Source organism: Sinorhizobium arboris LMG 14919 (assembly GCF_000427465.1).
In the GTDB taxonomy this organism is placed as follows: Bacteria; Pseudomonadota; Alphaproteobacteria; order Rhizobiales; family Rhizobiaceae; genus Sinorhizobium; species Sinorhizobium arboris.
Genome location: NZ_ATYB01000014.1, coordinates 1,844,759 through 1,898,465, shown reverse-complemented (window position 1 = coordinate 1,898,465; position 53,707 = coordinate 1,844,759). Strand labels below are relative to the sequence as shown.

Here is a 53,707-nt window from a genome sequence, read left to right as displayed (position 1 = left end):
CCATGACGCGCCGGATGGACGAACTGGTCGAGCGCATGCGGACGCTCGAAGCTTCGATGATGCTCGTCAAGGACGATATTGCCGCGATGAAGCCCGTGACAGAAGACGTACGCAAATGGAAGCTGATGGGGATGGGCGCTCTCGGCGTTATCGGCATCGGCGGGGCCGCGCTCGGCGTGACCTTTGCCGATGTGGCAAAACGCTTACTGATGCTGATGAAGACAGGATAGAGGGCTTTCTTCCCGCATCGTAACGGCGCAATTGGAAATGGCGGATGCGGTAGCCCGCCATCACAATGCAGACGATGCGACGATGGCTAGCGCCCGCTCTTTCGGTCCATAGCTCGAAGACGCTGCAAACATGCCCCGTCGGTCCGCTCGGACTCGCACTCGGCGGTTTTGGTGAGTCCGACACCCGAAATACGAACGCACAGTGCCGAGCGCAAGCGCTCCCATTCAAAGATCAGTGATGGCCTTACGGGGACTAGCGCAGGGACTGCAGGGCCCATTCAATCGTCGTCGAAGAGTGGAAGGTCGCGGTAGCGGCGGCTTACCAGCCGCAACGACCGGTCCGGTTCGATGACATAGGTTTCGTAGACCCGGCGGCCGAACCGGTCGATGAACTGATGCGGCACAATGCTGCCGACCGGTGCCTTGGTAAGCCTGGTGCGCGGCTGGTCCCCGTAGGTGATGCTGCCGGGAATCGGCTCCAAATAGGGGGAATAGCCCATCGAGGTCGCCTCGCAGCCGGTCAGAAGTGTGAGCGCGCACAGGAAAGGAAGAACATATTTCATGACGATCCTCGCCACTTGCATAATTCTCGCCGGCGTTCAGTCGCTGAAGATGTCGTAATCTATGCGGCGGCTGGTCAGTCGCAGCGAGCGGTCCGGATTAATGACATAGGTCTCATAGACACGGTGACCATAGGAGTCGAAGAACTGATGCGGCACCATGCTGCCGATCGGGGCCTTCGTCAGCTTCGTTCGCGGCTGGCCGCCATAGGTGATACTGCCCGGGATAGGTTCCAGATTCGGGCCGTGGCCAACCGTTTGCGTCGATGTGCAGGCGCTCATCGCAATGGCCGCCCCGAGAATGACGGCAGCGCTCAAGGCGCCGCGCCTCCTGACGGGCGCGCGAGGATGCCCTGGATCGCCTTGGACGGTCGCCCCGTTGCCGGGATTTATTCCGGTTTCAGGGAAGATGCAGTAGGCTGCGGCGGATTGCATCGCGTTGCGGTTCATGTACATGCTTCGCCCCATATGAGTTGCACAAGCTTATTCCTTATTCGACAACGTGCAAAGAAACCGGGAAGTTCGGCGTGCTCGCCGGGAGTTCCCGTGTTTGGCGGGGGATTTCGCGATATTTCGATTGCATAGGCAGGAATCTTTGAAGGATGTAATGGCAGAGGCCCGCCAATACATGCGGAACATCGTGCGAACCTTCGGGTGGTATCGCGCGTTTGGTTCGGTATCGGTGAATGGGCCTGCAAACACAATCCCGCTTTCCGACGAGTCGCTGCTCAGGTACTGCCCATGACCGCCGAACAGACCCTTTCGTTTCTCGTGCTCGGCGCGATGATGATCGTCTTCATGTGGGGGCGCTTTCGCTACGACATCGTGGCCTGCTCAGCGCTGATGCTTTCGGTAGCCGTCGGCATAGTGCCTTTCGATCACGCCTTTGACGGCTTCAGCGACGATATCGTCATCATCGTCGGCAGCGCGCTGATCGTCAGCGCGGGCGTGGCTCGTTCCGGGGTCGTCGACGCGGCCATTCAACGTTTTCTGCCGGATCTGCAATCGGTGAGGGCGCAGCTTGCTCTGCTTGTCGTCACCGTCACGGTACTTTCGGCCTTCATCAAGAACATCGGGGCGCTGGCGATCATGATTCCGGTCGCGTTCCAGTTCGCGCGTCGCTCGGGCGTGCAGCCGTCGGTCTTCCTCATGCCGATGGCGTTCGGCTCGCTTATCGGCGGCCTGATGACGCAGGTCGGCACTTCCCCCAACGTAGTCGTATCCCGGGTGCGTGCGGAACTGACCGGCGAGAGTTTCACCATGTTCGACTTCACTCCCGTCGGCGCTTCGCTGGCGCTGGTCGGCGCCGTGTTCCTGCTGTTCGGTTATCGCCTGGTGCCGGAGCGCAAGGGCCAGCAGGTCGGTTTGGATCATGCCATCGAGATCACCGATTACACCTCCGAGGCGGTGGTTCCTGCCGGATCGCCGGTGATCGGCAAACCGATCAGCAATCTGGTCAAGATCGGCGATGGCGGAGCCGTGGTGATCGCCGTCTTCCGTCGCGGCACGCATCTGGCGCCATTGCCCGATGTCGTCATAGAACTGGACGATATCCTGCTGCTCGAAGGCGGTCCGGCTGCGCTCGACCGCATCGTCTCCCAGGCAAAGCTCAAGATTTCCGGCGATCGCTCGCCGACGCCGAATGACAAGGCGAAAGCCGAGACCGAAGCCATCGAGGCGGTGATTGCCACCGGCTCGCCGCTCATAGGCATGTCGGCACAGCGCCTGGCGCTGTTCAACAATCATAACATCAACCTGCTGGCCGTGAGCCGCCAGGGCGAACGACTGAAGCAGAGACTTGGCAGCATCAGACTGCGGGCCGGCGACATCGTCGTGCTGCAGGGTACCCGCCGCGAATTGCCATCCTTCCTCCAGGACTTCGGCTGCCTGCCGCTTGCGCAACGGGAAATTCTGCTCGGCACCATTCGCCGTGCGACCGTGCCGCTGCTCGTGCTGGCGACCGCGATGGGGGCGACCGCCGTCGGCGTCGTGCCTGTGCAAATCGCTTTTTTTGCTGCGGCGCTTGCCATGGTCGTGTTTCGCGTCATTCCTCTGCGCGACGTCTACCGGGCCGTGGACGGACCGATCCTGGTCATGCTTGCGGCGTTGATCCCCGTCAGCGACACGTTGCGCACGACGGGCGGCTCGGACCTGATCGCCGGCTGGTTGAGCGGTATAGCCTCGGACCTGCCGCCCGCGGCGGCACTTGCCCTGATGGTCCTCGCAGCCATGGCGGTGACACCCTTCCTCAACAATGCCGCAACGGTGCTCGTCATGGCGCCGATCGCCGCCAGTTTTGCGGCGGCGCTCGACTACCGACCAGACGCCTTCCTTATGGCGGTTGCGATCGGCGCCGGCTCGGACTTCCTGACGCCGATCGGCCACCAATGCAACACGCTGGTGATGGGACCCGGCGGTTACCGGTTCAGCGACTACCCGCGACTCGGGCTGCCGCTATCCATCGTGATCGTGGCCGTCGCTGTGCCGATGCTGATGTGGATCTGGCCGCTGCGTTAGACTGCCGAGGAGGAGATAGAACCACGGCGAAGACAGAATGCCTGCCCAACCGCAGTTTCAGTGGAAACGGCCTGATCGCCGCCCGCTTTGCGGCGGCAGCGGTATCCACTCGATTCGATCGCGCATTCCCGGACGGAAAACCGCTACACAGTTTATCAGAAGTGCTCTAGAAGTGCTCTGGCAATAGGAGGTATGAGCCCGTCATGGCTGGCGATATCGAGATCTGTACGCCGGAAGAGGTGCTGAAGTTCTGGTTCACCGAACTTTCTTATGACCACTGGTTTACGCCGGATCCCGGACTCGATGAGCAGTGCGCACGGCGATTTCAGGCGTCGCACCTGGCCCTGTCCAGAAAGCTCGACAATGTCTGGCGCGAGACCCCGCAGAACTGGCTGGCGGCCGTTATCCTTTTCGATCAGATGCCGCGCAACATGTTTCGCGGGTCGCCGCTGGCCTTTGCCACCGATTGCCTGGCATTGCGCGAGGCGAAGCTTGCTATCGGTGCGAGCGCCGACATGGCAGTTCCGAAGGAATGGCGCGCATTTTTCTACATGCCCTTCGAGCACTCCGAAAACCTGGTCGACCAGACCATGTCGGTCAAGCTGTTCACCGAACTCGGAGATGCCGACTACCTGGACTATGCGATCCGGCATCGGGACGTGATCGAGCGATTCGGTCGCTTCCCCCATCGCAACTGCATTCTCGCCCGCACGTCATCACCGGCGGAGGAGGAGTATCTCGCGCAGCCGGGTGCCGGGTTCTAGACATGAATCAAGGCGAAGACGCTGGAATCAGGAGGAAGCCATGAGTGCGAGAGAGCTGCCTTGGCATGGGGGATGCCGTTGCGGACAGGTGCGCATCAAGGTGAGTGCACCGCCGCTTGTCACGATGGCGTGCCATTGCACGGGCTGTCAGCGGATGACTGGCAGCGCGTTTTCGTTGAGCGCTGCAATTCCGAGCGAAGGTTTCGAGGTTACATGCGGCGAGCCCGTCATCGGCGGCCTCCGCGGCGCGACGCGACATTATTTTTGCCCCCATTGCATGAGCTGGATGTTCACGCGGCCGGAAGGCATGGACTGGTTCGTCAACCTTCGCGCGACCATGCTCGACGATGCCGGCTGGTATCGGCCTTTTATCGAAACCTGGACCAGCGAGAAACTTCCATGGGCGAGCACATCCGCCGTTCATAGCTATGCGGCCCTGCCACCGCTGGAGGATTACGAACAGTTGCTGGCGGACTACGCCAGGCGCTCCGAAGAGGGCTGAACCGCCAGGCGGTACGGGCCGCCGCGATCTCGAAGAGTTTGCATCTTTTTGCCGTTATGCGTGTGCAGATCGGTAATCGGGGACGCTTGGGACGGTTCTGCGCGGCACAGGGTTTATCGAAGGATAGGAAATTGCATCTCCTGGAGCAACTAAGGGTTCTTTCCATAGCCCTGTCTTTCGGTGTGCTGACGCTCGCAGCCGGCGGATCCGCGTCTGCGCAGGAGCCCGCGCCAAGCGCTCAGGAAAACCGGCCCGCCCAGCAGACCGCGCCCGCCCAGCAGACCGCGCCCGCCCAGCAGACCGCGCCGGCCCAGCCGACCCAGTCCGCCCAGCCCGCGCCGCAGATCGAACCGGCGCAGACCGGAACTGATCGGGCGCCGGATGCCGCATCGCCTGTGCTGCAGCAGGCGGAGGACCAGCTTGCCAAAACCGACCGAGAGCTGAAGCGTCTCATCGAGCGAACCAACGCAGTCAAAGACGACGATGCCGTGCTCGCCGAGCTCAAGGTACAGGTCGACGAGCTTTCGAAGCAGATCATCGCCGCTTCTGTCCCCACGCGCCCGAGGCTCGACGAAATCAAGGCGAGGCTCGCGGAGCTCGGCGATCCTCCTGCCGAGGGACAGCCACCCGAAGATTCCGTCATCACCGATGAACGCAAGCGGCTCCTTGCGGAGCGTGGCGCGATCAATGCTCTGACGGGGAGGGCGGAGAACCTTTCGATCGAGGCGAAGAAACTTGCCAACAGAATCACCGCGACGCGCCGGGCGATCTTCTCCAACACCCTGCTGCGATACACCGATGTCTCGGCGGAGATGCTCAGCGAGGCCGCCACTGCGACGGTCCACGAAGCGATGGCTCTGTCGCGCAGCATCGGCGGATGGCTGACATTCGCCTGGAATTACAAGCGCGTACCCCTGCTGAGTGCGATCTTCCTCTCGATCTGCGCCGCTCTACTTTTCCTCCTGGGCAGTTATCGGCTTTTTTCGCCTATCCTGATGGGTCGAGAGGAAGACGACGAGCCTACCTATTTCCGGCAGCTTTCGCTGGCGTTCTGGTCGACGCTCATCCCGACTCTGGCGCTCACCGCCTTCGCAATGTCGAGCTACTTCTTCCTCAGCAGTTTCAATGTTTTGCGGCCGGATATCGCTCCGATCGTTGCGATCACGCTGGCCATGGGCGTCGCGCTGTTCTTCATCGCCAGGCTGGCAAGCGCGGTGCTGTCGCCGAACCGGTCGAGCTGGCGGCTCGTGCGCGTCTCGGATCGCGGTGCGAAAATGCTGATGGTACCGATCTTCGCGATGGCGCTCGTCAACGGGCTCGACTACCTGCTTGGCAGCGTCAGCGAGTCTCTCGGCTCCCCGGTGGTGCTGACGATTGCCAAAAGCTTCGTGGCGTCGATCATCATCGGACTTATTCTGATGTCGATGGCGTGGATCCGCCCGATGCTGAGGCCCGACGAGCCTTACGATGCACGAGGCCGTCCGTGGCCGCGGATGATTTCGGTGTCCTTCGTCCTGCTGGGCGCGGCGCTCATCGCGATCGCATTATCGGGCTATGTCGGACTGGCACGCTTCATCGCAACCCAAATTATCGTCACGAGCGCGATCCTCGTAACGATCTATATCGGTATCCTCACCGGAAAGTCGGTTTCCAAACAGGGCGCCTTTGCCGAAACGATAGCCGGTCGCTACCTGGAACGCCGCTTCCATCTGGAGGCGGTCGCGCTTGACCAGTTCGGCCTCTTTGCGGGCCTCGGCATTTATGTGCTCGTTCTGCTGTTCTTCATTCCATTGCTGCTCTTGCAGTGGGGTTTCAAGATGGCAGACATCGAGTCCTGGGCCTATCGGGTGCTGACGGAAATCAGGATCGGTACGATCACGATTTCGATGGTGGGCATTCTCACCGGGATCCTTCTCTTCGCGCTCGGCTATCTCGTCACGCGCTGGGTGCAGCGCTGGATCGACGGCAATGTCATGGCGCGCAGCCGTGTAGACGCAGGCGTGCGCAACTCCATTCGTACCGGCATCGGCTATATGGGAGTGGGTCTTGCCGGCCTCATCGGCCTATCTGCCGCTGGCATCGATCTTTCGAGCCTCGCCCTCGTCGCCGGCGCTCTATCCCTCGGCGTCGGCTTCGGTCTGCAGAACATCGTCTCCAACTTCGTTTCGGGGCTGATCCTGCTCGTGGAGCGGCCCTTCAAGGTGGGCGACTGGATCGTCAGCGGCACGACCGAAGGCTTCGTGCGGCGCATTTCCGTCCGCGCGACCGAAATCGAAACCTTCCAGCATCAGTCGATCATGATGCCGAATTCGCTGCTCATCAACGCTTCCGTCGGAAACTGGACGCACCGTAACAAGCTCGGCCGGTCGGAAATCGCGGTGACGGTGACCTATGCCAGCGATCCGCGCCGGGTCATCGAACTGCTGTACGAAATCGCCGCGGACCATCCGATGATCCTCAAAAATCCGGCTCCCAACGTCGGCTTCACGGCCTTCGGCGACGAGCGAATGATGTTTGAATTGCGCATCTATGTCGCTGACGTGCTGACGGCCGGCGGCGTGCGCAACGACCTTCGCGTCTCGATCTATGAGCGCTTTCGAGACGAGGGGATCGGCGCACCATTCCCGATGAAGATCGAGGATGTGACACCTGAGGAAGAAGCCGGAAGCGCGGGCGCCGAACCTTCGGCTATCGAGGAAGAGAAGGCCTGATCCGGCTGAAGCCAAGCACGGGCGCCGGCGGGCTGTAGCGCCAGAGCGCTTCACTGATTCATAGCAGTGAAACGCTCCCGACACTTTGAACCTACGCACTTCCAGCTGCGCACTTTTCCTGGAAATGCTCTACTCTAACCTCCGCACTTCCGGACGGAAAACCGTTACACACTTTTCCTGGAAGTGCTTTAAAGGCCAGCCAATGCCTGAGCCACCGGCACGATGTGCGGCCAGACCTCCAGCGCGCCGCGGTAGATCATGTCGAGAGCGACGTAGAGGATGATTGCCAGACCGATATAGGCGATCCAATGGTAGCGGCTGAGCAGACGAGCAATAAAGCTCGCGGCAATACCCATCATCGCGATAGAGAGCGCCAGACCAAAGACGAGCACCGTTGGATGTTCTCGAGCGGCCCCGGCGACGGCGAGGACGTTGTCGAGTGACATGGAGACGTCTGCGATGACGATCTGGGTTGCCGCCTGTTTGAAAGTCTTCTTGGGGCCTGAGGCGCCCGTATTTTCGAGACCATCTATGCTTTCGTGGCCGCCGGAGCGAATCTCGCGCCACATCTTCCAGCAGACCCAAAGCAGGAGAAGTCCACCGGCGAGCAGGAGCCCGATGATCGCAAGAAGCTGGACCGTGAAAATGGCGAGCACGATGCGCAGAACCGTGGCGGCGAGGATGCCGACGAGAATCGCCTTCTTGCGTTGCTCCAGCGGCAAGCCGGCCGCCGCAAGGCCGATGACGACGGCGTTGTCGCCCGCAAGCACCAGGTCGATCACGATGACCTGCAGCAGTGCCGCCAGGCCGGCGGAAGTGAAAATCTCCATATCTGGTAATCCCTATTGTCCCCGTGACGCCGGCGGCGTCGCAAACGCATAGACCGTCAGCAATCGATGGATCAAGTGCGCTGGGGACAACTAATCGGCTTTTTCGCAAGACACACGATTGATCACCGGGTTTCCGGGTCCTCTCCGATCCGCTCAGGCGGCCGCTTTGTCTTCCTGCACGGGTTACCCCTGGTGAAATTCTGCGGTAGGCTGGTCGAGGCTAGAGGGGTGGCCGGCGTCGTCTCCCGGGAGGGCGAACCGGCCGAAAGGGGACGGTGCTTGTGCGCCGAATGCGATGAAAGCTTTTGCTGTTGTTCTGGTGTCCGCCGTGCTGTCGGCCGGCGGCGTGGCCTATTCCGCTACCGTGACAAACAAGGACGGGGAGGCTGCTGTTCTGGTGATCGTCGAAGGGGAGAGCCGGATCGAGGTGGCGATCGATGCAGGCGCGACGGAAGTGATCTGCCCTGGCGGTTGCTTCGTCACTGCGCCCAGTGGCGATCGCCTCGGGCTTCAGGGCGACGAGACGATCGAGATCGTCAACGGCTCTGTCGTGGTAAAATGACGCCCGCGGTGGCGTCTGCCGTCGGTCCGACGGCAGTTGTAAGCTGAGCCGCGCCAATGGGTAAGGGATGCGGGGCCGAAGCCCAGCATCGGGGTTAGGTTTCAGTGTTTCATCGGAACACTCGAGGCTTCGAACGACGCACTTCGCCGGAGATCAGCTCAACTTCCTTCGCCGCTCCAGCTCCGCTTCGGTCGGCTGCTCGAACTCGAACGAACCCGGCACGACAGGGCCGCTGCGGACGTATTTATTGACGGTGACGCCGGTCCCGGAGACTTTCGAACCGACGAGCTTCAAAGCCATAGGCATTGCGCCCTCACCGAAGAGCCGCTTGCCCTTTCCGAGCACGACCGGAAAATACGAGATGTACATCTCGTCCACCAGATCGTGGCGGAACAGGGTCTGCAGGAAATCGGTCGAACCCTGCGTCAACAGGTCGGGACCATCCTCGCTTTTCAGCCTCCGGAGCGTCTCCAACGGGTCGGAGCCGAGAGTCCGGCTGTTCTGCCAGTCGAGCTTCAGGTCGGGGTTGCGCGTGGCGACATATTTGGTGATCCGGTCAAAGAGCGGACCGATCGGATCGTCGGGCCCGGCATAGGGCCAGTGTGCGGCGAAGATATCATAGGTCTTCCGCCCGAGCAGAAGATCGAACGGCCTGGAAAACATCTCGTCCACGGCTTGTCCCATGATCTCGTCGAAATAGGGGACGGCCCAGCCGCCATAACCGAAGCCGCCGACCGGATCCTCGTGCGGTCCGCCTGGCGCCTGCATGACTCCGTCAAGGCTTACGAATGCGCCAACGGTGATCTTTCTCATTCCGGCTCTCCTTGATCGCAATGTTGCCGAAGCTGAAGTATTTCCGCTTATCTCCGAATCGCGAAAACGCTCCAGCCTTTGTTTTTCTGCAATTCCGAGCGGAAAACTGCTGTGCACTTTTCCCGGAACTGCTCTAGGACGTGCGGAGAGAGCCGATGCCGACAGCGGTCCGGAAAATTTCAGGACAGTCGCGAAAGTGCGGCGCAGTGCTGCTCACGGAATTGCAAAAATACTGATCTCGTTGGCAATTCCTCTTAGCGTCACATGGTGCGCCATAGGGCTCAGGCCGCGATCCGAGAGCAGGCTGGATGCTCGGGGATCTTCGAGGACCGAGCCGGTCGCGAAAATCTCTCGCGAAGTGGCGAGGTGCTGAACGCGCGAGGCGATATTGACGGTCTGGCCGAAATAATCCTGCCTGTCGTTGAGGTTCACCGCGATGCACGGCCCCTCGTGAATGCCGATCTTGAGGAGCAGATCCTCGCTGCCGCGCTCTTCGTTGAGTTCGTGCATTGCCTCCCGCATCCGCATTGCCGCGGTAATGGCCCGGTCGGGCGTCGGAAAGGTTGCCATAACCGCATCGCCGATCGTCTTGACAACGGCGCCGGCCTCGGCCGCGACGATTTCGTTCAAGACGTTGAAATGCGTTCTCACCAGGTCGAAGGCCGCGAGGTCGCCAACGCGCTCGTAGAGTTCCGTCGAGCCGCGCAGGTCAGTGAAGAGGAAAGTAAGGCTGGTGATCTTCAGCCGCTGGTCCACATCGAGCGTGTCGGTGCGGTAGATGTCGCGGAAGGTCTGGTTGGAGAGCAGCCGCTTGGCGGTGAGAAATGGCCGGCGGCGGCCGAGCAGAGCATGCAACGCTTCGCCGGCCACGCAGATCGAGGGCAGGGTACGCACTTCGGCGTGGTTCTCCACCGAGACGCGCAAGGGGCCAGGCGGCAAGCTCAGCGTCTCGTGATGGCGGTGCGAGCGATCGAAGACAAGCCCGAGACTTCTCCTTTCCCTTGTGGGTTCGCCGCTCACATCCAGGAATTGGGCGGCATGCGTCACCGGCTCGAAGATGATGACGAATTCCGGGGGAAGTTGCAGCGAGATCACGGCTTTCTCGCCAGGCGGCAGTTCCAGCGCCTCCAGAAGGAATTCGTCGACCCTTGCTTCGTAATCCTCCTCCGGCAGATCGATGCCGGATCCCCAATAGATCTGGCGGAAATATTCGGCCGGCGGCAATTCATGCGGCGTATGTGCCCCGATGTGGCGCACGCGCGGGCTGATCGTGAAGGTGACTTCGACCATCTCGTCGAGCGTCGGCTCGTAACCGGCGGCACAAAGCGCGCAGGTATACTCCGTACTCTGCACCGTCTTAAGGGACGTGTTGGCGTCGAGTACACCGCCGCAACCCGGACAGAGCACGTTCCAGGAAAGCTCGAAAATGCCCAGGCGCGAGGCATGCAGAAAGCCTGCGATCGTCTCTTCCTCGTCGAGGCCCTCGCGCGCGGCAAAGGCGAGCGCATTGATGCGGCAGAGCTTGTGATCGGGCGCATCCCGAACGAGCCGCTCGAATGCGTCGGCGACCTCCGTGCTTGCCGAATGGCGTAGCACATCGAACAGGGTTTGGGCTTCGCTCATGGGCGCATTCTATACGGAAATCGGTAGGCGGTCAGGTCGCATTTCGGCTTGCGGATAAAGTAATTTTATATTTGAAGTAATGTAATCTATATTTATAACTCGAAAATTATTTTTGGCTGCATCTCGATTTATGCTTTGGAATTTAATATTAGTAGCGTGCGTCGTATTTCAGGGGGAAGAGCGACATGACTACAGTCGTTGGGACTGCCGGAGACGATACGCTGTCCGGAACCGAGGAGAAGGATCGCATCTGGGGCCTGAGCGGCGCCGATGAGATCGAAGCCGGCGGCGGCGATGACCTCGTCGACGGCGGGGCGGGAAACGATCGTCTGACAAGCAGGAGCGGGTATGACCGGCTCGACGGCGGCGAGGGAGATGATCTCATCAGCCTGATCGGGACCGGCGGCGCGGTTACGGGCGGCGCCGGCGTCGATACGCTGGTGGTCGACCTGTCGAGCGTCAGCTCCGACGTCCGGTTCAGCGGCGAGCACGGTCACGGCATCATCGGCTACAACACGGCGAACTGGGAACACATCTTCTTCAACCGCATCGAGAGGCTGGTGCTGACGACCGGCAGCGGCAACGACCGGATCTTCGGCGCCGCCACCGACGACATCATCTCGACCGGTGCCGGGAACGACATTGTGGGCCCATATGGCGTAGACGGCGACGACGGCACCAGCATGCTGGGCGACGACGCGATCGACACAGGCAGCGGCGGCGACATCATCAACGACACTGTCGGCGCGAACCGGATCTTTGCCGGCGACCATAACGACATCATCATCACCACGCTTTCCTCCGCGGTGATCGACGGCGGGAGCGGCTGGGATAGACTCTCCATGTTCGATGAAGGACGAACCGACGACGTCACTATCGATTTCGGACGGGGGGTTGCCTCGACGGGCACGCTGATCAGCGGGATCGAGGTTGCAAGCGTGGATCTCGGCAGCGGCAGTGATACGCTAATCGCCGGAAATCTGTCTTCGCTCACCGCCCATATGGGTGAGGGCGACAATTATGTCACCGGCAGCAGCGGCAGGGATTATATCGCCTCCGGAAGCGGCGACGATGCCCTTTATGGCGGCGCTGGTGATGACATACTGATCAGTGCCGGCGGGCACGACGTGCTCGTGGGCGGCGATGGAAACGACGAGATTTACGGCGGAACGCGTTTCGGCGACGGAGAGATAGTTATCGACGGCGGCGCCGGCGACGACCTCATACAGGTGACTGCGCCATCCGGCTTCATCGATGGCGGAAGCGGCAGCGATACTTTGCGCGTCGTCGATCCCCTGCCGTGCACGAATTTCGACGCTTCGACCGGCATGCTGGGCACGTCGCTGATCTTCACCAATATCGAGAGATTCGAGCTGTCCGGCGGCTCGGGGAATGATGCCATCCGCACGCTTGCAGGCGACGATCAGCTCGCCGGCAACGACGGCAACGACAGGCTGGACGCCGGCGGCGGAAACGACCTCCTTTGGGGCGGCGCGGGCGACGATGTCATGACCGGCGGAGCGGGCGCAGATACCTTCCTTTGGTCGTCCGATACGGTTTCGTTCGCAGGTGTGGATCGTATCACGGATTTCGATACGGACGGCGGCGACCTGCTGCGCTTTATCGGATATGCACACGACACCACGCGCATCGACAGTTTCGCCGACCTGATTGCCGCCGCGACCGAGACCGAAGACGGGCTCTACATCGCCTTCAATGGATCCGATACATTCGGTCTTTTGCTGGACAACGTGTCACTTGCCGACCTTTCTGCGGATGATGTCGTCTTCGTTTGAGGGATGCCTTCGCCGACATTGGATGAGCGCGCCCATTAACACCGGATAAAGCGTTTTGCTCCTAGGGTGCCTTCCGGGGACACTCTTTTTATAGGCGATCAATGTCATTCTTCGGCGTTTCCGGAATGTACTTTTCCGGTGAATCCCTCGGCGAACACCGTATCGTGCTTGCCGAGGACTCCAACCTCTTTGCCTCGATGGTCTCGAAGCGGCTGAAGGAGCTTTTCGATATCGATGTGATCGTCTGTCGTGACTACGAGGACTTGCAGTTCGCGGTCGAAAACGCTTCCTTCGCACCATCTCTCGCGATTTCCAATATCAACCTTCCAGGCGCCGAGAACGGAGAGGCGCTCACCTATCTGATCGAAATGAGCGTGCCGACGGTCGTCTTCACCGGCTCGTTTCAGGAGAGCACGCGCGAGGCGATCCTCGCCAAGGACATTGTCGACTATGTCATCAAGGACAGCGTTTTTGCTGTCGATATGCTGGCAGAATCCGTCTGCCGATTCCTGACGAACCAACAGCATCACGTGTTGATCGTCGACGATAGCGCGACGGCCCGGGCCGTGCTGACGACGCAGCTAAAGCGCTACAATTTCAGAACGAGCTCGGCGGAAAACGGCTCTGCGGCGCTGAACATCCTGGAGAACACGTCCGACATCGGCCTCGTCATCACCGACTACCATATGCCCGATATCGACGGTTTCGAACTTACGCGGCGGATCCGCGCTGCCTACGGCCCGCATCAGCTGCGGATCATCGGTGTGTCGTCGTCGACAGACCGGCTGCTTTCCGCTCGGTTCCTCAAAGCCGGCGGCAACGATTTCGTCACCCGTCCTTTCATCAACGAGGAATTCTACTGCCGGGTCAATCAGAACCTCGATACTCTCACCAAGATGAGAACGTTGAACGCAGGGACCAAGATTCCGGCCTGAAGGACGACCGCCCATTCGGGCGGTCCGGGCGACCGGCGCTTGCTTCGGGCCGGGACTCAGTAGAGGACGCAGGGCCTGCCACCGCGGAAATCAGCACCGGCAGTTGCCGGTGCCCGTCAGATGAAGGCCCTGCCGTTCCATCGTTCCGAAGGGACAACGGGGCGATCTACCGTGCCATCTGCAGAGTCAACTTGCGCTCGGCGCGCTCCTGCTGAGGCGAGCGGTTGTAGAGCTCGCGATAGCACTTCGAAAAATGCGAAGCGGAGACGAAGCCGCAGGCGACGGCGACTTCCACAACCGGCATGGACGACTGGATAAGCAGGTGCCGGGCGCGGTCGAGGCGGATCTCGAGATAATAGCGGGCAGGTGACCGGCCCATTTCCTGACGGAAAAGTCGCTCGATCTGGCGGCGAGACAGGTCCGCGCTTTCGGCGATCTCCAGTAGCGACAGCGGTTCGGAGAGGTTGCTTTCCATCAGCTCGATGATCGACAGGACTTTGGCGTTCTGGACCCCGAGGCGCGCCCTCAGCGGCAGCCGCTGGCGGTCGTGCGGCCCACGCACGCGGTCGGTCAGGGCCTGTTCGCAGACGCGGTTGACGAGGTTCTCGCCGAAATCCTGATCGATCAGGTTCAGCATCATGTCGAGCGAGGCGGTGCCGCCGGCGCATGTATAGATGTTGCCGTCGATTTCATAGAGGTCTGCATACACGTCGGCCTGGGGGAAGCTCTCGGAGAAGCCCGGCAGGTTTTCCCAATGGATCGCGCAGCGCTTGCCCGTGAGCAGGCCCGCCGAGGCGAGCACATGGGCGCCGGTACAGAGACTGCCAACCGCGATGCCGCGGTTATAGGCCTCGCGCAGCCATGCATTCACCGACTTGTTCTGGAAATTCTCGACATAGACGCCCGAACAGACCAGTACCATGGACGGCCGGCTTTCTCCGCCGAGATACTTGCGTTCGTCGGCGAGCGAGGTGTTGACTTCGAGTGCAATGCCGGCAGACGAATAGACCTTTTGACCGTCGGTCGAGGCGAGACGCCACGTATAGGCCTCGTAACCGAGCATCCGGTTGGCGATGCGGAGCGTCTCGATCGCCGCCGAAAAGGGCAGCATCGAAAAGTTGGGCACCAGAAAGAAGACGAGCGAGCGCTTCTTCGTCAGCGGTTTGTGCATAGAACCTCCCAGGCTAAAGCACGTTGCATAGATCGAATTCCTGCGATGCACTTCAGGTCGTCGCCTCCGTGCATATCGTCCAGCCTCAAACCGCTGCGCACTTTTGGGCGACATGCATTAAGGCACGCATATTCGTCGCTTGTAATATGCGCTTCAGCTTGCCGAAATGCGACATTGGCATGGAAAGCCGCGACTGGGAAGAAAATTCGCATTGCGACATCCCTCGATCAGGGCCTGCCGCGTGGGGGTTCCACGAGTGTGTGAAATGCGACAATATCCAGGACGCCGGTGACGCAATCGAGCAGAAATGAGGCAAACTGCGCAAAGGCTGGGCATGCGCGCCCAGGTTGCGACTTGGCCAATTGCGACTCTCCGCCTCCGCGGCATTCGAATGTCGGTATCTGACAAGGCTCATCGGACGCCTTGCAGCCTGAGGACCGGCACGGGTTCGATGCAATGCGGACGTGGCGGCTTGCTCAGATGTGCAAAATAGGGTACCCCCCTATGCTATGTCCCACACCATAAGAGATCAGGCAAAGTTGCTCGCCCGCGTCCGCCGGCTGAAGGGGCAGATGGAGGCGGTCGAGCGTGCACTTGAGGCCAGCCAACCCTGCGGCGATATTCTCAACCTTGTCGCCTCCGTACGCGGTGCGGTCAACGGGCTGACGATCGAACTGATCGAAGATCATATTCGTGGCCACGTCGCCGGTAACGAAGCTCAAGGCGAGCGCGAAGAGGGCGCTGCCGAACTGATCGAAATCGTCAGGAGATACCTGAAATGAGCGAGACCCATCCACCGTCGCCCGCAGGCCATGACCATGTATTCCTCGGCGACAATCACCAGCGCAACGAAAGGCGAACCTGGTTCGTCATCGCACTGACTGCGGGAATGATGGTCGCGGAGATCGCCGCGGGTACATTTTACGGTTCGATGGCCCTGGTCGCCGACGGCTGGCACATGTCGACACACGCCGCGGCGCTGCTGATCGCGGCGCTTGCCTATCTCTATGCCCGGCGCAATGCCCGCAATCCACGCTTTACCTTCGGTACGGGCAAGCTCGGCGATCTCGCCGGCTTCTCAAGCGCGATCGTACTTGCCCTGATCGCTCTGCTGATCGGCTGGGAAAGCCTCCTGAGGCTTGCCAATCCGGTGGCGATCAGTTTCCCGCAGGCCATTTCGGTGGCCGTGCTCGGCCTTGCGGTCAATCTCGCTTGTGCCTGGCTGCTTCGCGAGGATCATTCACATCACCACCACGGTCACCATCACCACCACCACGGCCATCATCATCACGAGCGCGACCATGCCGCCTCAAGCCACGGCCGGGACAACAACCTGCGTGCCGCCTACCTGCATGTGATGGCGGACGCGCTCACCTCTGTCCTCGCGATCGTCGCTCTTGCAGCCGGCAGCGTCTATGGCTGGATATGGCTCGATCCGATGATGGGCATTGTCGGCGCGCTGGTGATTGCCCGCTGGTCATTGGGCCTTATACGGGACAGCGGCAGCGTGCTGCTCGATTACATCCCGCCGGGCGAGGACCTGCCGGACGAAATACGCGCGGCGATCGAGCGGGACGGGGATCTGATCACCGATTTGCACGTGTGGCAGCTTGGGCCCGGCCACCACGGTGCCATCGTTTCGCTGGTGACGAAGAATCCGCAAAGTCCGTCGAGCTACCGCCGCAAGCTCAAGCATATCCACGAGCTTTCGCACGTGACGGTCGAGGTCGAGCCGCTGGCGGCCTGAGAGGCAGGTCGATCGATCTCATCAGAATTATGCATTCCCGGACTGAGAATCGCCGCATAGTCTTCGGGGAGGTGCTCTATCGCGCCTTGCGCCGCGGATAGGGCGTCTCGCCCCGGGCAAGCATACCGACATATTTTTCGATGCGCGCGGCGCGCGTCTCGGCCTTCTTCGCGTCGTGAATGCGGAAAAGGATAGCGTAGCGATTTCGGCTGTCGAGTTGGTCGAACAGCATCTTCGCGCCCGCATTCTGCGCGAGCGCATCGCGAAGATCGTCAGGCACGGTCGCCTTGCTCGGGGGTGGCGCGGCGGCATCCCACCGGCCGTCGGTCCTGGCGCGTTCAACTTCGGCAAGACCGCGCGGCGTCATGCGCCCCTCGGCGATCAATTCAGTCGCCCGAGCGCAATTCACCTGCGACCATCGGCTGCGCGCACGACGCGGCGTGTATTTGTTCAGGTAGAAGTCGCTGTCGGATCCCGTACGCTGACCGTCGATCCAGCCGTAACAGAGCGCAACATCGAGCGCCTCCCGAGGCGTGATGCTTGCGATCCCGGACGCCTTCTTGGCGAACTTCACCCAAAGACCTTTGCAATCGGGGTCCTGTTGTTCGACCCAACTTTCGAAGGCCTTGGCATCCGGAAAGTGGATCACGGGCAGTTCCGCATCTTGTTCACTCATGAGAATCACCAGCCTTTTGAAGGCTCTTCGGTTGCGGGCGTTTCTACGAAAGCAAAAACCTGCCGCCGGCGCCAGCTAGACACTTCCGGGAGAACCGTTCTTTTCCCGTAAGTGCTTCTAGAGCATCGGCATCGCTCCGAGAAAGCGGCAGCACAACGCCGAATCAGAATTTTGAGCGAACCATGTCGGGGCAAACGAGCCTCGCCCGTCTTATGATCGACACCGGCCTCAGCCGGGTGAAAACGAGGAGAAGATCGATGTTCCGCACTGCACTGATTACCACGGCTCTGCTCATTGCAAGCGCCACGTTAGCCCGATCGGAACCGGTGGGCGAGCGGGTCAAGGTCAACGGCATGGAAATGTATTACGAAGTCTCGGGCGAGGGCGATCCCTTGATCGTGCTGCACGGCGCCTACATGAACATCCCCTCAATGGGCGCGATCATTCCGAAGCTCGCCGAGAGCCATAGGGTTTATGCAATCGAGTTCCAGGGACACGGCCGCACCACGGATATCGACCGGCCGATCACCTATCCCAATTTGGCCGATGACGTCGCAGCCTTCATGGATGCGGTGAAGGTCGAGAAGGCCGATGTCTTCGGTTACTCCATGGGAGCTGCTGCCGGCCTGCAGCTTGCCATCCGCCATCCGGAAAAGGTCAACAAGCTCGCCGCCGCCTCCGTCGCCTATGATGCCGAGGGCTGGCAACCGGCGTTCAGGGCCTTCATTCCCCAGATGTCCGTCGAAATGTTCGTCAGCATGCCGTTTGCGGAGGACTACCGCAAACTCGCGGCCGATCCCGACGGGTTTCCCGAGCTTGTCAGGAAGCTGATCGCGCTTGAGAAGGAGCCGATGGCATGGGAAGCGGACGTCAAGGCGCTGAAGACCCCGGTTCTGATCATCACCGGCGATGCGGACGTGGCGACGCTCGAACATTCGGTCGCTCTGTTCCGATTGCTCGGCGGGGGGGTGATGGGCGACATGGGCGAACCGCTGCCCGCCTCGCGCCTCGCTGTCCTTCCGGCGACATCGCACACTGCCGTCATCGGCCAGACCGACCTTCTTCATGCGTTTGTCGAGCCTTTTCTGCTGGGTAAGACGCCGAAGGGATTTTTCGAGTAGGGAGCACTTGCGGGCGGAGCAAGCTTGGCGCTCACCGAAACAAAAAGGGCATTCCGTTTCGGGAATGCCCTTATAGTTCGGTCATGCCGGGAGGATGGCATTTGGAGTCTTTATTCATTGTTCCGTCTTATGCACCGCATCATCGACGGAGGGGAAGCCAATATCCTTCAACGTGTCATAGGAGAGGTTCTCCAGGACACGTTCGTTGCGGTGCCGCTTCCAGGCCGCCCAGGCGCGGGCACGCAGATTGAAGAGTCCGGGCAGGGCTGCAAGACCCTGGCTCGATGCGGGCGACGAATGCTCGTTCATAGACATTGCTGGTTCCTTCTGAGTTCCTCAAAAGGTCGCGACCATGGACGTTATGGTGCAACGCGATTGATCATTCAAACGAATATGTTTGATGCTTTTCATCAAACATCGTGATTGATTTCACCCGCTGCAGCCGTTCTATCGGATGCTCGGGACGGCTGCTGTTCCGCGGGTAACAGGTCGTTGCGGACCCATGTCGGCAGTCTCGCCAATTGGCGGCGCGTTTCCACCCGATTCCTGACAAGATTGCCGGCGCGCCTGCGTTCGGCGATCATTTCAATGAGTGACCGGGCATGCATCAGCATCGCCAGAACGACGTCTCCTTCATCCGTGGTGCGTGCCGTGGCGGTGTCGAGGCTGCGGCCCGTTGCGTCCGGATACCGGGAGGCCTGACCCGTTGCTCCGCCGCTTGGACGCAGCCTTTCGCGGGGGACGCCATTGTCGATTGCCAATGTCAGAGCGGACATAGCCTTTTCCTTCTGGTTCGGGACGTCTCCGTCCTTGCGCTTGACTATCGCGCATGCGTGCTGTTCAATCAAACGAAATGAAATAAAGCTATCTTTCAGTTTTTCTGATAGAGGATGCCGCCATGAACATGATGATGCGCCACGCGCTTCCGCTGCTCGAAATGGATGTGCTGAAGACCTTCGTCGCCATTGCCGAGACCGGCAACTTCACGACTGCCGCGGAGACGGTCTACCGCACGCCCTCGGCCGTTTCGATGCAGATCAAGAAACTGGAGGAAATGCTCGGCTGCACTTTGTTCCTGCGCGACGCTCGTTCGGTGTCGCTGACGCCGAAGGGCGAACTCCTGCTCGGCTATGCCCGGCGGCTTTTATCGCTCAATAACGAGACGGTATCCCGCTTCCTGTTGCCCGACATGAACGGTGTGGTGCGGGTTGGGGCGCCGGAGGACGTCGGCGAGCGAATTCTTCCGGACGTGTTGAAGCGCTTTGCCGAGACCTATCCGAACGTGACGATCGACGTTTCGATCGGCATGAGCAACGCGATGCGCAAGCGGGTCGACGAGCACCGCTTGGACATTGCCGTTTTCAACAGCCTTTCGGAGGAATCTGTGAAGGACGCCGAAATCCTGATGCAGGAGAAACTGGTCTGGGCGGGGGCGAAATGCGGGAATGCGCATCTGCGCGATCCGCTGCCGGTTTCCATGTGGGAGGACGGCTGCGTCTGGCGTGCAGACGCGGTCGAGAAGCTGTCGCGCGCCGGCCGCAAGTTTCGCATCGCCTTTTTGAGCGCCTATACGACCGGGCAGCGCGCCGCCGTCCTTGCCGGACTCGCGATCGCGCCTCTGCCGCGCTACCTCGTGCGGGGCGAGATGATCCAACTCGGCGAGCGTGACGGACTGCCGGATCTCGGCCACTATAACATCGGCCTCAAGGTCATCGAGGACGCGCCGGCGCCGGTTCTGGCGGTGGCGGAGCATGTTCGCGCTGCCTTCGCCGAGCTGCAGATGCAGGCGGCATAATTCCGCAATCCCCCCTCGGGAACGCCAACGACTCGAGAAGTAAACGCTGCGCAGAAAGATGCGAGAGCGGCTTCGTTCGATCCTAACGAATGATCGATGAGCGACTGCTGGAGGCTATGCCTCCGGCGGCGTCCCGCGATGCGCAGAGGTTGACGATTATAAGTTGGCACTTATAATAAGCTATGACTTATGATCAAGATAGAGCCTTCGCTGCGCTCGCCGATCCGACGCGCCGTGCAATTTTCGAGAAGGTGGCGGAGCGGCGGCGGTCGGTCGCCGACATCGCCCGGACGATGCCGGTTTCGCAGCCGGCAATTTCGCAGCATTTGAAGATATTGAAGGAGGCACGCCTCGTTCGCGACGTGCCGTCGGGTGCGCGGCGAATCTATTCGATCGATCTGAACGGGCTCGGCCCGCTCCGGAAATGGCTCGACCGATTCTGGGACGATCAGCTCGATGCATTCGAACAGGCGGTCGAGGCGGCCGAGCATTCTGGAGGTGCCGAAGAGTAAACTTATCGCGATCCCACAGGAGGATAACATCATGCACATGATCGAGACGGCGCCTGTCCGGAAGTTCGTTACAGTGCGTACACCACCGCAACAGGCTTTCGATATCTTCGTCAGCGGAATGGGAACCTGGTGGATCAAGGGCCACAGCCTCACCAAGTCTGGCCAGAAGACGGTCGTGGTGGAGCCCGTCGCGGGTGGCCGCTGGTACGAGATCGGCAACGCCGGAGAGGAGTTCGACTGGGGCCGGGTCATCGCATGCGACCGACCGAACCGAATCCTGTTCGATTGGCAGCTCAATGCCGATTTCGACTACGATCCCGCCCTCCACACCGAGGTGGAGGTCCTGTTCGAGGCGAATGGTGAAGGTGGTACAACCGTCACTCTCGAGCATCGGCACCTTGAAAATTACGGCGCGAAGGCCAAGGACATGTGGGGCATTTTCGATTCGGAGAGCGGCTGGGGCGGCCTCCTGGCGTCCTATGTGGACAAGGCGGCTGCGTGATTTCACGCGGGCACAATCGAAACACTCAGCCGTGGAATGACCGCACTTCCGGACGGAAATCCGTTACACACTTTTCGCATCGCGCTTTAATCCGGGTACGAAGCCCTGGCCATTGCGGCCAGTCTCTGGAATGCCGTCGGAGCGCGCGGTCCGGATCCGAGCCGCTTGCGGATAAGTGCGGCGCATTCCTCTGGTGTAGCCAACGATGTATCGACCGCGAGATCGTAGATGCCGGGGCGATGCACCTCTCGTTGCCAAGCGAGCACCTGATGCGGAACAGGTTCCGCCCCACTACCGGTGAGATAGCGGCCTTCGCGACCGGGCTGACCGCGATTGCGCCGCTCCATGATCGTTTCGATCCGGCAGCGCACTCCGACGAAGAGGACCGGAAGACCAAGAAGCCGGCGGGCGCAGTCGGGAAGGATATGGCGTGGTTCGGCATAGGCGTCGTGATGCCCGACATCGGCGACAACGTTGAGGCCAAGGCGGCTATGCGCAGCAATGGATTCGTAAAGAGCGGCATAGAACAGTGGGACGAGAGCTTCGATCTCAGGCAATTCACCTCCGGGCCGCAGCCCGATACCCGGTAGGTAGCGCCGAGGCGTCACCCGCTCCATGTAGGTGTCGACGCCGAGGCTCATCCACGGCCCGTCGAATGTCTCCTGAATTGCCTCGGCTATGCTCGACTTGCCGGACCTTGGCGCTCCGTTGAGAATGATGACCTGTCCAGGATTGCGGCCGTCCTTCATCGATTCTCCTCAGTCGGACACAGGGCTGCTGGCCAGCCTGCCTATGAGGCAGAGGCGGAGAGGCGCCGCCGCTGGGGCTATTCCCTGCTGCGTCGCCGCCGGCGTCCGCTTCCTTCGCCACCGTCGTCGGCCAGCACCTTGCGCGCCGGCAGGGTAACCGCTTCAGCAAGTTTCGGGAAGGCATCCACCTTGTTCGGCATCGCCATGGCGTTGACGAAATGCTCCTGAAACTTCGATTCAAGCGCCGTCTCTATCTTCTCGATTTTCCTCACTGTTTGCTCGATCTCGCGGCGGTGGCCGCGATTGAGGAGCGCCATCAGCGCGCCCGTGCCGGCAGCATTGCCGACCGCTTTCACTTCGGTGAGGTCGCAATCCGGAATCAGGCCCAACACCATCGCATATTTCGGATCGATGAAGGAGCCGAAGGCGCCGGCAAATCGAATCGTGTCGACGTGATCGACACCCTGCTTCTCCATGAGCAGTTTTATGCCCGCATAAAGGGCGGACTTGGCGAGCTGGATTGCCCTGATATCGTTCTGCGTCACGGTGATGCGCTGTTCGCCGTCGTGGAGCAGATAGGAGAAGGTGCGGCCGTTCGGGATGATGCGCGGGCTTTTTGCGGCCATTGCGCCGTCGACGACGCCGTCCTCAGAGATGATCCCGCTGAGGTACATCTCAGCGACGACCTCGATGATCGCCGAGCCGCAGATCCCTGTGACGCCGACTTCTGCGGCGGCCTCGGCGAAACCTTCTTCGTTCGACCATTTGTCGACGCCGATCACCCGGAATCGCGGCTCCAACGTCTCGGGATCGATGCGCACGCGCTCGATCGCCCCCGGTGCAGCCCGTTGGCCGGAGGAAATCTCGGCGCCCTCGAATGCCGGGCCCGTCGGCGATGACGCCGCGACGACGCGCTCCTTGTTGCCGAGCACGATCTCGGCATTCGTTCCGACATCGACCAGCAGCATCATCTTGTCCTGACGATGCGGTCCCTCGGAAAGGGTCGCACCGGCGGCGTCCGCTCCGACATGGCCGGCGATGCATGGGAGCATATAGAGGCGCGCGCCGCGATTGACGTCTATGCCGATTTCGTGCGCCCAATATTGCAGGGCGCCGGAGACGGCCAGCGCGAACGGCGCCTGCCCGAGCTCCGTCGGGTCGATCCCGAGGAAAAGGTGATGCATGATCGGATTGGCGACGACGACCATGTCGAGAATGTCGTGGCGGTCGACCTCGCCTTCGGAGCAGACCTTACCGATAAGGCTATTCACCGCCCCGCGTACGGCCTTGGTCATGGCCTCGCGGCCTTCGGGGTTCATCATCACGTAGGAGACGCGGCTCATCAGATCCTCGCCGAAGCGGATCTGAGGGTTCGAGGTGCCCGAAGACGCCGCTATACGTCCCGAGAGCAGCGACACGAGATGCATGGCGATCGTCGTCGATCCAATATCACAGGCGACACCATAGGCCTCGTTCTTCAGCCCAGGCCAGAGGCCGACGATGAAGGGACGGGAAGAATCCATGTCGCGATGGATCGCAGCGGTCACCGTCCAATTGCCCTTGCGCAATATGCCCTGAACCTGGGGGATCAGATGCGGTGCGATCAACAGATCCTTCCAGCCCCAATCCTTCTCCAGGACGGCCTTCATCCGATCGAGATCGCCGAGCGGCTTATGCATGTCCGGCTCTTCGACCTCGACATAGCAAAGCTGCACAGCGGCATTGCGCTCGATGACGCGGTCGGTGGCGGCCTTACGCACCACCTGCGCATTAATGACGGTGTCCTGCGGCACGTCGATGACGAGATCACCGAGAATCTGGGCCGAACAGGATAGTCGCCGCCCGTCCGGCAATTCGCGTACGCTGGCGTAACGCTGCTCCTTGGGGCCGACCGGCGAGATATGGTCGTTGGACGAGATGATCTTGTGCTTGGCGAAATTGCCTTCCTGGACGGAAACCTGGCAACGGCCGCAGGTGGCGCGGCCGCCACAGACGCTTTCGACATAGACCCCGAGCGAACGTGCGGCGTCGAGGATCGGCGTCCCGACCGGGAACCGGCCGCGTTTGCCCGAGGGCATGAAGAGCACCAGCGGATCGTTCTTTTCGTCCTTCGATGGCACGTTCAGCATTTTCTGTCTCGCCAGCAGATTATTTCGCGAGCCGGCGGGCGTTTGCCCGCACGCGCTTGGCATAGGGCCGAACAGCCGCCGCCGCTATTCGGTTGTGCGCGGCGGCAGATCCTGGCTTTCCGGCGGCAAGTGCCGCCGCCGCGACCATTCCTTCCTTCACCAGGGCGACATTGGCGGCGACGGCGCTTTCGGCGACGGCCGCTATTTTTTCCGTCACCATCCGGCTTGCCTCGACGTAGTCGGTAGCCGAGCCGGTGATCGCGCTCACCACCATCGCCTGCGTGCGCGCGGCGATGACCATCGGAGCCTGAAACCAGAGCGCCGCCAGATCACTGGCGAAGGAGTGGTGCTTTGCCATCTTCACTCCGCCCGCGCGACGCCGGCTCGCGCCGCGCGTCCGCCGCGCCGCCCGCCGGCACCCGCCGGTGCCGCTGCAGCCGCGACGGCATGGCCGCCCTCGGCCGGTTTGTGGTCGCGATAGGTCATGATCCAGTTGGTGCAGTTGGCATCGGTGCCGTTAAGCACGTTTGCGGCTCGAACCGCCTCCATCTCCTGCGGGCGGCAGGGGTTCATGATCGCCGAGGTCATTCCGGCGCCGATAACCATGGGGATGAAGCCGGCATTGATGCCATGGCGGTGAGGCAGGCCGAAGGAGATGTTGGAGAGGCCGCAGGTGGTGTTGACCTTGAGCTCTTCACGAAGGCGGCGAAGCAGTGCGAAGACCTGCTGGCCGGCAGATCCCAGCGCGCCGATCGGCATGACCAGCGGATCGACGACGATGTCATGCGGCTTGATGCCGTAATCGGCGGCGCGCTCGACGATCTTCTTGGCGACCGCGAAGCGGACGTCCGGGTCCATCGAAATGCCGGTCTCGTCATTGGAGATCGCCACCACCGGCACATCATATTTCTTGCAGAGCGGCAGAATCGCCTCGAGTTTTTCTTCCTCGCCGGTCACCGAGTTGACGAGCGGGCGGCCCTTCGCGACGCGCAGGCCGGCCTCGATGGCGGCGGTAACCGAACTGTCGATCGACAGCGGCACGTCGACGAGGCCCTGAACGATCTCCAGCGTCTTGACGAGGAGCGGCGGTTCGGTCTCGTTGGGGTTGACCGCTGTCACGCCCGCATTGACATCGAGCATCGTCGCGCCGGCGGCGACCTGCTCCAGCGCATCCTTGATAACCGTGTCGAAGTTGCCCTCGATCATCTCCGCGGCGAGCTTCTTACGGCCGGTCGGGTTGATGCGTTCTCCGATGACGCAAAAGGGCTGGTCGAAGCCGATGATGATCTCGCGGGTGGCGGAGGCGACGATGGTGCGGGTCATATAAGATCCTCTGATCCTGAGCGTTGGCCTATGTAATAGGGCCGTTCTGTGTTTGTAAGGCGCAGGACGAGCCGAAGCGCCGGTTTTCCTCTGCTAAGGCCGTCGATTCACGGCTTTGTCTCATGCGGGTGGTGCGCGGCGGCCTCGGCCATCTTCTGCTGGTTTTCCTCTATGCCTTCGCGGATATGCTCAAGCCGCTCGGCTACCAGCGCATCGGTGGGCGCGGATTCGCGCTTCCAGGGCCTGCGGCCCTTCAGGACACCAGATTCATGGACGATTTCGGCGACGTATTCCTCCTGGCGATAGGCCATGACGTGGACGCCTGAGACGCCTTCGATCTCCTTCACTTCGTTCATAATATCGATGCAGAGCCGCTTGCCTTCCTTCTTCTGGTCCTGGGCGCCCTCGAGCCGTTGGATGATGCTGTCCGGAATGTGGATGCCCGGAACGTTGGAGCGGATCCAGCGGGCGGTCTTGGCAGAAGCCATCGGCCCGACGCCGACCAGGATATAGCACTTCTCGTGAAGACCGAGATCGCGCACCTTCTTCATGTATTCACGGAACATCGGAATGTCGAAGCAATACTGGCTCTGGACGAATTGTGCGCCGGCCTCGATCTTCTTGGCGAGGCGGTAGGGGCGGAAATCATAGGGCGGGGCGAAGGGGTTGATTGCCGCTCCGAGGAATACCTGGGGTGGCGTCGTCAGCTTGCGGCCCGAAAGGAACTTGGAATTGTCGCGCATGATGCGCACTGTCTCGAGCAGCGACATGCAGTCGAGATCGAACACCGGCTTGGCCCCGGGCTGATCGCCCGCCTGCACTCCGTCGCCGGTCAGGCACATGATGTTCTGGACGCCCATGGCCGAGGCGCCGAGTACGTCCCCCTGGATCGCGATGCGGTTCTTGTCCCGGCAGGCGATCTGCATGATTGGCGCATAGCCCATGCGCGTCAGGAGCGCGCAGATGCCGACGGAGGACATGTGGCAGTTGGCGCCGGATGCGTCGACCGCATTGATGCCATCCACCCACCCGTCGAAGATTGCCGCGCGCTCGTAGACATCGTGGGGATCGGCACTGTCGGGCGGATTGAGCTCGGCCGTCACCGCGAACTCGCCGCGGCGCAGCACACGCTCCAACCGCCCGCGAGAGGAATGGCCGGGCAAGGGATCGAGCGGTGCGCCCGGATCGAAAGGATTGATGTCCGGGCTCATTGCTGCTGGCCTTCCTTCTTCGCCGATTCGCGAGCGGCCGCGGCTTCGGCCGTCACCCGCAACCAGGACGAGGTTTCGCGCAGCGACTGGTTGACCGGCTTCTGCACGTTCATGATCGCGTCGCCCTTCACCATATTCTGCGACCCCTTCCACGCCTGTACCCACACGCAGGGCATGTCCGGCTCCACCTCGCAATTGCCGTTTGCCCGCACGCCACCGCAGGGACCGTTCCTGAGCTGCTTCGGACAGTTCATGGGGCAGGACATGCCGGTAGAGGACAGCGCGCACTGGCCGCACATGCGACAGTCGAACAGGAAGCCCTTGACGTGGCGCTCGACGAAGGTCACGGGCCTTTCAACCCGGTTGTAGCCGATTGCGTTCCACAGCGGATGCAGCAGCAGAAAGATGTCGGCAAAGCGATTGTAGAACCATTCGAAGAAACGCGAATTGCGCACGGCCCACAGGCGCACCGTATACTTGTGACGCGAACGGCGGCTGGGTGACACGCCCTGAGGCGTATAGGCGCCCGTCGCCGCCTTGCTTGCTGACCGGGCGTTGCCGGTCACGACCTTCGGATCAGGCATGGTCCCGGCCTCCGGCCTTGACGAGTGCGACGAGCCGCTCCCGGTCATAGGCAGCTTCGAGTTCGGCCGCCGCCTTGTCGGCCTCCGCCTCGATGTCGTCGGAGACGGGTACGGGATCGGCCTTGCGCCATTCGGCAAGATAGTCGTCGGTCTCGGCGGCGCCGGTACGCATGGCGCACATGTCGATCGCTTCGGTGAAGCGCAGCGAGAGTTCGCGCTTGGCGGTCTTGCGGCCCTGCTTGATGATGACTTGCGCGGGGATATCGCGCCAGTAGACGATAATGCGGTCTGCCATCGGTTTCCTGTTCTCCTATAAGGGCGACAATGCGCATGTCCACGCGCCATGGCTCACCTTGCCACGACGTCCGATATGTCCAAAAACGACGCTGCACAGTCGCGCATCCGCACCTTGCGCTCGGGGAGCGCGCCGCATGCGCCGGGGCGGCGAAATTGCTGCCTTGCCGGTGGCAACAAAAAGCCGGAAGACGCATGAAACGGGCTTTCGGATGTCTTTTAAGAATATCATGAATTTTGCATTCACGGCGCGTTCACCTAGTCGGCGGCAAAGCTCTGATCCATTCGAACAGATAGGTAAGAGATGAAGAAGATTGGGATCCTGTTGCTCGCGGTCGCGACGGCTTTCACCGGATATGCGCCTGCGCAAGCCATGCCCGTCCCGACCGTTCCGGTGTCGCAGGCGAGCAACGTGCAGACGGTCGACCACCGCGGCTGGCATGGTCACAGACATCGTCCACGGCACGGCTGGCGCGGGCACGGCAACCGTCGCGGCTGGTATAACGGGCATCGCGGCTACAGCTATCACCGCCACGGCTACCGCCGGCACAGCGACGGCTGGTGGTATCCTCTGGCAGCTTTTGGAGCCGGTGTGATTATCGGCGGTGCTATCGCCCAGCCGCGTTACGCAGAGCCGCGCTACGCGGCACCGGGCCTGCCCGCAAGTCACGTCAACTGGTGCTATGATCGCTACCGCTCGTACCGCGCCGCGGACAATTCCTACCAGCCCTACGGCGGCTCAAGGCGGCAGTGCTATTCGCCTTATTACTGAGGTCGTCAAGTGCTGTCCCTCCGGCAACGCGCGGAGGGACAGCCCGCCTTTTTTCATCGGACGTTGACTTCAGATTCGACCGGAGATCCGTAGATTCGACCGGAGATCCGCTCAATAGCCGGAACTGCCGCCGCCGGAACCGCCCATGCTGCCGCTACCGGAGCCGCCACCGCTTTGTTGAGGGCTCATGCTGTTCCGGGCGGACTGGCTGCTCATGCAGCCCGCTATCGTCAACAGGACCAGCGCGGCTGCGACGATCGATGATCTGCTGCCGGTCATGACGTTCTCCGATCACCGGATTTGATATGAGGTATAGCTAATATTCGTCCATCTGTCGGCTAAAGACAAGCTTGCTCACTGCGCTTGATTTTTCGCAGGCACGGATCATCTCATCCTTGGATTGCCGGTCCGTTTCCGAGGGTGTCATGTCGAAGACCGTCATTGCAGTTCTGATCCTGATCTTCGCGTCGTCCTGCGCCAACACGGCACGGGGATTCAGGGAAGACAGCAGGCAAACTGGCCATGCCGTCGACCGGGCGACCCACCGGGTTTTGAGTGCGGGGGCGCAGTAAGCAGGCAGGCCCCGTGCCTACCACCGGCCGTGCCGCAGGCCATTCCAGAGCCAAGTCCAGATTGGGGGATGGTACCACTGCCGCGACGGGGCCGCGACGGCAATCCGGCGCAGTGTGCCGGCAAGAGCGTCCTCGACCGCCCGGATGGCGATGTCGGTTGAGGCGGCTGTCTGGAGGAGGGGGTAGGTGTGGATCGTGTCGGCGCGGCTCGGCGCCTGCCGCGATTGATAGAGGATGCCGCCGGTGTCAACGCCTTCGTCGACGAGATGGACGGTCGCGCCGAAATTCTCGGGATCGTTGTTGGCCAGCGCCCAGTAGCCTCCCATCAAGCCGCGATATTGCGGGTTGATGCCGGCATGGAAATTCAGGATCGGACAATTGACCACAGCAAGCGTTTCCGGCTTCAGTATGCGGCAACTGATAAGGAAGAGGACGGCGGGTTTCAGTAGCTGAAGCGTTGCGTGGCCGTCGGCGTCGTTGATCGAGGCAACGCGGTGGACGGGGACCGTCCGGTTGGGTGCAGCGGACGCACCATTCTCGCGAAGAATCGCGGCTGCCCGACGCCGGGTGAAGCGCTTGCCGACGCGCGAGACGAGCATCGTCGCAAGCTGCCCGAGTGCCATTACCCATCCGAGTTTGCGCGCACGCCGCTTGACGAAGAGCGCCTTCGATTCCGGCGCCTCCTGCAGAACTGCAAGATTCGTGAAGCGGGCAGCCAAGGCGTTGATCATGATGTTCGGATTGTCGCCTCCGGCGGTCACTACGACGATGCGCCCCTCGTCCTGAGCGCTCGACAGCGCCCCGTCTTCGGATTTCACATAACACATCAGCGGATCGCGATAAGAAGTTGCGCCAGATGGGATTTGAGTTGCGCTGCGCGGGAGGTCAGCGCAGGAAATATGCCGCCGATGCGTTACCGTAGCCTTAAGCTGTGCACTGCAAACGATCCCGAGGGATCGCCGGGCCATCGCACTGCCGACGCGGCGCGAGTGCCGGAGCCGGAGAGCGGATCAAGCCTCAATCAGCGAAGTGGTGAGATCGCCGTAGCCGGTGTAGCGGTACTCGTATTCGAGTCCGAGAGTAGCGGCGGCGCGGCGGGCCTTTTCCTGCAAAACCGGATCCTCATGCTGCGAGAGATAGACAAGCTTGCGGTAGTGGCCGAAATACATGTCGCGCAGCTCCGGATGCCGGTCGAGGCCTAGCGGCTCGATGACGAAAGCCTCGAACTGTCGGGCAAGGAAATCGGTCAGGAAGAAGGCAGTGATGTCGTCGTCCCAGCGGGCCGCAAAGTCCGCGTTTCCGGCGAAGAACGAGTAGCAATGCGGGCCTGGGATGCGCGTCACCCCTTCCTCTTCGCAGAGCCGGTCTATAAGGCCGCCGGTGCCGCAATCGGCATAGGCGATGAAGATACGCTCAAAACCCTGTGCGCGCGCACGGGCGACCGCCTCTCGCAGGCCCGGCGTGATCTTCTCCGGCGTGTTGTGCCAGATGGCAGGCAGACAGTTGAGTTCGATATGGTCGAGTCCGTTGGCTTCGCAGACGGCAAGAATCTCGCGCGCGATCGCGCCGCAACCAATGACATGAACTTTCTTCGGTTGTGCACGTTCTCTTGCCGACGTTGCGTTTTCCATCTTTATTCCGCCTTGCATCAACACAAAGGAATCACGGTCATGACGACAAAATCCATCGCGACCATCGGAGCCGTTCTGATAGCGCTGGCAACCCTGAGTTCCTGCGCAAACACGATCCGCGGCGTGGGGCAGGATACTGCAAATGCCGTAAACGCCACACAGGGAGCCGGCCAACGAGTCGCCAGGGCCGCCAACTGACGGCTACGCAGTAGTGGATGACATCCACACTCTCTCCAAAAAACAGAAAAGCCGGCTGCGAGGTTCACCCGCAGCCGGCTTTTTTTCATTTCAAAATCGTCTCAGCCGGCTGCGAGCTGATTGTGCTTGCGCTTCATGTAGTCCTTGGCGGTCTCGACGGCTACGGCGGCATCGCGGCAGTAGGCGTCCGCCCCGACGGCCTTGCCGAATTCCTCGTTAAGCGGCGCACCGCCGACGAGGACGACGTATTCGTCGCGCAGTCCCTTTTCCTTCATCGTGTCGATGACGACCTTCATGTAGGGCATGGTGGTCGTGAGCAGGGCAGACATGCCGAGGATGTCCGGCTTCTCGCGCTCGAGCGCTTCGAGGTAGTTTTCGACCGGGTTGTTGATGCCGAGGTCGACGACGTCGAAACCGGCGCCTTCCATCATCATGCCAACCAGGTTCTTGCCGATATCGTGAATGTCGCCCTTGACCGTGCCGATCACCATCTTGCCGAGCTTCGGCGCACCGGTTTCGGCAAGCAGCGGGCGCAGGATGGACATGCCGGCCTTCATCGCATTGGCGGACAGCAGCACTTCCGGAACGAAGAGAATGCCGTCGCGGAAGTCGATGCCGACGATACGCATGCCTTCGACCAGGGCCTGGGTCAGGATGTCGTAAGGCGTCCAGCCGCGCTTGAGGAGGATACGCGTCCCTTCCTCGATTTCCTCCTTCAGACCGTCATAAAGGTCGTCATGCATCTGCTGCACGAGTTCCTCGTCGGAAAGGTCCTCGAGAATGATTTCATCGTCTGCCATAGTTGGGTTCCTCGGTTCCTGGCACAATCGTTTCGCGCGGGTGGCACGAGAGAGGGCACAATCCGGACGCGTTGCCCAATCCTTAGCGGGCTAGACCTAAAAATCTCTTGTTGAAAGCGACGTCGCATATGATGAAAAACGACGGCGCCCGCGTAAATGCCCCCACACGGTAATGGTAACGCATCATTCCGCGGTCCGGATCGGTGGCCGGTAAAATTATGCAGCACTTCAAGGCGTTAGAGTGGCAGTGCACGGTCCTGAGGTGAAGGAGCCGAAAGATCCGTGCTCAAGGTATTGCGGTAGGAAGGGCTGCACATCGAGTGTCTAAGATGCGCCAGCCGTTGGCGCATTAAGACCCGTACCGGTCCGGCGCCTTGGTAGCATTAGGCTAAATCGATTATCGGATGCATATGCCCGCCGCTGGATTTAGCCTCGCGAAAGGGGTATGCGCCCACCCATCAGAGTGTTGCGGCGTTTATCGCGCATGATGCCCGGGGCGCCGCGGGAAGAGGAATGAGCGAATGAGCGACGTTACAGAACAAGGTGCGGCCGAAGGCGGCGGACGCCGCGCGCGTGGCGAGGGACGGGGAGCGGCGGCGCGCCGCGCTTCGCGCACCGGCGGCGGCCCGGGACCGTCTCTGCCCTATATCCAGCGCAGGATTCGTGAATACGAAGTGCTTGACGACGAGGGGCTGCAGCTCATCGAACGCAATGCCGACACCGTTCTCGAAGAGATAGGCATCGAATTTCGCGACGACGCCGAAGCGCTCGATTTGTGGAAGGCCGCCGGCGCCGACGTGCGCGGTCAACGCGTGCATTTTCCCAAGGGTCTTTGCCGCGAGCTTCTGAAAACGGCGCCGAAGGAGTTCACCTGGCATGCACGCAACCCCGCGCGCAGCGCCCAGATCGGCGGCAAGTCGACCGTCTTCGCGCCGGTCTACGGCCCGCCCTTCGTGCGCGACCTCGATGGCAACCGCCGCTACGCGACGATCGAGGACTTCCGCAATTTCGTAAAGCTCGCCTATATGGCGCCGTCGATGCACTCATCGGGCGGCACGGTTTGCGAGCCGGTCGATATCGCCGTCAACAAGCGCCACCTCGATATGGTCTATAGCCATATCCGCTATTCCGACAAGCCCTTCATGGGGTCGGTCACCGCACCCGAACGCGCTGAAGACACGGTCGCAATGGCGAAGATCCTGTTCGGCGACGATTTCGTCGAGAACAATGCTGTGACGTTGAACCTCATCAACGCCAATTCGCCGATGGTCTTCGACGAGACGATGCTCGGTGCGGCAAAGGTCTATGCCCGCCATAACCAGGCTTGCGTCGTTTCGCCCTTTATCCTGTCGGGCGCTATGAGCCCGGTCACGGTTGTGGGCACGCTGACGCAGATCCTCGCCGAAGTGCTGGCAGGTGCGGCGTTTACCCAGCTCATCCGCAAGGGCGCACCGGTGCTGTTCGGCACCTTTGCCGCCTCGATCTCGATGCAGTCGGGCGCGCCGACTTTCGGTACGCCGGAGCCGTCGCTCGTCTCCTACGGTGCCGCTCAGCTCGCCCGTCGTCTTGGTCTGCCGTTCCGTACTGGCGGCTCGCTCTGCGGTTCGAAGATTCCGGACGCGCAGGCCGCACATGAATCTGCCAATACGCTGAACATGACGTTGCTTGCCGGCACCAATTTCGTGCTGCATGCGGCCGGCTGGCTCGAGGGCGGTCTCGTTTCGTCCTATGAGAAATTCATGATCGATCAGGACCAGCTCGGAATGATGCAGAAGATGGCCGAGGGCGTGGACCTTTCGGAAGACGCCCAGGCGCTGGACGCCATCCGCGAAGTCGGCCCCGGCAGTCATTATCTGGGTTGCGCACATACGCAGGCGAACTTCCAGAGCGCCTTCTATCGTTCTCCGCTCGCGGACAACAACTCCTTCGAGCAGTGGGAGATCGAGGGCGAAAAACGGATCGAACAGCGCGCCAATGCGCTTGCCCGCTCCTGGCTCGAACACTACGAGGCGCCCTATCTCGACCCGGCGATCGACGACGCGCTCAAGGATTTCATCGCCAAGCGCAAGGACTCCATGCCGGACGCCTTCACCTGAAAGGCTCCCGAGCGAGCCAGGGAGCAAGGCGGCGCGGCGCAGGTGGCCGACATGATCCAGAAAGAGGTCTGGCGCCCGCATTACGAAACTCAGGGACCGAAGCCGAAATGACGGCTCCTTCCGCATCGGGAAGCGATGTGCTCGAAACGATCCGTGCGGCGCTTGCGCCGCACGGTCTTTTTTTGCGTGGGACCGTGAATTTCGCGCCGGGCGAGGCGGCGCCGACGCTCGAGGGCGGCAAGCCCGCAGCGAGCGTGCTGCTGGTCGGCAACGTCGGCGGCTCGGTATGGGAGCATTTCAATCGGTGGCGCGAAGGCGAACCGGACCGCGGCGGCGCCGAGCCCCTCGACAGCTGGTCGAAACTGGTCATCCGCCCGGTGGCTGCGGCAGCAGGTGCCGCGGCCTATTTTCCATCGGATCCCCCCTGGCAGCCCTTCCAGCAATGGGCGATGCGTGCCGAAGGGCTGAAGTCGTCGCCGCTCGGCATCCTCATCCACCCGCTCTATGGTCTATGGCACGGCTATCGCGGTGCCCTGGGCTTCGATCGAGCCATGCCGGTGACCGGCGAGCCGGCGGGCGGCCACCCCTGCGAAACCTGTGTCGGAAAGCCGTGCCTTTCCAGCTGCCCGGCGGATGCCTTGGCAGGCACTGCGTTCGATATGGGGCGCTGTCGCGCGCATCTGCGGACCGGGAAAGGGGTTGCCGGCTGCCTTGCTGACGGCTGCCTGTCCCGCGATGCATGTCCGGTGGGGCGCGACCATCGCTATCCGGTGGGGCAATTGCGTTTCCATATGGCGGCGCTCAACCTGTAAGCTGAACGGACGCGCGCAAAAAGCCGACAGCGATCCGCCGCGATCCATGCGATGCTCCGCCGTACGATTCCCTTCGGACCGATTCCATGCCGCTGTTTTCGAGAGCCTTTATCGCCGGCGCTGCCCTTCTATCCGCCGGTCTCGCTGCACCCGCATTCGGCGCCTGCCGCGATGTTCACCATCTCGGCGAAGTCTATGTCGCCTGCAGCTTCGACCCGGCGACGAGCGACATACGGCTCTACAACAAAGACCAGGCGGGCATGCCGTTCAGATCCTTCAGAGCGCTGTCGATCGAACTTCGCCGTCGCGAACAGTATCTTGTCTTCGCGATGAACGGCGGCATGTATCACGAGGACCTCTCTCCGGTCGGGCTGCACGTGGAGGAGGGCGCGGAGCAGGCGATGCTCAACACAGATCCGGGTTGGGGCAACTTCCACATGCTGCCGAACGGCGTCTTTTACGTCGGTGGCGGCAAGGCCGGGGTCATGGCGGCCGGGGCCTATCGCCTTGCCGGCATCGAGCCGCGTTTCGCAACGCAATCCGGTCCGATGCTCGTGATAGACGGTGCGCTGCATCCCCGTTTCCTGCCGGATAGCGACAGCCTTAAGACCCGCAACGGCGTCGGAGTGACGACGAATGGAGAAGTGGTCTTCGCCGTGTCGAAACGGCCGGTGCGCTTTCACGATTTCGCGACCTTGTTTCGCGACGCGCTCGATTGTCCAAATGCGCTCTTTCTCGACGGAACGATCTCGAGCCTTTATGCACCGGACATCAACCGGCACGACCGACTGTTTCCGCTCGGCCCCATCATCGCGGTGGTCGCGGAGTTTCCGCGCTGATTGGGTAAAGCGAAAGGCCCGCTGGCGCGGACATTGCCGCAGTTCAATTCTTCGGAAACGCCCGTTCCAATCCTCCGGATTTCGTGAGGCCACCTTTGAACGCCTGATAGGCCGGGTGCTGACTGCAACGGGCGGTTTCCATGAGCCGCATCTGCAGCCGTGCAGGAGCTTCGCCACCAAACCATCGCCCAAGTTTCTCGAGCCTCAGCGTGTTCAGGAACGGCGCTTCGACAGCGAGATCAAGATGGCGGCGGAGTTCTTCGATCAAATGCTCGTCCTGCCCGGGATTTTCCATCAGAAGCTTGACGAAAGCCTGATCTGCGTCGCCGAAAGCCGCGAGTCTGGCGGTCGTATCCCGGGCGGGGGCTGGTGCGTTCATCGAATCGTATCCCTCGAATTGAAACCCCGGGTTAGGCGAGCAATCGCCGGCCTGCAATGATGGATTTAAAATCTAATATTGACAAAATGTATAAATCCCTTCAGATGCAAGCATGAGCACCCAACCGGCCATTCCCGCCTCTCTTGCGGTACACGTCCCTTCGGCCGCAGCGATAAGCGCGCTGCTTTATCCGCATGCGGAGGTCGTTCTGCACGATCTATCGACCGGTAAGATTGCGGCTCTCTGGAATGCCTTTTCCGGCCGTGCCCCCGCCGCGGATTCCCTCATCGACGACGGACTCGGCGACATGGTCGAGGGTGTCTCCGTGCTCGGGCCTTATGAGAAGACAGCTGCGGATGGACGGCGGCTGAAATCCGTGTCCGCGGTGCTGCGCAACGGCAAGGGACGTGCGGTCGGCCTTCTCTGCGTCAACCTCGATGTCTCTCGAATCGACGACGCCGTGAGGTTGCTCGCGGCCTTTGCGGGCACGCCGGAACCTCGGCCTCAAGCGCTGTTTTCGCGCGACTGGCGCGAGGAGATCAATGCAGCGCTGCATGCCTGGCTCAAGGCGAGGGGGCTTGCGCTCTCCGCCTTGAAGCGTCCGGATCGCGTGGCCCTCGTCGCGGCACTCGAAGCGCAGGGGCTCTTCGAGACCCGCAACGCCGTCGAGCATCTGGCGAGCCTGATCGGGGCGTCACGCGCATCGATCTACAACTATCTCGCCGCCGCGCGCTCGCAAAGCGCCGCCTGAAATAGGCACCGAGCCTTGCCTCCAAAGGGAAGAAGATCCATGACAACCTTGCCGCCCTTTCGCCTCGAGAAACATTTTTCGCGCTGGGAGTTCACGGCGCGGCACCACATGACCGCGAGCGACAGCGAGACCATGTCGATGGCGGAACTTCTTTCCCTTGCGGACGACGCCGATCGAGAAGCGTGGGAACGGCTGACGCTCGGCTATACCGAGACCTACGGCGCGCCGGCGCTCCGCGAGGCGATTGCGTCGACCTATGAGGGGCTTGCGCCGGAAGAAGTCCTCTGCTTCGCCGGTGCGGAGGAGGGACTCTATTGCGCCATGCTGGCTTTGCTCGGTCCCGAGGACCATGCCATCGTTACGGTGCCGAATTACCAGTCGATGGAAACGCTGCCGGTCGCGATCGCCGCCTCGGTCAACGGCGTTGCGCTCAGGCCCGAAAACGGCTGGCAGCTCGACATCGACGACGTTCGGGCGGCGCTGCGGCCGAATACCAAGCTGGTCGCCGTCAACTTCCCCAACAACCCGACAGGCGCTACTGCCGAGCCTTCGACTTTCCGGGCACTTGCCGCGCTTTGCGCCGAACGTGGCATCCATCTCTTCAGCGATGAGGTCTATCGAGGCCTCGAACGCCAGGAAGATAAGCGCCTGCCGCAGGCGGCCGAACTCTTCGAACGCGGCGTATCGCTCAACGTCATGTCCAAGGCCTATGGTCTGCCAGGCCTCCGGATCGGCTGGATCGCCTGCCGCGACCGCACGCTTCTTCAGCGCATGGAAGGCATGAAGCATTACCTCTCCATCTGCAATTCCCGGCCATCGGAAGTGCTGGCGACGATCGCATTGAAGTCCCGAGAGCGAATCCTCGACCGCAATCGCGCGCTCTGCACACGGAACCTCGAAGAGCTCGGCGCCTTCTTCGCCGAATTTGCCGATATTTACGAGTGGCAGGCGCCGGATGGCGGTTGCGTCGGTTTCGCGCGCTATAGCGGGGCGGACGGCGTGGAGGAGCATTGCCGAAGCCTTGTCGAGGAGTCGGGCGTGCTATTGCTTCCGTCGAGCCTTTTCGTCTCCGATCTCCTGCCAGTCACGCTGGATCGCTTCCGCGTCGGCTTCGGCCGCAAGAACATCGAAGCGGGTCTCGATGCCTGGCGTCACCACCTGCTACGCAAGCGAGGCGTGATCGGCGCGTCGGCTCGCCGCTGAATCAGTATCTGAAGGAAGAGACCATGCTTCTCGACGGCAAGGGAGCGGTGCCGTCTGACCTTCGGATCGTGACCGACAGCTATCGAAGACTATGTGCATTTTTCCGAGGACGCATCCCGTCATCTTGGCACAGCGCTTCGGTTCTACCCGGCATTTGCCAGCGCTGCGGAATACGGCTGCACTGGGGAGCGCGGCCGGCTCGGGACACCTCGTCGCGGAATTTGCGAACTCGCCCGACAAGCCGCTCCGGTGAGCGCCGGCGCGGACGCATTCCTGCAGTGGCCTCGCGCCCATCGTTCAGGCCGCACGGAACAGGCTAGCTCCGGATCGTTCCCGGAGCTTCGCCGGGAGGAGCTATGCGCGCCGGCGGCGCTCGCGGGCGGCAGGGCCTTCATTCGCGGACTTGTTACGCAATGGGCCGATTTTCTCGACGATCGTTTCGAGCGTCGGGCGTTCACCCCTGGTGTGATTGTCGATAGCAAGGCGCATTGCGGCCAGGTGGCTGCAGGAGGTGCCGCAACAGCCGCCGATGATCCTCGCGCCGGCGTCGACGGCCAGCCGGGCATATTCTGCCATCAGCGGCGGCGTGCCGGAATAGTGGATCTCCGAGCCGCGAAACTCGGGAATGCCGCAATTGCCTTTGACGACGATAGTAGCCTCCGGCCTTGCAGCCGTCATGTCGAGGAGGGAGGAAAGGATGTCGGACGCCCCGACGCCGCAGTTGGCGCCGACCGCGACCGGGCCCTCGCCGATATCGGCGGCGACGCCGTGAATGTCTTTCGGGTGCAGGCCCATCATCGTCTTGCCGGCGGTGTCGAAGGAGCCGGTGTAGACATAGGGAAGGCCGACCTTCGCGGCGGCTTCCGCGGCCGCTCGAATCTCGTCCGGAGAGGACATCGTCTCGATCCACGCGACTTCCGCACCGCCGGCCTTCAGGCCCTCGATCTGTTCGACAAAGGCTGCAACTGCGTCCTCATAGGAGAGTGCGCCGAGCGGGATCAGCAATTCGCCCGTCGGGCCGACGGAGCCAGCGGTAATGACCTTTCGCGGCGCCTTGTCGGCGACGGCGCGGGCGATCTCTGCCGCCCGCTTGTTGAGCTGATGGACCCGGTCGTCGGCCTGATGCAGCTTCAGCCGGTGGCGCGTGCCGCCAAAGGAGTTGGTAAGAATGATGTCCGCGCCGGCGTCCACGAAATCCTGATGCAGCTTGGTTATGTTGTCCGGTTTCGTCTCATTCCAGATTTCCGGTGCCTCACCCGCTTCGAGTCCCATGGCGAAGAGCGACGTGCCCGTGGCGCCATCGGCAAGCAGGACGCCCTTCTGGACGAGGAGATCGGACAAGGCATTGGCTGCAGCGGACATCGGTTTTTCCCGGCTGAATGAAACTGCAGCAAGATATAAAGATATCTTTATGTGTTGGCAACAGAATTGCGCGAGTCAAGCTGAAAAGCACCGCCGGACGCGAAGCAGTCAGCGGCTCCCAGAGCGGGATGAGGAAAGGTGCGCGCGGTTTTCCGGCCTCATCCCGCTCCGAGCACCGGAGCGCGGCAACTCGTCGGCCAGGAGCGTGGCGAGATCGGCTGCGGGCTTCTCCGCCCGGACGCGCAGGCGCAGGCTGAACTCCGCTGGCGGCAGGGCTGGCAACGCGAGATGCTCTGGAGCACGCTCGACGCCAGCGTCGAGAAACCGTTCCGTTCGGGTCGTCACGGCGATGCCGCTCAGGACGGCGGCACGCAAGCCCGAAAGACTGGGGCTCGTGGCTGCTATCCGAAAGCGGCGTCCGGCTCCCTCGAGGGCCGATATGGCCGCGGCGCGGAAGCCGCAGGGAGGGTCGAGCACGGCGAGGGGCACTTCCTCTTCTTCCGCCGCCAGGCCCCGGTCGGAGCAGAGCCAAAGCATCTGTTCGCGAAGCACGAGCAATTCGTCACCTGTAGCGGCTTGATGCATGGCAAGAAGAATGTCGACCTGGCCCTGGTCGAAAGCGGCGGCCAATTCCCTAGATCGGCCGATTCTCAAGTCCAGGCGAATGCGAGGATGGGAACGCGCGAAACGGCGCAGCAGTCCAGGAAGCATCGTATCGGCGAAGTCCTGAGTGCTGCCGAGGGAGATTCGCCCATCGGCGCGCGCACCCTTGAGACTCAGCCAGGCGTCGCGATGCGCATCGAGGATCCGCCGGGCATGCGCGGCGAGTTCCTCTCCCACGGGCGTGAGCACGCGGCCGCGTCCCGCGGGCGCAAGAATGCGCTCGCCGATCAGCGCTTCCAGCCGCTGCATCTGCGCAGTTACGGCCGAGGGCGAGCGGTTGACGGCCATCGCCGCTCGTGCCAGCGAGCCACCTTCGGCGAAGGCGAGGAGGGTGCGCAGCAGTTCGGGATCCATCGGGCTCATACTTCAATTCTACGGAAGTATTCATGCAAGACAATTCGATTTTCTTAACGTATTCGCGATGGCATGTTGAGGCGGTGGACATTTCGAAGAGGAGCCTGCCATGCCCATCGTCAACATCAGCGTTACCGGACGGCCGGAAGCGGAGCTTTCCGCGAAAATAGCGGCAAAGGTGAGCGACCTCACGCAGGCGCACCTTCGCAAGGACCCCACGGTAACGGCCGTGGTGGTTACCTACGTCGATCCGCGGCACTGGTTCGCGGGCGGCAAGTCGCTTGCATCGCAAGAGGCCAGCAGTTTCTGGCTCGACATCAAGATCGTGGACGGCACCAATACGAAGCAGGAAATGGCCGGCTATGTCGAAGCGATCTTTGGGGCTTTCGCGGGGCTTCTCGGAAAGATCCATCCGGAAAGCTACGTGCTCGTGCATGAGGTGCCGCCGGCCGCCTATGGCTATGGAGGTAAGACGCAGGAGTTCCGATACATCAGCGGCAAGCTGGCCGCCGCTTGAACATCCCGCAAGAAGGGGCGCCCCGGCGGGCGCCCCTAATGCGCGTCAAGCCGCCTGCCGGTCGTCATGCGTCATCGGCGTGACCATCGCCGAGATGATCATCTGCAGGTCGACCGTACCGACCGGGCGGCCGTTGGCGTCAACGACATGCGCGTTGCTGATGTGGGCATCGGTCATCATGCGGGCGGCGGCTTCGAGCACCGTTCCTGCGGGGAGTGACAGGCCCTCCGGATTGCCGGAAAGCGGCCGCATGATCGTTTCGACGTTGATCACACGCCCGCGGTTCACTTCCTTCACGAAGGCCGTGATATAGTCGTCGGCTGGGGCGAGGACGATCTCCTGACCGGTCCCCTGTTGCACGACGCGGCCGTCGCGCAGGATGGCGATCTTGTCGCCGAGCCTAAGTGCCTCGTCTAGATCGTGCGTGATGAAGACCACGGTCTTCTTCAATTCCTTCTGCAATTCGAGCAGAACGGACTGCATGTCGACGCGTATCAGCGGATCGAGTGCGGAATAGGCTTCGTCCATCAGCAGGATGTCGGCGTCGTTTGTGAGCGCACGGGCAAGGCCGACGCGCTGCTGCATGCCGCCCGAAAGCTGATTCGGATAGTGTTTCTCGAAGCCTTGAAGGCCGACGCGCTCGATCCAGCCGAGCGCACGCTTTTCGCTTTCGCGCCGGTCCACGCCTTGGATTTCCAGGCCGTAGATGGTGTTCTCGAGGACGGTCCGGTGCGGCAGCAGCGCGAATTTCTGGAACACCATCGCCGTCTTGTGGCGGCGGAATGCGCGAAGATCGTTCTCGTTCATCTTGCAGACGTCGACGCCGTCGTAGAGGACTTCGCCGGCGGTCGGATCGATCAGCCGGTTGATGTGCCGGATGAGCGTCGATTTGCCGGAGCCGGACAGTCCCATGACGACCGTTATGCAGCCGCCCGGCATGGAAATGTTGATGTCCTGCAGTCCGAGCACGTGGCCGTGCTTTTCGTTGAGTTCGGCCTTACCCATCCCCTTCTCGACGAGTTGGACGTATTCCTCCCCGCGTGGGCCGAAAATCTTATAGAGGTTCTTCACCTCGATTGCGTGACTAGCCATGGACAACCTTTCCCCTACTTGGCTTGGAGCTTTTTTGCGCCGGCTGCGTTTTTGTGGCGCCTTCTCCTTGCATCGGAACTGTGACAGCGGAACGCGCCGACCGCTTTACTGTTTGCGACGCAGCTGCGGCTCGTGCGTCGCGCATCAGGCAGTTTAGAGCGGATGAGGAAAACTGTGCGCGTTTTCCGCCCGCATCCGCTCCAACTCTCAAGAATCGATCAAAGCCCCGGAACGGATCAAAGCGCCGCCTTCACCTTTTCCGCGACACTCGGGCTTACCCACGGCATCCATTTCTCCTGGAAATTCTCCAGGAAATATCGAGCGGCGTCCTCGTTCGTGCCGCGGGTCTGATCCATCCAGGCCAGAACCTTGTTGACCGTCGCGTTCTCCCATTGCCGCGCCTCGACGTAGTCCATGGCGCTACCCGCTCTATCGGCAAAGGCCTTGGTCACCACGGTGTAGACGTCCGAAACCGGATAGGAATTCACCTTTGGCGCGGGGCAATCCGGAACGGCCGTGCAGGAGTCCCATTCCGCCTTGTCGTGGTCTACGCCGAAGGACAGCAAGGTCATCTCGTACTTGCCGAGTACGGCGGTAGGGGCCCAATAATAGCCGAGCCAACCGGTCTTCTTCTCGAACGCGTCGCCGATCGACGCGTCAAGCCCGGCGGCGGAACCGGGGTCGATCAGTTCGAAGCCGGCCTTTTCGGCTTCGAGCGCCTTGTAGAGGTTGGCTGTGGAAAACTGGCAGTTCCAACCGGCGGGGCAATTATGGACCGCTCCCTTGGCGGGATTGGAAGGAGAGGGGAAAAGGTCCGGATGCTTCAACGCGTCCTGGACCGTTCGGATATCGGGGTGTGCGTCGGCGATGAATTTGGGAATCCACCAGCCTTCGACACCGCCCTCGCTCAAGATCTTGGCGCCCTCGATGAGACGACCTTCCTTGACTGCGGTGTCGAAGGGCGTTCGTACGGAATTGATCCAGAGTTCCGGCACCATATCAGGCTGTGCCTTCTCGTTCATCGAGGTAAAGGTTTGCATAGTGTCGCCGGAGACGAGCTTCACGCTGCATCCGTAGCCGTTTTCCAGAATGAACTTGTCCACGTGAGCCGCAACGCCGGCCGAAGCCCAGTCCATGGCGGCGATGCTGATGCTGCCGCATTCGGCCGCTTGGGATGAGGCCGCGACAGCCCATATGCCTGCCGAGAGGACGAGGGGAGCAAGGAGTTTCTTCATTCCGTCGACACCTTCACGTCAGTGCCCCACGCAGGGTGGGATGGAGCGCCGCCCAACCGCTCCACGCGCGCTGAACTGCCAGCCGGCAATCTTCGTTGTCATTGCGGCAAGCGTAAGTGTTCGCGTTGAGAAATCAACCTTTCAATCCGGCGGTGCGCCGCGGCGGCGTGTTCCGTCGCTACATGCTGGCGGCACGAAGCGCCTAGGCAGCGAAGCCGGCGAAATTCACATTTGGTTAAGACCTCGATAACGATCCGGTAAGGTTGTGGGGATAATTGTCTGTCTGCGGCGGGCGACTGCCGCAGGTCCGGATCAGGTAGTGCGTACCGGACCCGATTCAGCGGAACGATCTTACGGCCGCACCCTTCCGTTCCGAAGGTCGGGTGCGGCCGTTTTTTGCATTTCGGCACCAGCGCCAAGAAGCCGCCGCGGAACGCAGCGGCCTCGGACGCGACGTGGCGCCTCTATCCGACGTTGGACGTGCGGATGAAGCCGAGGGGACCGATCGGCGCTTCCGCAACGACATTGCGGACGCGGGACTGGCCGTTCGGCGCCTTGGAGTTCCAGGCGATCTGGACGAAATTGGGTTTGCTGAAGACGAACAGCATGGCTTTCTATCTTGGGAGACCGGGTGATTTTCCGGCGTGGTTTCGATGCCGCGGATATAGGCGCTTGCCGGTACGACTTGAATGCCAAGCTCGGCACGGCATGTCGCAATTGCGCTAGTTCACGAGGTTTCTTCACGTGCTTGAAGAGACCGGAGGCGTACCGTGATCGCCGATGACGCAATCATGGCGAAATAGCGTCGGAACAGAGCTTTGCGGCAGGAGGTTTCGGTGCTACGGGGGAGGCATGACACGCAGGATCATGCTTCAGGGAACCGGCTCGGATGTCGGAAAATCAGTACTGGTGGCGGGCCTCTGCCGGCTTGCTTCCAATCACGGCCTCAGCGTAAGGCCATTCAAACCCCAGAACATGTCGAACAATGCCGCCGTTGCCGACGACGGCGGCGAGATCGGCCGTGCCCAATGGCTTCAGGCGCTAGCCGCGCGTGTGCCGTCCTCCGTGCATATGAACCCGGTGCTTCTGAAGCCGCAATCGGACGTGGGCAGCCAAGTCGTTGTCCAGGGAAGGGTGGCGGGTCAGGCCAAGGGAAAGGAATACCAGGCTCTCAAGCCGGGGCTGCTCGGATCCGTCATGGAGAGTTTCGAACAGGTATCTGCCGGTGCCGATCTCGTGGTCGTCGAAGGGGCCGGCTCGCCCGCCGAGATCAACCTGCGCGCCGGCGACATCGCCAATATGGGATTTGCCACTCGTGCTGAGGTGCCCGTCGTTCTTGTCGGCGATATCGATCGCGGCGGCGTCATTGCGTCCCTGGTCGGAACGCATGCGATCCTGCCGGAGGACGACCGACGCATGGTCACCGGCTATCTCATCAATAAATTCCGCGGTGACGTGACGCTCTTCGACGACGGAATCGCTTCGATCCGTCAGTTTACCGGCTGGCCGTGCTTCGGCGTCGTACCCTGGCTGAAGAGTGCCGGGCGGCTGCCCGCCGAAGATTCGGTCGTGCTCGAGAGGCTGGCGCGGGGCAACGGCAAGGCGCTGAAGATCGCCGTCCCCGTGCTCTCGCGGATCGCCAATTTCGACGATTTCGATCCCTTGGCCGCGGAGCCGGACGTGGACATCGTCTTTGTCCGGCCGGGCGCGCCGCTTCCCGACGATGCGGCCCTGGTCGTCATACCCGGTTCCAAGTCCACCATTGCCGATCTCGAGGATTTCCGAAGTCAGGGCTGGGACCGGGACCTCGACCGCCATGTGCGGCGCGGTGGTCGGGTCGTCGGTATCTGCGGCGGATATCAGATGCTCGGAAGCCGGGTTATCGATCCGCTGGGCATCGAAGGCGGCAGGCGCGAGATCGAGGGTCTGGGGCTGCTATCGGTCGAGACGGAGATGGCGCCGGAGAAGACGGTTCGCAACAGCCGCGCTTGGTCGCGGGAATACGACGTCGCGCTCGAAGGCTACGAAATCCATTTGGGCAAGACGACGGGCGCCGATTGCGGCCGCGCGCCGGTCGAAATCGACGGCCGTCCGGATGGAGCGATATCGGCGGACGGCCGTGTGATGGGAACCTATCTGCACGGCCTTTTCGGAAGCGACGCCTACCGTGCCGCGCTGCTCAATAGCTTCGGTATCGAGAGCGGGGGCGGCAATTACCGCCAGTCGGTGGATGCGGCTCTCGACGAGATTGCCGGGGAACTCGAAACGGTACTCGACCGGGCATGGCTCGGCACACTGCTGGGGTAGGGCCCTGCGAACCGAGCCCGTTTGGAATTTCCTGCCGCGGACCGTATCGTGTCGTCAGCGCAGAAAACCTCGTGGAAAGGTTCGGAATGCAGCAATACGACGATGATCTTCAGCGTTTCGAAGCCCGGGGCGCACCGGCTCTGCCACCGGCCGCCGAGCAGGGCCATGTGGAGCACGATGGCGCCCGGATATGGTATTCGACATACGGCACCGGAGCCCCGGTCGTCCTCTTGCACGGCGGCCTGGGACACAGCGGCAACTGGGGCTATCAGCTTGCTCCGCTTCTTGAGGCCGGCCGTCGCGTCGTACTCGTCGACAGCCGCGGACATGGGCGCAGCACGCGCGATGGGCGGCCCTACAGCTACGAATTGATGGCGTCTGACGTGCTTGCCGTCATGGACATGCTGCAGCTTCAGAAGTTCGCCGTGGTGGGCTGGAGCGACGGGGCGTGCATCGGCCTCGTTCTTGCGAGCGAGGCTCCATCGCGCGTTGCCGGCGTCTTTTTCTTCGCATGCAACATGGACCCGAGCGGTGTGAAGGAATTCGAGGCCACCCCGGTCATCGATCGTTGCTTCGCCCGGCACCGGAAGGACTATGTCGAGCTGTCGGCGACGCCGGATGAGTTCGACGACTTTGTCTCGGCCGTTAGCGAGATGATGAAGACGCAACCCGATTATTCGGCACGCGACCTCGGCGGAATCCGCGTGCCCGTCGCGATCGTGCAGGCCGAGAAGGATGAGTTCATAAAAAGGGATCACGCCGCGTATCTCGCCCGGAGCATTCCCGCCGCCGAACTGATCCCGCTTCGCGGCGTCAGCCACTTTGCGCCACTGCAGAGACCCGACGTGTTCAATGGCGCCATGCTCGCGTTCCTTGGGAGGATACTTCCGGCCGGGACCTGAGGCGCTCGAGCCGTCCTGACGTTCTCCGTTGCATACGGCCTGCGAAAAATGCAGCATGGTTTGGGATCAGGACGGTTTCCTCGCCGGTTTGCAGGCGACGGCATCCGGCGCGAAGGGCGCTGCCATGGCACGCACTCAGCTAGTAGGGGTCATAGTCGGCCTTGCGATCGTCGCGGCACTCACAGTGTTGCGTGCAAGCGATCCGCCACCCTTGCGTCTCGCCCGCGATCTCACCTTCGACGAGTATCAGCGACTGGCCCCGCGCAGCTTCGAGAACGTTCCGGTGCGCGTCGTCGACATCGACGAGGCCTCCCTGGCAGAGCTGGGTCAGTGGCCGTGGCCGCGCGATCGCGTTGCAGACCTGGTGGACCGGCTTTCCGAAATGGGTGCGGCCGTCATAGCCTTCGACATCCTGTTCTCCGAACCCGACCGCCTTTCGCCGCGCAGCGTCATGCGCGATGTCGCCGGTATCGATCCGGCGCTCCTTGACCGGCTGCCGGACAATGACGAGATCCTCGCCCGGTCGATAGGCGACCGGCCCGTCGTTCTGGGTTTCGGCATTTCCAACGCGGGAACCTACCGGCCGCCGGTTAAGGCGGGCTTCGCCTTCACCGGGGAAAGCCCGGTCGATGCGCCGCCTCGGCTGACGGCCGCCACGCCCCTGCGGCCGCAGCTCGAAGCCGGCGCCGCCGGTCTGGGGCATATCAGTCTCAATCCCGGCAGCCCGTCGGCGGTCGTGCGCGCCGTCCCGCTGCTGTTGACTGATGGCGAGCAATTCTATCCGAACCTGGCTCTCGAAGCGCTGCGCGTTGCCCAGGGCGCCTCCACATACGTCGTCGCCGGTGCTCCGGACGCGCGTGATACCATCACACTGATCAAGGCGGGCGAGTTCGTGGTGCCGGTGACGGCCGCGGGCGAACTCTGGCTGTATGTCAGTCCCGATCACGCCGAAAGATATGTTTCGGCTGGCCGGGTGCTGGCGCCCGGTGGGGCCTCCGCCGAAACGAGAGCGGCGATCGAAGGCAGCATCGTCTTCGTGGGCACTTCGGCAGCCGGGCTGCAGGATATTCGCACCACGGCTCTCGGGCACAACGTGCCCGGCGTGTCGCTGCACGCGCAGACCGTCGAGCAGGTTCTCTCCGGCCGCTTTCTCTCCCGCCCGGACTGGGCGGACGGGCTGGAGATCTTCGCGATCGCTGTTGCCGGCACCGTGCTCGTTCTGCTGACGACCTTCGTCAGCCCCGCCGTCGCGCTTGCCTGCGGCCTGCTGGTCACCGCGCTGGCCCTCGTGGCTTCCTGGTGCGCCTTTCTGTATGCGGGCGTGCTTTTCGATCCTCTGGCGCCGATCCTCGCCGGATCGATCACCCATTTTGCGGCGACCGCATATCGATTCCTGGTCATAGACCGGGAGCGGCGCGTAGTCCGGCGCGCCTTTGGGCAGTACCTGTCGCCATCGCTTCTCTATCGCATCGAGCATACGCATGACGCCCTGCGTCTCGGCGGGGACGATCGTGAGTTGACGATCATGTTCGTCGACGTGCGCAACTTCACTGAGATCAGCGAGCGTCTGGCGCCGGGAGAGGTGGTCCGGTTCCTCAATACGCTTCTCGACGCCCTGAGCCGCCATGTCATCGCGAACGAGGGGACGCTCGACAAGTTCATCGGCGATTCGATCATGGCGTTCTGGAATGCGCCCGTCGACGTCGCGGATCACGCCGACAAGGCCGTCCACGCCGCCTTGGCCATGCGCCAGACGCTTGCCCGCCTCAATGAGAGCGATGCCTTCGGCTTCGGAAGTGAACAAAAGGTGGCGATCGGTGTGGGGATTCATACCGGGCTTGCCTGCGTCGGCAATATGGGGGCGGAGATGCACTTCAACTATTCGGCGGTCGGCGACGCGGTCAACGTCGCCGCCCGGATCGAGGCCGCGTGCAGGGACGTCGGCTTCGATATCCTCATATCCGAGACGACGGCGAATTTGGGCGGGCGATGCGCCTTGCTGGAGGCGGGGGCGCTGGCGCTGAAAGGCAAGAGCTCGCGGACGTCGGTATATGCCGTCGTCGGTGACGAGCATATGGCCGCTTCCGCCGAGTTCTCCGAGCTGCAGCGCATTCACGAACAGTTGATCGGGACGATGCGTTCGAGGTCACGGCCAAGCCGCCAGTTGATCAACGCGGCAAAGCTCAAGGCTCCGGCTCTGTGTGGCGGATTATCGGATTTCTATCGCCGCATCGGGCGCCGCGCGGACCACTTTGCCGGTGAATCCTTGCCGTTCGCAAACGAAGTCAGGTCCGCCGAATAGAGAAGTCCGGCCTATTGCAGCTACGCGTCTCGGCGCGCAAAACCGTTACACGGTCTTCCTCATCCCGTTCTAGCCGCGGCCCTTCGTCGTGCCTGTTTCCAGCTGTCCGTTCTTGCCGCTGTCCTGACCCTTCTTGCCGGCGTCCTGTCCTTTTTTACCCGTATCCTGCCCCTTCTTTCCCTTGTCGAGGCCACGTTTGCCGGGCTCGTTGCTGGGCGTCTTGCCCGGGCGCGGCGCCTTTGGCGGGCTCGCCTTTTCGGGCGGCTGCGCGCGTTCCGGCGTAGTCGGCTTGACTTCGATAGCGGCCGAAATACCGCAGCTGCCGCTCATGCTCGCAAAGGAGGCGGACAGTTTTTGATCGCCAGAAAGAAAAGGCAGGGCCTTGCGGTTGCCGAGCGTCGCGAGCGTGCGGCGACTGGCCCTGTGCGTGTCCGTCATGGCGCCGTTGCGTTTCGCGATCACGCAATCGCAGCGCTGCGTGAGTTGCTGGCATCCCGACGGGCCGCAGAACCGCGCCGCACCCTCCAAGAGAACGATTGCCGTCGTTCCGTCGTCGCCGATGTAGAAATCAAACGCGGTTCCTCGTACGCCGATCGTTCCGGCCGGTGTCAGGATCTGATAGGCGGAGTGCTTGGAGTTTCCGCTGATCCAGCGGAAGGTACCCTTGGCAGCGGCGACCGTGAGTTTCTGTACCGATTTCGAATCGTCGAAGACGAACTTGTCTATGACGACGGAAGAACCTGCTCCCACCGCCAGCTTACTGCCGTCGCGGAACACGAACTGGCCGAGCCCCGACCTGGAAGTGCGGATCTGTTCGTCCCGATGAACGGCATCCCGTACCGCAAGCGGGCCGGCGCTGCCGGTGACGGCCGTTCTGATGCGAACCGCTTCTCCAACCGGTTCGGCGGCAATTGTCGGCATGGAACCGTAAAGCGCTGCGCCCAATGCAGCGATTGCGGCACGACGCAGGTAAAACATCGCACCCTCCACGACGATCCTCTGCGACCGACATGGTCCGGGATCATGTGCGCGAACGAGAAAAACCGTGTCGACACGACGTCGCACCGGCCCCCAAGCGATAATTATTATCATGGCGCGGGCGGATGTGTCTGCTTACCCGTTCGGAGTAGCGGGCGATGAAATGCGGTTTCTGCCGTATTCGGCGAGCGCGGTGTCGCAGGTCGTCGATTGACTTTGCCGCCGGCGCTTCATAATTAACGCAACATGGATGGTTCCCTCGTGCCGAAGGTGGGGCGGGGGAGTAAATGGGAATGTGACGGGGCGGACCCACGCCGGGCGCCCTTATCGCAGCCGACCCCGCGACTGTAGAACGGTCAGGGTTCGCCATCGGGCATTTCGCCGGTTTTCGACGATCCGCATGGGGCGGCCTCACGGAAACCGAAGGGTGCCGGAAAAGCCACTGGCGTGGCATCGTGATCAGCCGGGCAGGACGCCTCTTCTTCTACGAATCGTCCGCCCTTCGCGATGCTGCAAGCGCCGGGAAGGTGAGGCGAACCCGTTCGATCCTCTGCCGCATTGTTTTTCGGGCCGAACCGGTCCGCCGAACCCTGCGGCAACGAGGATCGTGACGCCGTGAGCCAGGAGACCTGCCATCCGTCAGGGCATTCCGCCCGAGGGGAGATGCTCCCCAACGCCAGCACGGAGGTTGTCGTGGCTCGAAGACTTTCAGTCGAACGCGTTTTTGGCGCGCCCATTCGCCATTGCCGCCGCAGTCATAACTGAGGCGAGCGGCATGGCCATTTCCAGTATCGGCCCGACCCTCGTGCTCGGCGGCGCGCGCTCGGGGAAATCTGCCTTTGCGGAAGAGCTCATCGAGACCCTCGGGTTGCCGATGCATTACCTGGCGACCGGCCGGGCCTTCGACGAGGAGATGCGCGAGCGCATCGCCCTTCACCGGGCCGCACGGCAGGGCAAGGGTTGGACGACGCATGAGGAGCCGCTCGATCTCGTGGGACTGCTTGGCCGCATCGACGAGCCCGGGCGCGCCGTCCTCGTAGACTGCCTGACCCTGTGGGTGACCAATCTGATGATGGAAGAGCGCGACGTGGCCGCCGAATTCGCCGCGCTTGCATCCTTTCTCTCCGAGGCGCGCTCGCGTCTCGTTTTCGTCTCGAATGAGGTCGGTCTCGGGATCGTCCCGGAAAACCGGATGGCGCGCGACTTTCGCGATCACGCCGGCAGGCTTCATCAGATCGTGGCGGCGAAATCCGCAGAAGTTTACTTTGTCGCGGCCGGACTGCCGCTGAAAATAAAGGGTTGATCCATGACAGTCGCAAGGGCTCAGCAGGGCAAGATACCGGCTACCGTCATTACCGGCTTTCTCGGTGCCGGCAAGACGACGATGATTCGCAACCTGCTGCAGAATGCCGGCGGCAAGCGCATCGCGCTGATCATCAACGAGTTCGGCGACCTCGGGGTCGACGGCGACGTGCTGAAGGGCTGCGGAGCGGAAGCCTGCTCGGAAGAGGATATCATCGAACTGACCAATGGCTGCATTTGCTGCACCGTTGCCGACGACTTCATCCCGACCATGACGAAGCTGCTTGAGAGAGAGTATCGGCCGGATCACATCGTCATCGAGACCTCGGGCTTGGCGCTGCCGCAGCCGCTCGTCGCCGCATTCAACTGGCCGGATATCCGCAGTGAAGTCACGGTCGATGGCGTCGTCACAGTAGTCGATAGCGCTGCCGTCGCCGCCGGCCGCTTTGCAGATGATCACGACAGGGTCGATGCGCTGCGCGTCGGCGACGAGAATCTCGACCACGAGAGCCCGCTTGAAGAGCTCTTCGAGGATCAACTCACCGCCGCCGACCTGATCGTTCTCAACAAGACGGATCTCATTGACGCCGCCGGGCTGAGGTCCGTGCGCGAAGAGGTCGCCTCCCGCATCACCCGTAAGCCCGCCATGATCGAGGCGAGGAACGGCGAGGTAGCCGCTGCCGTTCTGCTCGGGCTTGGAGTGGGTACCGAGGGCGATATCGTCAACCGGAAGTCTCACCACGAGATGGAGCATGAGGCAGGCGAGGAGCACGACCACGACGAGTTCGACAGCTTCGTCGTCGAGCTCGGCGCCATCGCCGACCCTGCCACTTTCATCGAACGGCTCAAGGGTGTCATCGCAGAACACGACGTACTTCGCCTCAAAGGCTTCGCCGACGTTCCGGGCAAACCGATGCGTCTCCTGATCCAGGCGGTCGGCAGCCGCATCGACCAGTATTTCGACCGTCCATGGGCTGCCGGCGAAACACGCCGCACGCGTCTCGTCGTCATCGGGCTGCATGACATGGACGAGCCGGCCGTGCGCGCGGCGATTTCCGCGCTCGTGTGAGGCGGTCTTGAGCGTTAGACTGAATTTCCCCTCCCAGACCGCTCCTCGCAAGGGGGAGGAGTCTGGGAGGCGTTTGCCGCAACCGCTGGCTCGTCGCCTGGGCGCTACGGTGCGGCAGGGGCAACGGGCCCGTGCGGAGCGGCTGCGCCGGGCGTGGTTTGGCCCCTCCCGCTTGTGGGGACGGGCTGGGGAGAGATCTTCGTTCCGGGAGCAATCATGCATCTCCTCCTAGCTCAAAAAGGAGCGATCGCCGACGGTAACGAGGCGATCGACCTCGGACAGAGCCCGGGCGACATATTGTTCCTGTCGGCGGCCGATACGGAGCTTGCCTCGATTGCAGCTGCCCATCGTCAGCGTGCGGGCGCAAGAAGCCTGCGTATCGCCAGCCTGATGAATTTCATGCATCCGATGTCCGTCGACACTTACATCGAACGTACGGCGAGGCATGCGAAGCTGATCGTCGTTCGGCCACTCGGTGGTGCGAGCTATTTCCGTTACGTCCTGGAGGCGCTCCACGCCGCGGCGGTTGCGAATAAATTCCAGATCGCCGTGTTGCCGGGTGACGACAAACCGGACCCGGGCGTCGACCCGTTTTCCACCGTCCCGTTGGAAGACCGGCAGCGCCTTTGGGCCTATTTCACTGAAGGCGGCGCGGAGAATGCTGGTCTTTTCCTCGATTATGCGCAGGCGTTGATCGACGGCGGCGACAAGCCGCAGCCGGCGCGACCGCTGCTCAGGGCCGGCATCTGGTGGCCAGGTGCGGGCGCGATAGGCGTCGGCGAGTGGATGGCTTTGACGGGGGGAAAAGATGGTGATGCTCCGCAGAGTGTCGTGGAAGAAAAAGACTTCCCCACCGTGGCCATCTGCTTCTACCGCGCTCTCGTCCAGAGCGGGGAGACGAAACCGGTCGAGGTGCTGATCGAGGCGCTGGCGGCCGAGGGTGTGCGGGCGCTCCCCGTTTTCGTCTCCAGCCTCAAGGATCCGGTTTCGATCGGCACGCTCGAAGCGATTTTTGCCGAAGCCGTGCCGGATGTCGTGATGAACGCCACCGGCTTTGCCGTTTCGGCACCCGGCGCGGACCGGCAGCCGACGGTGCTCGAATCGGGCGGGGCGCCCGTGCTGCAGGTCATCTTTTCCGGGTCATCGCGGGAGGCGTGGGAAGCTTCGGCTCAAGGGCTGATGGCTCGCGATCTCGGCATGAATGTCGCGCTGCCGGAGGTGGACGGCCGGGTCCTCTCCCGTGCCGTGTCGTTCAAGGCGGCTTCGATTTACGACCCGCTGGTCGAGGCCAATATCGTCGGCCACGAGCCGCTTGCCGATCGCGCCCGCTTCGCGGCACGCCTCGCCGCCAACTGGACGAAGCTGCGCCGAACCCGGCCCGGGAGCCGCCGGGTCGCCATCGTCATGGCCAACTATCCCAACCGCGACGGGCGCCTCGGAAACGGGGTCGGCCTTGATACGCCTGCCGGCACGATAGAAGTGCTGAAGGCGATGACGGCAGAGGGTTATGCTGTAGGCGATGTTCCTGACGACGGCGACGCGCTGATCCGTTTTCTGATGGCCGGGCCGACCAATGCGGCGAGCCGCGACAGGGAAATCCGCGAAACGATTTCCCTGAGTCAATACAAGGGTTTCTTCGGTGCACTTCCGAAGAAGATTCAGCAGGACGTGACCGCACGCTGGGGCGCGCCGGAGGCCGACCCCTTCTTCATCGACGGCGCCTTCGCCCTGCCGCTCGCTCGGTTCGGCGATGTGCTCGTGGGCATCCAGCCGGCGCGTGGCTACAATATCGATCCGAAGGAAACCTATCACGCTCCGGACCTCGTGCCGCCGCACGGCTACCTTGCTTTCTATGCCTATCTGCGCGAGCTCTTCGGCGCCCATGCTATCGTCCATATGGGCAAGCACGGTAAC

At 62.0% G+C, this 53,707-nt stretch carries 56 protein-coding genes (2 of these 56 cut by a window edge); 29 read left to right on the top strand and 27 right to left on the bottom strand.

Annotation, left to right across the window (positions count from 1 at the left end; genetic code table 11):
• A protein-coding gene (locus tag SINAR_RS0120480; RefSeq protein WP_028000800.1) for a DUF1515 family protein crosses the window boundary here: on the top strand, nucleotides 1–230 show its 3' portion. 109 nt of this gene lie to the left of the window's left edge; the window shows 230 of its 339 coding nt (coding positions 110–339); its start codon lies off the left edge, out of view; it ends in the stop codon at nucleotides 228–230.
• A gap of 278 nt (nucleotides 231–508) precedes the next feature.
• Here the strand turns inward: SINAR_RS0120480 and SINAR_RS0120475 are convergent, their stop codons facing one another.
• Nucleotides 509–793 (bottom strand): hypothetical protein, encoded by a 285-nt coding sequence (locus tag SINAR_RS0120475; protein WP_028000799.1) that lies wholly within the window; start codon nucleotides 791–793, stop codon nucleotides 509–511.
• 36 nt (nucleotides 794–829) lie between these two features.
• Entirely contained in the window at nucleotides 830–1,072 is a 243-nt protein-coding gene (locus tag SINAR_RS1000000137865; RefSeq protein ID WP_150824042.1) for a hypothetical protein, read from the bottom strand.
• 459 nt (nucleotides 1,073–1,531) lie between these two features.
• Between SINAR_RS1000000137865 and SINAR_RS0120465 the strand changes: the two genes are divergently transcribed.
• The 4 genes from SINAR_RS0120465 (at nucleotide 1,532) to SINAR_RS0120450 (ending at nucleotide 7,284) form a co-directional block, all read left to right on the top strand.
• Nucleotides 1,532–3,307 (top strand): SLC13 family permease, encoded by a 1,776-nt coding sequence (locus tag SINAR_RS0120465; RefSeq protein WP_028000797.1) that lies wholly within the window; start codon nucleotides 1,532–1,534, stop codon nucleotides 3,305–3,307.
• A 203-nt stretch (nucleotides 3,308–3,510) separates the two neighbouring features.
• Nucleotides 3,511–4,071 (top strand): DUF924 family protein, encoded by a 561-nt coding sequence (locus tag SINAR_RS0120460; RefSeq protein WP_028000796.1) that lies wholly within the window; start codon nucleotides 3,511–3,513, stop codon nucleotides 4,069–4,071.
• A 40-nt stretch (nucleotides 4,072–4,111) separates the two neighbouring features.
• The gene (locus SINAR_RS0120455; RefSeq protein WP_028000795.1) at nucleotides 4,112–4,573 is read left to right on the top strand and encodes a GFA family protein; all 462 of its coding nucleotides are present in this window, start codon (nucleotides 4,112–4,114) and stop codon (nucleotides 4,571–4,573) included.
• Nucleotides 4,574–4,611: 38 nt separating this feature from the next.
• Entirely contained in the window at nucleotides 4,612–7,284 is a 2,673-nt protein-coding gene (locus SINAR_RS0120450; protein ID WP_028000794.1) for a mechanosensitive ion channel family protein, read from the top strand.
• A gap of 188 nt (nucleotides 7,285–7,472) precedes the next feature.
• Here SINAR_RS0120450 and SINAR_RS0120445 read toward each other — a convergent pair whose 3' ends face one another.
• Nucleotides 7,473–8,114: a TerC family protein gene (locus SINAR_RS0120445; RefSeq protein ID WP_028000793.1), complete on the bottom strand. Its 642-nt coding sequence runs from the start codon at nucleotides 8,112–8,114 to the stop codon at nucleotides 7,473–7,475.
• A gap of 295 nt (nucleotides 8,115–8,409) precedes the next feature.
• Between SINAR_RS0120445 and SINAR_RS0120440 the strand changes: the two genes are divergently transcribed.
• Nucleotides 8,410–8,676, top strand: a complete 267-nt coding sequence (locus SINAR_RS0120440) for a hypothetical protein (protein WP_028000792.1) — start codon at nucleotides 8,410–8,412, stop codon at nucleotides 8,674–8,676.
• A 153-nt stretch (nucleotides 8,677–8,829) separates the two neighbouring features.
• Here the strand turns inward: SINAR_RS0120440 and SINAR_RS0120435 are convergent, their stop codons facing one another.
• On the bottom strand, nucleotides 8,830–9,489 hold the full coding sequence (locus tag SINAR_RS0120435; RefSeq protein ID WP_028000791.1) for a dihydrofolate reductase family protein: 660 nt from the start codon (nucleotides 9,487–9,489) through the stop codon (nucleotides 8,830–8,832).
• 213 nt (nucleotides 9,490–9,702) lie between these two features.
• Nucleotides 9,703–11,112, bottom strand: a complete 1,410-nt coding sequence (locus SINAR_RS0120430; protein ID WP_028000790.1) for an adenylate/guanylate cyclase domain-containing protein — start codon at nucleotides 11,110–11,112, stop codon at nucleotides 9,703–9,705.
• 185 nt (nucleotides 11,113–11,297) lie between these two features.
• On the opposite strand from SINAR_RS0120430, the gene SINAR_RS0120425 reads away from it, so the two are divergent.
• Nucleotides 11,298–12,908, top strand: coding sequence for an SMc04171 family calcium-binding repeat protein (locus tag SINAR_RS0120425; RefSeq protein ID WP_028000789.1), 1,611 nt, complete (start codon nucleotides 11,298–11,300; stop codon nucleotides 12,906–12,908).
• Nucleotides 12,909–13,009: 101 nt separating this feature from the next.
• A complete protein-coding gene (locus SINAR_RS0120420) occupies nucleotides 13,010–13,843 on the top strand; it encodes a response regulator (RefSeq protein ID WP_028000788.1) in 834 nt (277 codons plus the stop codon).
• A gap of 166 nt (nucleotides 13,844–14,009) precedes the next feature.
• On the opposite strand, the gene SINAR_RS0120415 is transcribed toward SINAR_RS0120420, so the two are convergent.
• Nucleotides 14,010–15,014: a GlxA family transcriptional regulator gene (locus SINAR_RS0120415; RefSeq protein WP_028000787.1), complete on the bottom strand. Its 1,005-nt coding sequence runs from the start codon at nucleotides 15,012–15,014 to the stop codon at nucleotides 14,010–14,012.
• 509 nt (nucleotides 15,015–15,523) lie between these two features.
• Between SINAR_RS0120415 and SINAR_RS0120410 the strand changes: the two genes are divergently transcribed.
• Nucleotides 15,524–15,796 (top strand): metal/formaldehyde-sensitive transcriptional repressor, encoded by a 273-nt coding sequence (locus SINAR_RS0120410; RefSeq protein WP_028000786.1) that lies wholly within the window; start codon nucleotides 15,524–15,526, stop codon nucleotides 15,794–15,796.
• A complete protein-coding gene (gene dmeF / locus SINAR_RS0120405; RefSeq protein ID WP_028000785.1) occupies nucleotides 15,793–16,761 on the top strand; it encodes a CDF family Co(II)/Ni(II) efflux transporter DmeF in 969 nt (322 codons plus the stop codon). Before SINAR_RS0120410 ends, dmeF begins: the two co-directional genes overlap by 4 nt.
• A gap of 76 nt (nucleotides 16,762–16,837) precedes the next feature.
• Here dmeF and SINAR_RS0120400 read toward each other — a convergent pair whose 3' ends face one another.
• A complete protein-coding gene (locus SINAR_RS0120400) occupies nucleotides 16,838–17,437 on the bottom strand; it encodes a YdeI/OmpD-associated family protein (protein WP_028000784.1) in 600 nt (199 codons plus the stop codon).
• 257 nt (nucleotides 17,438–17,694) lie between these two features.
• Here SINAR_RS0120400 and SINAR_RS0120395 point away from each other — a divergent pair, with 257 nt between their 5' ends.
• Nucleotides 17,695–18,558, top strand: coding sequence for an alpha/beta fold hydrolase (locus tag SINAR_RS0120395; protein WP_028000783.1), 864 nt, complete (start codon nucleotides 17,695–17,697; stop codon nucleotides 18,556–18,558).
• Nucleotides 18,559–18,672: 114 nt separating this feature from the next.
• On the opposite strand, the gene SINAR_RS0120390 is transcribed toward SINAR_RS0120395, so the two are convergent.
• Nucleotides 18,673–18,873 carry a hypothetical protein gene (locus SINAR_RS0120390; RefSeq protein ID WP_028000782.1) on the bottom strand — a complete coding sequence of 67 codons (201 nt, stop codon included), beginning with the start codon at nucleotides 18,871–18,873 and terminating at the stop codon, nucleotides 18,673–18,675.
• A gap of 95 nt (nucleotides 18,874–18,968) precedes the next feature.
• A complete protein-coding gene (locus tag SINAR_RS0120385) occupies nucleotides 18,969–19,334 on the bottom strand; it encodes a hypothetical protein (RefSeq protein WP_028000781.1) in 366 nt (121 codons plus the stop codon).
• Nucleotides 19,335–19,456: 122 nt separating this feature from the next.
• Between SINAR_RS0120385 and SINAR_RS0120380 the strand changes: the two genes are divergently transcribed.
• From SINAR_RS0120380 to SINAR_RS0120370, 3 genes are all read left to right on the top strand, one after another.
• Nucleotides 19,457–20,353: a LysR substrate-binding domain-containing protein gene (locus SINAR_RS0120380; protein WP_028000780.1), complete on the top strand. Its 897-nt coding sequence runs from the start codon at nucleotides 19,457–19,459 to the stop codon at nucleotides 20,351–20,353.
• A 182-nt stretch (nucleotides 20,354–20,535) separates the two neighbouring features.
• Entirely contained in the window at nucleotides 20,536–20,865 is a 330-nt protein-coding gene (locus SINAR_RS0120375) for an ArsR/SmtB family transcription factor (protein ID WP_028000779.1), read from the top strand.
• Nucleotides 20,866–20,896: 31 nt separating this feature from the next.
• Nucleotides 20,897–21,367, top strand: coding sequence for an SRPBCC family protein (locus tag SINAR_RS0120370; protein WP_028000778.1), 471 nt, complete (start codon nucleotides 20,897–20,899; stop codon nucleotides 21,365–21,367).
• Between the two features lie 86 nt (nucleotides 21,368–21,453).
• On the opposite strand, the gene SINAR_RS0120365 is transcribed toward SINAR_RS0120370, so the two are convergent.
• From SINAR_RS0120365 to SINAR_RS0120335, 7 genes are all read right to left on the bottom strand, one after another.
• The gene (locus SINAR_RS0120365) at nucleotides 21,454–22,116 is read right to left on the bottom strand and encodes a phosphotransferase-like protein (RefSeq protein WP_028000777.1); all 663 of its coding nucleotides are present in this window, start codon (nucleotides 22,114–22,116) and stop codon (nucleotides 21,454–21,456) included.
• Between the two features lie 77 nt (nucleotides 22,117–22,193).
• On the bottom strand, nucleotides 22,194–24,245 hold the full coding sequence (locus tag SINAR_RS0120360; protein WP_028000776.1) for an ASKHA domain-containing protein: 2,052 nt from the start codon (nucleotides 24,243–24,245) through the stop codon (nucleotides 22,194–22,196).
• Between the two features lie 19 nt (nucleotides 24,246–24,264).
• Nucleotides 24,265–24,603 carry a hypothetical protein gene (locus SINAR_RS0120355; RefSeq protein ID WP_028000775.1) on the bottom strand — a complete coding sequence of 113 codons (339 nt, stop codon included), beginning with the start codon at nucleotides 24,601–24,603 and terminating at the stop codon, nucleotides 24,265–24,267.
• Between the two features lie 2 nt (nucleotides 24,604–24,605).
• Entirely contained in the window at nucleotides 24,606–25,568 is a 963-nt protein-coding gene (locus SINAR_RS0120350) for a methyltetrahydrofolate cobalamin methyltransferase (protein WP_028000774.1), read from the bottom strand.
• A 107-nt stretch (nucleotides 25,569–25,675) separates the two neighbouring features.
• Nucleotides 25,676–26,779, bottom strand: a complete 1,104-nt coding sequence (locus tag SINAR_RS0120345) for a methylenetetrahydrofolate reductase (protein WP_028000773.1) — start codon at nucleotides 26,777–26,779, stop codon at nucleotides 25,676–25,678.
• Entirely contained in the window at nucleotides 26,776–27,363 is a 588-nt protein-coding gene (locus SINAR_RS0120340; protein ID WP_028000772.1) for a methylenetetrahydrofolate reductase C-terminal domain-containing protein, read from the bottom strand. The genes SINAR_RS0120345 and SINAR_RS0120340 overlap by 4 nt, the downstream gene beginning before the upstream one ends.
• Complete coding sequence (locus SINAR_RS0120335) at nucleotides 27,356–27,658, bottom strand: virulence factor (protein WP_028000771.1); 303 nt, start codon at nucleotides 27,656–27,658, stop codon at nucleotides 27,356–27,358. The genes SINAR_RS0120340 and SINAR_RS0120335 overlap by 8 nt, the downstream gene beginning before the upstream one ends.
• Before the next feature lie 303 nt (nucleotides 27,659–27,961).
• On the opposite strand from SINAR_RS0120335, the gene SINAR_RS0120330 reads away from it, so the two are divergent.
• Complete coding sequence (locus SINAR_RS0120330) at nucleotides 27,962–28,429, top strand: BA14K family protein (RefSeq protein ID WP_028000770.1); 468 nt, start codon at nucleotides 27,962–27,964, stop codon at nucleotides 28,427–28,429.
• 111 nt (nucleotides 28,430–28,540) lie between these two features.
• Here the strand turns inward: SINAR_RS0120330 and SINAR_RS1000000135610 are convergent, their stop codons facing one another.
• A complete protein-coding gene (locus tag SINAR_RS1000000135610) occupies nucleotides 28,541–28,708 on the bottom strand; it encodes a hypothetical protein (RefSeq protein WP_084617559.1) in 168 nt (55 codons plus the stop codon).
• A gap of 146 nt (nucleotides 28,709–28,854) precedes the next feature.
• Here SINAR_RS1000000135610 and SINAR_RS1000000135605 point away from each other — a divergent pair, with 146 nt between their 5' ends.
• Nucleotides 28,855–29,001 carry an entericidin gene (locus SINAR_RS1000000135605; RefSeq protein WP_084617557.1) on the top strand — a complete coding sequence of 49 codons (147 nt, stop codon included), beginning with the start codon at nucleotides 28,855–28,857 and terminating at the stop codon, nucleotides 28,999–29,001.
• Between the two features lie 17 nt (nucleotides 29,002–29,018).
• Here SINAR_RS1000000135605 and SINAR_RS0120315 read toward each other — a convergent pair whose 3' ends face one another.
• Together SINAR_RS0120315 and SINAR_RS0120310 are read right to left on the bottom strand one after the other, a co-directional pair.
• Nucleotides 29,019–29,828 carry a formyl transferase gene (locus tag SINAR_RS0120315; RefSeq protein ID WP_028000769.1) on the bottom strand — a complete coding sequence of 270 codons (810 nt, stop codon included), beginning with the start codon at nucleotides 29,826–29,828 and terminating at the stop codon, nucleotides 29,019–29,021.
• 183 nt (nucleotides 29,829–30,011) lie between these two features.
• Complete coding sequence (locus SINAR_RS0120310; protein ID WP_028000768.1) at nucleotides 30,012–30,632, bottom strand: DUF1638 domain-containing protein; 621 nt, start codon at nucleotides 30,630–30,632, stop codon at nucleotides 30,012–30,014.
• 39 nt (nucleotides 30,633–30,671) lie between these two features.
• Here SINAR_RS0120310 and SINAR_RS0120305 point away from each other — a divergent pair, with 39 nt between their 5' ends.
• Nucleotides 30,672–30,830, top strand: a complete 159-nt coding sequence (locus tag SINAR_RS0120305) for an entericidin domain-containing protein (protein WP_028000767.1) — start codon at nucleotides 30,672–30,674, stop codon at nucleotides 30,828–30,830.
• Between the two features lie 101 nt (nucleotides 30,831–30,931).
• Here the strand turns inward: SINAR_RS0120305 and SINAR_RS0120300 are convergent, their stop codons facing one another.
• Nucleotides 30,932–31,630 carry a cobalamin B12-binding domain-containing protein gene (locus tag SINAR_RS0120300; protein ID WP_028000766.1) on the bottom strand — a complete coding sequence of 233 codons (699 nt, stop codon included), beginning with the start codon at nucleotides 31,628–31,630 and terminating at the stop codon, nucleotides 30,932–30,934.
• Nucleotides 31,631–32,151: 521 nt separating this feature from the next.
• Between SINAR_RS0120300 and SINAR_RS0120295 the strand changes: the two genes are divergently transcribed.
• The 3 genes from SINAR_RS0120295 to SINAR_RS0120285 all read left to right on the top strand — a co-directional run bounded on the left by SINAR_RS0120295 (nucleotide 32,152) and on the right by SINAR_RS0120285 (nucleotide 35,377).
• On the top strand, nucleotides 32,152–33,726 hold the full coding sequence (locus SINAR_RS0120295) for a trimethylamine methyltransferase family protein (RefSeq protein WP_028000765.1): 1,575 nt from the start codon (nucleotides 32,152–32,154) through the stop codon (nucleotides 33,724–33,726).
• A gap of 107 nt (nucleotides 33,727–33,833) precedes the next feature.
• Complete coding sequence (locus SINAR_RS0120290; RefSeq protein ID WP_028000764.1) at nucleotides 33,834–34,538, top strand: 4Fe-4S dicluster domain-containing protein; 705 nt, start codon at nucleotides 33,834–33,836, stop codon at nucleotides 34,536–34,538.
• 86 nt (nucleotides 34,539–34,624) lie between these two features.
• Complete coding sequence (locus SINAR_RS0120285) at nucleotides 34,625–35,377, top strand: phosphodiester glycosidase family protein (protein WP_028000763.1); 753 nt, start codon at nucleotides 34,625–34,627, stop codon at nucleotides 35,375–35,377.
• A 43-nt stretch (nucleotides 35,378–35,420) separates the two neighbouring features.
• Here the strand turns inward: SINAR_RS0120285 and SINAR_RS0120280 are convergent, their stop codons facing one another.
• Nucleotides 35,421–35,756: a hypothetical protein gene (locus tag SINAR_RS0120280; RefSeq protein ID WP_028000762.1), complete on the bottom strand. Its 336-nt coding sequence runs from the start codon at nucleotides 35,754–35,756 to the stop codon at nucleotides 35,421–35,423.
• A 112-nt stretch (nucleotides 35,757–35,868) separates the two neighbouring features.
• On the opposite strand from SINAR_RS0120280, the gene SINAR_RS0120275 reads away from it, so the two are divergent.
• Nucleotides 35,869–36,507, top strand: coding sequence for a helix-turn-helix transcriptional regulator (locus SINAR_RS0120275; RefSeq protein WP_028000761.1), 639 nt, complete (start codon nucleotides 35,869–35,871; stop codon nucleotides 36,505–36,507).
• A gap of 39 nt (nucleotides 36,508–36,546) precedes the next feature.
• A complete protein-coding gene (locus SINAR_RS0120270; RefSeq protein WP_028000760.1) occupies nucleotides 36,547–37,710 on the top strand; it encodes an aminotransferase class I/II-fold pyridoxal phosphate-dependent enzyme in 1,164 nt (387 codons plus the stop codon).
• A 354-nt stretch (nucleotides 37,711–38,064) separates the two neighbouring features.
• Here the strand turns inward: SINAR_RS0120270 and bmt are convergent, their stop codons facing one another.
• Together bmt and SINAR_RS01000000133715 are read right to left on the bottom strand one after the other, a co-directional pair.
• Nucleotides 38,065–39,072 (bottom strand): betaine--homocysteine S-methyltransferase, encoded by a 1,008-nt coding sequence (gene bmt, locus SINAR_RS0120260; RefSeq protein WP_028000759.1) that lies wholly within the window; start codon nucleotides 39,070–39,072, stop codon nucleotides 38,065–38,067.
• Between the two features lie 108 nt (nucleotides 39,073–39,180).
• Complete coding sequence (locus SINAR_RS01000000133715) at nucleotides 39,181–40,098, bottom strand: LysR substrate-binding domain-containing protein (RefSeq protein ID WP_050577527.1); 918 nt, start codon at nucleotides 40,096–40,098, stop codon at nucleotides 39,181–39,183.
• 100 nt (nucleotides 40,099–40,198) lie between these two features.
• On the opposite strand from SINAR_RS01000000133715, the gene SINAR_RS0120250 reads away from it, so the two are divergent.
• A complete protein-coding gene (locus SINAR_RS0120250; protein WP_028000758.1) occupies nucleotides 40,199–40,606 on the top strand; it encodes a tautomerase family protein in 408 nt (135 codons plus the stop codon).
• Nucleotides 40,607–40,651: 45 nt separating this feature from the next.
• On the opposite strand, the gene SINAR_RS0120245 is transcribed toward SINAR_RS0120250, so the two are convergent.
• From SINAR_RS0120245 to SINAR_RS1000000135600, 3 genes are all read right to left on the bottom strand, one after another.
• A complete protein-coding gene (locus tag SINAR_RS0120245; RefSeq protein ID WP_028000757.1) occupies nucleotides 40,652–41,698 on the bottom strand; it encodes a quaternary amine ABC transporter ATP-binding protein in 1,047 nt (348 codons plus the stop codon).
• 236 nt (nucleotides 41,699–41,934) lie between these two features.
• Nucleotides 41,935–42,933, bottom strand: coding sequence for a glycine betaine ABC transporter substrate-binding protein (locus SINAR_RS0120240; protein ID WP_028000756.1), 999 nt, complete (start codon nucleotides 42,931–42,933; stop codon nucleotides 41,935–41,937).
• A 464-nt stretch (nucleotides 42,934–43,397) separates the two neighbouring features.
• Complete coding sequence (locus tag SINAR_RS1000000135600; RefSeq protein ID WP_084617555.1) at nucleotides 43,398–43,541, bottom strand: hypothetical protein; 144 nt, start codon at nucleotides 43,539–43,541, stop codon at nucleotides 43,398–43,400.
• Nucleotides 43,542–43,785: 244 nt separating this feature from the next.
• On the opposite strand from SINAR_RS1000000135600, the gene SINAR_RS0120230 reads away from it, so the two are divergent.
• The 3 genes from SINAR_RS0120230 to SINAR_RS0120220 all read left to right on the top strand — a co-directional run bounded on the left by SINAR_RS0120230 (nucleotide 43,786) and on the right by SINAR_RS0120220 (nucleotide 48,444).
• Nucleotides 43,786–45,240, top strand: a complete 1,455-nt coding sequence (locus SINAR_RS0120230; RefSeq protein ID WP_028000755.1) for a cobyric acid synthase — start codon at nucleotides 43,786–43,788, stop codon at nucleotides 45,238–45,240.
• Between the two features lie 86 nt (nucleotides 45,241–45,326).
• Nucleotides 45,327–46,142, top strand: coding sequence for an alpha/beta fold hydrolase (locus SINAR_RS0120225; RefSeq protein WP_028000754.1), 816 nt, complete (start codon nucleotides 45,327–45,329; stop codon nucleotides 46,140–46,142).
• 124 nt (nucleotides 46,143–46,266) lie between these two features.
• Entirely contained in the window at nucleotides 46,267–48,444 is a 2,178-nt protein-coding gene (locus tag SINAR_RS0120220; RefSeq protein ID WP_028000753.1) for a CHASE2 domain-containing protein, read from the top strand.
• Nucleotides 48,445–48,513: 69 nt separating this feature from the next.
• On the opposite strand, the gene SINAR_RS0120215 is transcribed toward SINAR_RS0120220, so the two are convergent.
• Nucleotides 48,514–49,422, bottom strand: coding sequence for a FecR family protein (locus SINAR_RS0120215; RefSeq protein ID WP_028000752.1), 909 nt, complete (start codon nucleotides 49,420–49,422; stop codon nucleotides 48,514–48,516).
• Between the two features lie 775 nt (nucleotides 49,423–50,197).
• Here SINAR_RS0120215 and cobU point away from each other — a divergent pair.
• The 3 genes from cobU to cobN all read left to right on the top strand — a co-directional run.
• A complete protein-coding gene (gene cobU, locus SINAR_RS0120210) occupies nucleotides 50,198–50,725 on the top strand; it encodes a bifunctional adenosylcobinamide kinase/adenosylcobinamide-phosphate guanylyltransferase (protein WP_028000751.1) in 528 nt (175 codons plus the stop codon).
• 3 nt (nucleotides 50,726–50,728) lie between these two features.
• Complete coding sequence (gene cobW, locus SINAR_RS0120205; protein ID WP_028000750.1) at nucleotides 50,729–51,793, top strand: cobalamin biosynthesis protein CobW; 1,065 nt, start codon at nucleotides 50,729–50,731, stop codon at nucleotides 51,791–51,793.
• Between the two features lie 216 nt (nucleotides 51,794–52,009).
• Nucleotides 52,010–53,707, top strand: the 5' portion of a protein-coding gene (cobN, locus tag SINAR_RS0120200) for a cobaltochelatase subunit CobN (RefSeq protein ID WP_028000749.1). It continues 2,166 nt past the right edge of the window; 1,698 of the gene's 3,864 nt are visible here — the first part of the coding sequence; it begins with the start codon at nucleotides 52,010–52,012; its stop codon lies beyond the right edge, outside the window.

What these genes read in the sequence shown, in the direction of transcription:
- SINAR_RS0120440 (WP_028000792.1), top strand. Translation starts at nt 8,410, where the DNA reads ATGAAAGCTTTTGCTGTTGTTCTGGTGTCCGCCGTGCTGTCGGCCGGC.
- cobU (WP_028000751.1), top strand. Translation starts at nt 50,198, where the DNA reads ATGGCCATTTCCAGTATCGGCCCGACCCTCGTGCTCGGCGGCGCGCGC.
- dmeF (WP_028000785.1), top strand. Translation starts at nt 15,793, where the DNA reads ATGAGCGAGACCCATCCACCGTCGCCCGCAGGCCATGACCATGTATTC.
- SINAR_RS0120395 (WP_028000783.1), top strand. Translation starts at nt 17,695, where the DNA reads ATGTTCCGCACTGCACTGATTACCACGGCTCTGCTCATTGCAAGCGCC.
- SINAR_RS0120455 (WP_028000795.1), top strand. Translation starts at nt 4,112, where the DNA reads ATGAGTGCGAGAGAGCTGCCTTGGCATGGGGGATGCCGTTGCGGACAG.
- SINAR_RS0120335 (WP_028000771.1), bottom strand. Translation starts at nt 27,658, where the DNA reads ATGGCAGACCGCATTATCGTCTACTGGCGCGATATCCCCGCGCAAGTC.
- SINAR_RS0120285 (WP_028000763.1), top strand. Translation starts at nt 34,625, where the DNA reads ATGCCGCTGTTTTCGAGAGCCTTTATCGCCGGCGCTGCCCTTCTATCC.
- SINAR_RS0120370 (WP_028000778.1), top strand. Translation starts at nt 20,897, where the DNA reads ATGCACATGATCGAGACGGCGCCTGTCCGGAAGTTCGTTACAGTGCGT.
- SINAR_RS0120345 (WP_028000773.1), bottom strand. Translation starts at nt 26,779, where the DNA reads ATGAGCCCGGACATCAATCCTTTCGATCCGGGCGCACCGCTCGATCCC.
- SINAR_RS0120415 (WP_028000787.1), bottom strand. Translation starts at nt 15,014, where the DNA reads ATGCACAAACCGCTGACGAAGAAGCGCTCGCTCGTCTTCTTTCTGGTG.
- SINAR_RS0120465 (WP_028000797.1), top strand. Translation starts at nt 1,532, where the DNA reads ATGACCGCCGAACAGACCCTTTCGTTTCTCGTGCTCGGCGCGATGATG.
- SINAR_RS0120360 (WP_028000776.1), bottom strand. Translation starts at nt 24,245, where the DNA reads ATGCTGAACGTGCCATCGAAGGACGAAAAGAACGATCCGCTGGTGCTC.
- SINAR_RS0120310 (WP_028000768.1), bottom strand. Translation starts at nt 30,632, where the DNA reads ATGGAAAACGCAACGTCGGCAAGAGAACGTGCACAACCGAAGAAAGTT.
- SINAR_RS1000000137865 (WP_150824042.1), bottom strand. Translation starts at nt 1,072, where the DNA reads ATGAGCGCCTGCACATCGACGCAAACGGTTGGCCACGGCCCGAATCTG.
- SINAR_RS0120305 (WP_028000767.1), top strand. Translation starts at nt 30,672, where the DNA reads ATGACGACAAAATCCATCGCGACCATCGGAGCCGTTCTGATAGCGCTG.
- SINAR_RS0120410 (WP_028000786.1), top strand. Translation starts at nt 15,524, where the DNA reads ATGTCCCACACCATAAGAGATCAGGCAAAGTTGCTCGCCCGCGTCCGC.
- bmt (WP_028000759.1), bottom strand. Translation starts at nt 39,072, where the DNA reads ATGTCCGCTGCAGCCAATGCCTTGTCCGATCTCCTCGTCCAGAAGGGC.
- SINAR_RS0120420 (WP_028000788.1), top strand. Translation starts at nt 13,010, where the DNA reads ATGTCATTCTTCGGCGTTTCCGGAATGTACTTTTCCGGTGAATCCCTC.
- SINAR_RS0120375 (WP_028000779.1), top strand. Translation starts at nt 20,536, where the DNA reads ATGACTTATGATCAAGATAGAGCCTTCGCTGCGCTCGCCGATCCGACG.
- SINAR_RS0120380 (WP_028000780.1), top strand. Translation starts at nt 19,457, where the DNA reads ATGAACATGATGATGCGCCACGCGCTTCCGCTGCTCGAAATGGATGTG.
- SINAR_RS0120350 (WP_028000774.1), bottom strand. Translation starts at nt 25,568, where the DNA reads ATGACCCGCACCATCGTCGCCTCCGCCACCCGCGAGATCATCATCGGC.
- SINAR_RS0120430 (WP_028000790.1), bottom strand. Translation starts at nt 11,112, where the DNA reads ATGAGCGAAGCCCAAACCCTGTTCGATGTGCTACGCCATTCGGCAAGC.
- SINAR_RS0120330 (WP_028000770.1), top strand. Translation starts at nt 27,962, where the DNA reads ATGAAGAAGATTGGGATCCTGTTGCTCGCGGTCGCGACGGCTTTCACC.
- SINAR_RS0120275 (WP_028000761.1), top strand. Translation starts at nt 35,869, where the DNA reads ATGAGCACCCAACCGGCCATTCCCGCCTCTCTTGCGGTACACGTCCCT.
- SINAR_RS0120245 (WP_028000757.1), bottom strand. Translation starts at nt 41,698, where the DNA reads ATGGCTAGTCACGCAATCGAGGTGAAGAACCTCTATAAGATTTTCGGC.
- SINAR_RS0120225 (WP_028000754.1), top strand. Translation starts at nt 45,327, where the DNA reads ATGCAGCAATACGACGATGATCTTCAGCGTTTCGAAGCCCGGGGCGCA.
- SINAR_RS0120365 (WP_028000777.1), bottom strand. Translation starts at nt 22,116, where the DNA reads ATGAAGGACGGCCGCAATCCTGGACAGGTCATCATTCTCAACGGAGCG.
- SINAR_RS1000000135605 (WP_084617557.1), top strand. Translation starts at nt 28,855, where the DNA reads ATGTCGAAGACCGTCATTGCAGTTCTGATCCTGATCTTCGCGTCGTCC.
- SINAR_RS0120315 (WP_028000769.1), bottom strand. Translation starts at nt 29,828, where the DNA reads ATGTGTTATGTGAAATCCGAAGACGGGGCGCTGTCGAGCGCTCAGGAC.
- SINAR_RS0120295 (WP_028000765.1), top strand. Translation starts at nt 32,152, where the DNA reads ATGAGCGACGTTACAGAACAAGGTGCGGCCGAAGGCGGCGGACGCCGC.
- SINAR_RS0120300 (WP_028000766.1), bottom strand. Translation starts at nt 31,630, where the DNA reads ATGGCAGACGATGAAATCATTCTCGAGGACCTTTCCGACGAGGAACTC.
- SINAR_RS0120250 (WP_028000758.1), top strand. Translation starts at nt 40,199, where the DNA reads ATGCCCATCGTCAACATCAGCGTTACCGGACGGCCGGAAGCGGAGCTT.
- cobW (WP_028000750.1), top strand. Translation starts at nt 50,729, where the DNA reads ATGACAGTCGCAAGGGCTCAGCAGGGCAAGATACCGGCTACCGTCATT.
- SINAR_RS0120390 (WP_028000782.1), bottom strand. Translation starts at nt 18,873, where the DNA reads ATGTCTATGAACGAGCATTCGTCGCCCGCATCGAGCCAGGGTCTTGCA.
- SINAR_RS0120355 (WP_028000775.1), bottom strand. Translation starts at nt 24,603, where the DNA reads ATGGCAAAGCACCACTCCTTCGCCAGTGATCTGGCGGCGCTCTGGTTT.
- SINAR_RS1000000135600 (WP_084617555.1), bottom strand. Translation starts at nt 43,541, where the DNA reads ATGCTGTTCGTCTTCAGCAAACCCAATTTCGTCCAGATCGCCTGGAAC.
- SINAR_RS0120340 (WP_028000772.1), bottom strand. Translation starts at nt 27,363, where the DNA reads ATGCCTGATCCGAAGGTCGTGACCGGCAACGCCCGGTCAGCAAGCAAG.
- SINAR_RS0120445 (WP_028000793.1), bottom strand. Translation starts at nt 8,114, where the DNA reads ATGGAGATTTTCACTTCCGCCGGCCTGGCGGCACTGCTGCAGGTCATC.
- SINAR_RS0120290 (WP_028000764.1), top strand. Translation starts at nt 33,834, where the DNA reads ATGACGGCTCCTTCCGCATCGGGAAGCGATGTGCTCGAAACGATCCGT.
- SINAR_RS0120240 (WP_028000756.1), bottom strand. Translation starts at nt 42,933, where the DNA reads ATGAAGAAACTCCTTGCTCCCCTCGTCCTCTCGGCAGGCATATGGGCT.
- SINAR_RS0120385 (WP_028000781.1), bottom strand. Translation starts at nt 19,334, where the DNA reads ATGTCCGCTCTGACATTGGCAATCGACAATGGCGTCCCCCGCGAAAGG.
- SINAR_RS0120270 (WP_028000760.1), top strand. Translation starts at nt 36,547, where the DNA reads ATGACAACCTTGCCGCCCTTTCGCCTCGAGAAACATTTTTCGCGCTGG.
- SINAR_RS0120435 (WP_028000791.1), bottom strand. Translation starts at nt 9,489, where the DNA reads ATGAGAAAGATCACCGTTGGCGCATTCGTAAGCCTTGACGGAGTCATG.
- SINAR_RS0120215 (WP_028000752.1), bottom strand. Translation starts at nt 49,422, where the DNA reads ATGTTTTACCTGCGTCGTGCCGCAATCGCTGCATTGGGCGCAGCGCTT.
- SINAR_RS0120400 (WP_028000784.1), bottom strand. Translation starts at nt 17,437, where the DNA reads ATGAGTGAACAAGATGCGGAACTGCCCGTGATCCACTTTCCGGATGCC.
- SINAR_RS0120460 (WP_028000796.1), top strand. Translation starts at nt 3,511, where the DNA reads ATGGCTGGCGATATCGAGATCTGTACGCCGGAAGAGGTGCTGAAGTTC.
- SINAR_RS0120220 (WP_028000753.1), top strand. Translation starts at nt 46,267, where the DNA reads ATGGCACGCACTCAGCTAGTAGGGGTCATAGTCGGCCTTGCGATCGTC.
- SINAR_RS0120280 (WP_028000762.1), bottom strand. Translation starts at nt 35,756, where the DNA reads ATGAACGCACCAGCCCCCGCCCGGGATACGACCGCCAGACTCGCGGCT.
- SINAR_RS0120475 (WP_028000799.1), bottom strand. Translation starts at nt 793, where the DNA reads ATGAAATATGTTCTTCCTTTCCTGTGCGCGCTCACACTTCTGACCGGC.
- SINAR_RS0120425 (WP_028000789.1), top strand. Translation starts at nt 11,298, where the DNA reads ATGACTACAGTCGTTGGGACTGCCGGAGACGATACGCTGTCCGGAACC.
- SINAR_RS1000000135610 (WP_084617559.1), bottom strand. Translation starts at nt 28,708, where the DNA reads ATGACCGGCAGCAGATCATCGATCGTCGCAGCCGCGCTGGTCCTGTTG.
- SINAR_RS01000000133715 (WP_050577527.1), bottom strand. Translation starts at nt 40,098, where the DNA reads ATGAGCCCGATGGATCCCGAACTGCTGCGCACCCTCCTCGCCTTCGCC.
- SINAR_RS0120230 (WP_028000755.1), top strand. Translation starts at nt 43,786, where the DNA reads ATGACACGCAGGATCATGCTTCAGGGAACCGGCTCGGATGTCGGAAAA.